Source organism: Streptomyces sp. NPDC026417, from assembly GCF_055567695.1.
In genome coordinates this window covers 1-55,393 of the sequence record NZ_JBVHPY010000003.1, presented here as the reverse complement: position 1 = coordinate 55,393, position 55,393 = coordinate 1, and the positions used below count along the sequence as shown (strand labels likewise).

Below are 55,393 nucleotides of genomic sequence, written 5' to 3'. Positions count from 1 at the left end.
CCCCCCCCCCCCCCCCCCCCTCCTCCCCCCCTCCTCCCCCCCCCCTCCTCCCCCCCCCCCCCCCCCCCCCCCCCCCCCCCCCCCCCCCGCGCCTGTGCACGCGCGCCGGCCGACCCGCCGCACCCCGTTCACCGGGGACATCTCCGCCGTGCCGCATGGCACTTCGCCCCTACACATAAAGGTGAAATAAGAGCAGAATGGCCTTTATGCGGCGCTTATCGCACACACAGGACGCGGTCGGCCCGCACGGAGCGAAGGAGACGAGTCATGGCCCACGTCTCGCACACCAGAGGTGACATCACCAGCCACCCCGACGCCCCGGAGATGCGGGCCCGCTACGCCCGCATGCTCGGCGGCCGCGATGTGGCGCTCGTGGACGGACCGGTGTTCCTGCTGGGTCTGTACTGCGCCGCATCCCCGTGGATACTCCACTACACGACGAGCCAGCCCCCGCTCGTGGTGCACAACCTGATCATGGGCATCGCGATCGGCGTCCTGGCCCTCGGCTTCACCAACTCGCCCGAGAGGATGTACGGCCTGAGCGGAGCCCTGTGCGCACTGGGCACCTGGATGATCATCTCGCCGTGGATCGTCGGATCGAGCCCGGACACCGGCGTGGTCCTCAACAGCATCATCATCGGAGCGCTGGCCGTGGTGCTGGGGATGGTGTGCATCTTCACCGCCACGAGGAGCACGCCGCGGGTGTAGCCCGACCTCGGCACCGCAGCCGGTGGGCGTACGCAAATCCCGTACCGGACGCCTGTGAGGCGTCGGGGTCAGGGCCGGCCGGCCAGTGCGGCCAGACCGTCGCGCGGGGCGGCGAACACGGGGCTCCAGCCCAGTTCCCGTTCCGCCTTCGCGGTGGACACGCGCAGGGACGACGCCGCGATGGCGCGGGCGTAGGACAGCGGACCGAGCAGCCACAGCGGTACGGTCATCGGCTTCGGCAGGCCGAACTCCTCCGCCACGGCACGGACGTGGGCGCCGAAACCCATCGGCGTGCGGTCCGCGATGTTGTACGCCTGACCCGCGCGGCCGCGTTCGACGGCGGCGGCGACGGCTGCCGCGGCGTCACCGAGCTCGACCCACGGCAGGACGCGTCCGCCGTCGGCGGTGACGGGCAGCTGCCGCCTGCGCAGCATGGGCAGGAGGGCGTCGGTGCCGCCCGGACCGTAGAAGAGGCCGAAGCGCAGCGAGACCGACTCCAGTCCGGCCGCCTCGAAGGCCAGCCGCTCCTTGATGCGCATGGCGGCGAGGTGCCTCTCCAGCGCGGGGGTGGCGCCGGGCGGCCCGAAGGCGTCGCCGTCCTCGGTCAGCAGGTGGGTGCCGTGGTCGCCGTATCCGTAGCCGAAGACCATGGACTCCACCACGAACCGGCGGGCGCCGGTGATCCCGGCGGCCTCCACCAGGTGGGCGGTGCCGTCGGTGCGCAGGACGTCGGTGGCGCGCATGTCACGGTGCCGCAGGGGCGGGCGCCGCAGGGCGGTGGCGGCGTGGACGACCGTGTCGAAGTGCCGGCCGTCGACGGCGCGCAGCAGCTCGTCGCGGTTCGTGAGGTCGGCCCGGACGCCGTTGGCCGGGCCCCGGCCCAGACCCGTGACCGTGTGGCCCGCCGCTGTCAGTGCGCGGGTGACATGCGCGCCGAAGACGCCGCTCGCCCCCGCGAGAAGGATGCTCTGGTTCGTCGTCATACCGATACGACGGACCGGGCCGGTACGGATGTGACATCGGGGGGCGGAGCCCCTCCCGGTCACTGCTGCGCCAGCCACTCCCGGTACCAGGCGAGGGTCGCGTCCACGGCGTCGGCGAGCGGTGTCGGGCGTATGCCGAAGGCCTGCTCGAAGGCGGACGAGTCCACGATCTGCGGTTCGGTGTGCTGGTAGAACATCTCGGCGTACTCGGACATGAACTGCTCGTCGAAGGGCCCGCAGGGTGCCGCCTCCTTGAGCACCAGCGCGTGCACCGGCCGGCCGAGGCGCTGTTCGATCAGCGTGTGCACCGCTCGGGTGGTGAGCGCGGGCGCCGTGGGAAGGTGCCACACCCGGCCGTCGGCCTCGGGGTGCTCGCCGAGGGTGGCGAGGCCCGTGGCGACGTCCCCGATGTAGGTGTAGCTGTGCGGCAGGTCGATGTCACCGAGTCCGACGACTTCCCCGCCGGTCAGCGCGGCGGGGAACACGGCGCCGCCGAGGGAGGAGCCGAGTACGCCGGGGCCGACGAAGTCCGCCGACCGCCCGAGAACCACACGGGCGCGGCCTTCGCGGTGGGCGGCGAGATATGCGGCGTCCAGCTCCGCACGCATCCGGCCCTTGCGGCTGGTGGCGTTCCACGGGGAGTCCTCGGTCATCACCGCTCCCCCGGTCTCGCCGTACGGGTAGAGGGTGTCGAGCACCACCAGACGCGCACCGGTGGCCTGCACCGCACCGAGGACGGCGTCCTGGACGCGGGGCATGACCTCCACCTGCAGGTGATAGGCGACGTTCACGCAGTGGTGGACGACCTCGGCTCCGGCCGTGGCGACAGCGGCCCCCTGTTCCGTACTGACGTCCGCGGCGAATCGCTCGACTCCGTCGAGGGCAGGGCCGGTGCCTTTGCGGTCGACGAGCCGGACGGCGTGACCGCGGCGGACGAGTTCCCGGGCGAGCGCGGTTCCGGCAGGGCCGGATCCCAGTACGGCGTGCAGGGCGGTGGACATGGCTGTCCCCTCTCGTTGGGTGCCTGGTCTGCAGACGAGGCGGACGAGCCACAATTAGTGACTGCCCCTCGCTTCTGTTAGACACCGTAACGCTTGCGATGGCCAGTATCAAGATGGGGTGGTTTCCGCGATCGTTAGGGTGTGTAGCGAGCACGAGAAAGGAGCCGTACGTGGCCGGCAGTCCGCAGGGCCCGAGGGCCCGGTACCGCGAGCAGACGCGCGCGGAGATCAAGGAGATCGCGCTCCGCCGGCTCGCCGAGGGCGGCACCGCCGCGGTGGCCCTGACGCGCATCGCCAAGGAGGTGGGCCTGTCGGGGCCGGCCCTGTACCGGTACTTCGACAGCCGTGACGCGCTGCTGACGGACCTGATCCGGGACGCCTACGGCGATCTGGCGGCGGCCGTGACGGCGGCCGCCCACTCGCTGCCGCCCGGCACGCCGGCACGGGCGCGGGTCCTGGCGCTGGCGGGCGCGTGCCGGGAGTGGGCGGTGGGGCAGCCGCACCGCTATCTGTTGATCCAGGGCACTCCGGTCCCCGGCTACAGCGCCCCGCCGGACACGCTGGACAGCGCCCGCGCGGTGCTCGGCCCCTTCCTCCGCGCCTTCCTGGGAGCACGGCCGGGTCCGGCAACCCGCCCCCTGGCCGCCCAGATGGCCGCGTGGGTGCGCCGGGACGACACCGTGGCCGCCTGGGTCGGCCGCCACACGCCGGCCGATGCCCCCGAGGACTCCGGCGCCCGGGACTCCCCCGTGCCGGTCGACGCGGAGGCCGCCGGGATCGCGCTCGCCGGCGCCGTCCTCGCGTGGTCCCACCTGCACGGGGCCGTCGGCCTGGAGGTGTCCGGCCAGTTCGAGGGCATGGGCCACGACGGCGGCACGCTGCTCACCGCCCAGATGGCCTCCCTCGCGGACGCGTTCGGGCTCGCCTGAGGTCCGCGCGAGGGGCCATGGCGACCGGGGGGCTCGCCGCGGTCGGCAGGAAGCGGCGGTCACGGCGACCGGCGGCCCGTCGTCACCGGGAAGAGCGGGAGATGGGCGGGACGGCGCCCTACACCGAGGCGCTGCCGTCGGGCGCGTACACGTACGGCGTCGTCGTGGTCAGGGGTACGAAGCCCAGGCGGGCCAGGATCGGACGGCTCTGGCTGGAGGCGTCGACCTGGACGTAGCGGTAGCCGCGGTCGGCGGCGACCCGGGCCCGGTGGGCGACGAGGGCCCGGTAGATGCCCCGGCCGCGCCAGCCCTCGACGGTGCCGCCGCCCCACAGGCCCGCGAACCTGGCCCCGGGGACGAGTTCCATGCGGGCGGCGCTGACCGGCAGGTCACCGGCGAGGGCCACCACGGCGACGACGTTGTCGGCGTCGCCGGTGAGCTGGGCGAGCAACTGGTGGCGCAGCCGTGAGCTGTCCGTGCCGAAGGCCTGCCGGTGGACGTCGGCCACGAGGTCGACCCCGGCACTGTCGGTGACGGGCAGCAGCCGCACGCCGTCCGGCGGTTCGGCGTCGAGGGCCAGGTCGCCCAGCTCCGCGACCATGAGCGTCTCCTCCGGCTCGGCGGCGAACCCGGCCGCCCGCAGGCGCTGTCCGAGGTCGTCCGGCCTGTCATGGCCGTACAGCTTCCACTCGAACTCCCGCCCGAGTCCGGTGAAGTACCGGATCTGTCCCGCTATCGCGGCGTCGGCGCCCGCCTCGTCGAGATCCGACCAGATCACTCCGTTCCAGCCCTGGTCGGCACCGACCTGACGCACCACCTTGCCGACGCGCTCCACCCGGGCTCCGGGGCCGTCGGGCCGCGCGCCCTCCCGCATGTCCCGGTCGAACAGGGCCAGTACCCCCACGTGATCCATGGGCTCACTCCAGCACCCGCCGAGGATCACTGCAATGGGATTACGTCGGGCACCTTGTCCGCGGCCGCGATTCCGGCCGCCTGCGGCACCGCCGGTGCACGCCCCCCACGCGCCCGGGCGCTCGCCCCCGACGCCCCGACATCAGCCGACACGACTCCTCCCCGGCGGCCGATCGGACCGGTTTCGTCCACCATGGACTCAGTCCCCGACCGGGGAACCCGACGGCCACCGGAGCGGCACACGACCACCCACCCGCGTACCGCCGACGCGCGCCACCCCCGCGCGGCGGCGCATCCGCTCACCCCTCCGGCCCCGACGACGAGTCACCACCAGACCGACCCCGCTGCACCCGCACCCCTCGGAACCGGAAGAAGAGCGAACCCGATGACCATCCGTGTCCTGCTCGCCGACGACCAGTCCCTCATGCGGGCCACCTTCCGCATCCTGATCGAGTCCTGCCCCGACATGGACGTGGTCGCGGAGGCCACCAACGGCAGGGAGGCGGTCGACCTGGCGCGCGCCCACCACCCCGATGTCGTCCTCATGGACATCCGCATGCCCGGCACCGACGGCCTGACCGCCACCACCACGATCTGCGCCGACCCCGAGCTGGTGACGACGCGGGTACTCATCCTCACCACCCTGGAGATCGACGAGTACGTCGCCCAGGCCCTGCGGGCGGGTGCCAGCGGCTTCCTCGGCAAGGACGTCGGTGCCGACGCGCTGCTCGGTGCCCTGCGGACGGTCGCCGGGGGCGAGGCCCTGCTCTCGCCGCTCGCCACCCGCGCCCTCATCACGCGCTACCTCGCCGAGCCGACGCCCGGAAGCCCTCTCGCGTCCCCCGAGGCGCTCGTCGCGCTCACCGACGCCGAGCGGGAGGTGATGGCGCTGGCGGCCGAGGGCCTGGCCAACCCCGAGATCGCCGAACAGCTCCTCGTCAGCCCGGCCGCCGTGCGCACGCACGTGGAGGGCGCCATGACCAAGCTGAGGGCCCGCGACCGGGCCCAACTGGTCGTCATGGCCTATCAGTCGGGCATCGTCCAGCCGGCGCCGCCCGCGTACTGACGCTCCCGTGGCGGCACGGCCGGGAACGGTCCGTCCGCGGCAGAGGTGAAGGGCCCGGGCGCGGACGGCGCCCGGGCCCTCGGTCCGACAGCGGCCGATCCCGCCGCGCGGGGCGCGGCGCAGGCCCCGCAGCGGAGAGACCGCCCCCGCGCGCAGTGCAGCAACCCCTGGCGGTCGGCGCCGGACGGGGCGCCCGGTCACCGCTCGGCGATCCGGGGTGCAGGAAACGCCCGGGGAGTGGGGCGGGTTCACGGCTGCGGCGGTCCGCGGCCTTTCTCAGGGTGCCGGGACGAGCGGGGGCGTTCCCCAGTCGGCGGTCAGGGCCTGCCGGAGCGCCTGCGCGCCGGTGCTGCCGATGCGGTCGGCGAGGACGGACTCGATGACGCCGATGGCCGCCTGCGCCCGCTCGTGGACCCGTTGCCCCTCGGTGGTGGTGCGGATCAGGCGCCTGCGGGCCGAGTCCGGGTCGGGGACCTGCTGGAGGAGGCCCAGGGCGATCAGCCCGTGGACGGCCTGATGGACGGTCTGGCGGGTGACGCCGATCCGGCGGGCGAGTTCGGAGACCGTCGTCCCCTCGGCGTCGAGCATCGCGAAGACGGAGGCCTGCGCGGTGCTCACCGGTTCCTCCCCCGCGCTCTCCATGCTTGCCATCAGGGCGTCGTCGAACCAGCGCTTGGCTTCGCTGAGCAATTGGGGAAGGTTGGCCGCGCGGTGGCTCATGGCTCCTCGGGGGGTCGGTGGACAGGGAAATTATCCACGGGCGGCCCGAGGGTGCGGATCAGGTGTGCTCCGTGTGCCGCGCGACGAAGTCGAGCGTCGTGCCGAAACACTGCGCCACGGCCTCCTCCGACAGGCCGACCCACAGATGGTCGCCGCCCGCGACCGGCCGGGAGTCGACGGGCACGCCCGCTTCCCGCAGCGCCCCGACGAGGCGCTCGCTCTGGGCGCAGGGGACGATGCCGTCCTCGGTGCCGTGCAGGACGAGGAACGGCGGCGCGTCCGCCGTCACCTGTGCGACGGGACTCGCGGCACGGGCCCGGGCGGGGTCGTCCGCGAGTGCGGCACCGGTCAGCAGGGCTTCGAACGTGGTGGGGTCGGATGCGTCGTAGCGGCCCGCGGGGTGGTCGTCGGCGATCCGGACGAGGTCGGCGGGGGCGTACCAGACCGCGCAGCCGCGCACCGTGGCGGTGCCCGGCCCGCCGCCGGTGAGGGCGGTGAGGGCGGCGAGGTGGCCGCCGGCGGACTCGCCCCACAGGACGGTGCGTTCGGTGTCCAGGCCGAGTTCACCCGACCGGAGGTGCAGCCAGCGCAGGGCGGCGGAGAGGTCGTCGACCTGTGCCGGATGCACGGCTTCACCGCTCAGCCGGTAGTCGGGGCAGACGACGGCGTATCCGGCGCGGGCCAGCCGGGCGAACGGGCCGGGGGTCCAGTCCCGGAAACGGGGACCGAGGTCGTCGCGCAGGCCGGTGCGCCAGGCACCGCCGTGGACGAAGACGACCACCGGGACCGGCCCCCGGGCCTCCTCGGGGAGCCAGAGGTCCAGCTCCAGTGGCCGGATGCCCTCGGGTACGGCGTAGACGGCACCGCGCAGCAGCCGTACTCCGGTCGCGGGGTGCGCGGCGGGCGGCAGCGGCAGCCGGGCCGGGTCGGGCGGTGCGAGCAGTTCGAACGGGAAGTGCTGTCCTGGTGCGGCCATGGGGGTCTCCGGTCGGTCAGCGGGCGAGGCGCGGGAGCAGGGTGCGGGCGTTGGCCGTGGTCAAGGACCGCCAGGTGGCGCCGTCCACGGGGGCGGGCTCGGTGTCGAAGGACGCGGCGTGCGCCCGGGCGGCGGCGGCCGGGGTCCAGCAGTAGTCGCTGCCGTAGAGGAGCCGCTCGGGGTCGGCAAGACCCAGCAGCGCGGGCACCTGACGGGGGAACGCCGGTCCCGCCAGGTCGTAGTGGAGCCTGCGCAGTTGGGCGACGGCGTCCGGGGCGCCGCCGTCCTGGGGCATGAACAGCTTCATGAAGCCGTTGATGCGGTCGGCCAGCACGGGCAGGGCGCCACCGCAGTGCGGCACGACGACCTTCAGGTCCCGGAAGCGTTCCAGCGTGCCGGCGAAGAGCAGGTCGGTGAGGGTGCGCGCGGTGTCGAAGACGAACTCGACCATGGGGCGCGGGCGGCCGAGGGCGGATTGCTCCCAGCAGACCGGCGAGGTCGGATGCACGAGGACGACGGCTCCGCGCCGGTCGAGTTCGGCGAAGACCGGTTCGAGACGCCGGTCGCCCAGATAGACGCCGTGGGTGTTGGTCTCCAGGACGACGCCGTCCGCTCCGAGCGTGTCGAAGGCGTACGCGATCTCCGCGAGGGCGCCGTCGACGTCGGGCAGGGGCAGCGAGGCGAACAGACCGAAGCGGCCGGGGTGTTCGCGGACGATCCGGGCGCCGTCCTCGTTGACCTCCCGGGCCAGGTCGCGGGCGGCCACCGGGTCGCCGAAGAAGACGCCGGGCGAGGATACGGAGAGCACCGCGGTGTCGATGCCGCAGCGGTCCATCAGTTCCAGGTGCGTCTCGGCCGACCAGAGGGGCCAGGCCGGCACCCCGTCGGGCCGTTCGTGTCCGGCGGCCCGGGCCCGACGGATGTAGGAGTCGGTCACGAAGTGCGCGTGGACGTCGATGAGTCCGGGCGCGGCGGCTGGTGCGCTCATGAGGGCGTGTCCTCGTCCGGTGCAGAGGGTGATGGGGGTGCGGAGGAGAAAGATGCGGGAACCGGCGGGGCCGCGGCGCCGCCGGATGCGCGGCGGCGGGTCCGGCGGGAGCGGTCCGCGGAGGCGGCGCGCTCCCCGGCGACGATGCCGGCCAGGCCGGTCAGGCCGAGGAGGGGCGGCGCGGGCGAGGCGAGGTCCAGCGCCCAGTAGACGGCTCCCATCAGCAGGCCCGCGGCGAAGGACAGAGCGGCGGCGCGCGGGAACGAGGCGGTGCGATCCGTTCCGGAGTCGGCCGGGGCACTCACAGCGCCTCCAGGATCGCCTGGCCGAGGAGCATGCCCAGCAGTCCGAACAGGGCTGCCGGAGGGGGCGCGGGCGACTTGACCCGCACCACCCCGTAGAGCACGCCCACGAGGACGCCCGCGAGGAGCGCCTTGAGGTAGGGCACGGCGGTCAGCTTCCGGTGCGCCACTTGTGGGCGGGCAGGAAGCGCACGTCGTTCTCCTCGGGCACGGTCGCGAACTTCGCCGGCTCGGGCACGAACGGCCTTGCGGGCAGGGTGAGTTCCTCCGTCGGGGTGCCCAGGCGCTCGAAGAACCGCTCGAAGGTGCCGCCCGGTCCCGCCGCGACTCCGACGATCTGCGTGTGGTGCCGCTCCATGCGGTAGGCGTGCGGGCAGTTCTTCGGTACGAAGCCGAAGTCCCCGGAGGTGAGCAGCTTCTCGTACTGCTCCCCCTCCAGGTCCTCGACGAACAGGCGCACCGCGCCGTGCGTGACGTAGAAGACCTCGTGGGTGTCGGCGTGGGAATGGGCCGGGATGATGTCGCCCTTCGGTCCCTCGCAGGTGAAGAAGTTGAAGGTGTTCTCGGTCTGCTCCCCGCCCGCGTAGATCGTGACGAGGTCGCCGAACAGGTGCGCCCGGTCCCCCATTCCCTTCTCGATGAAGTACGGCGTGCCCGGCTCCGGCGGGATGAGCGAGCGGGTCCGGTACGGGGTGGCGTACTCGATGGTCACGGTGGAACCTCCGGCCTCTCTCCGAGTGCATGTCAGGCTACCTGACATTACCTCCGGTGTCCCGCTCCGCGCACGGAGCGGTCTGTCGCCGCGGGGGCGGCACACGGCCCGCCCGCCGTCCGCGATACCTTCGCCCCGACACGGCCGGGCCCGGCGGGGCGAGGCCCTGAGCCGCGGGAGAGTCATGCGCGAGGACGCGATCGTCCAGGTGGCAACCGGAGTCCACCTGGTGCACGGCAGTGACACGAACTGGGTCGTCCTGTCGGACGGCGACGCCGTCACCCTGGTCGACACCGGATACCCGGGCGACCGGGCGGCCGTCCTCGCCTCACTGCGGGTCCTGGGCCACGCGCCGGAGGCGCTGACCGCCGTACTCATCACGCACGCGCACAACGACCACCTCGGCTCGGCCGAGTACCTGAACCGCGCCTTCGGCGTCCCGGTCCATCTGCACGAGGCCGAAGTGCCGCACGCGCGCCGCGAGTTCCTGCACCAGGTGTCCGTGGGACAGATCGCGCGGCAGGCCTGGCGGCCGGGGGTGCTGCCCTGGGCGGTGCGCGCCCTGCGGTCGGGCGGCAAGGCGGATGTCCGTATGACGCAGCCGGAGCCCTTCCCCCACGCGGGAGCGCTCGACCTGCCCGGACGCCCCGTCCCGGTCCACACGCCCGGCCACACGGCGGGCCACTGCGTCTTCCACCTCCCCGACGCGGGTGTCGTGATCTCCGGCGACGCCCTGGTCAGCGGGCACCCCACGTCCCGCGTCAGCGGACCCCAGCTGCTGCCGGCGATGTTCGACACCGAGCGCGAGCAGAGCCTCGCGGCACTGGGCCGCATCGAAGACCTCGCGGCGGACGTGCTGCTGCCCGGACACGGGCCGGTCCATCGCGGACCGGTGCGGGCGGCGGTGGAGCACGCACGCGAACTGGGCTAGCCCCTCCCGGAGGCGCGCGCCTCGCCTTGACGCAGGGTCCGAGCGGAGCAAAAATGGACATATACGCTGTAAATATATAGCGTCAATGTACAGGGAACCCACAGCCCGAGGCGGAGGCGTCATCCGATGGCGCGCAACAGGCCGACCGCACGCCCGGCGCACCCGACGAGACGAGTGCGGCGCACAGGCGCGCGGCACTCGGACCACAGGGCCGGGCGAGCGGCCTGCCGCCCCGCCGGCGGACGGCGCCGGTACCCGAGGAGGCGAGGCCGGTGAGCGCCCCGTCAACGGTTCTCGTCACCGGAGGCGCCGGCTTCATCGGGAGCCACGCCTGCGTGGAACTGCTCGACCACGGCTACGAACTGATCGTCGTGGACGACTACTCGAACAGCACTCCCCAGGTGTTCGCCCGCGTGGAAAGGATTGCCGGGCGCTTCGTCGGCACCATCTACGAACTGGACATCCGCGATCGACGCGCTCTCTCGGCCGTCTTCGACCGACACTCCGTGGACGCCGTCGTGCACTTTGCCGCGCACAAGGCCGTGGGCGAGTCGACGCGCATGCCCATCGACTACTACGACACCAACGTCGGAGGAACCACGGCGCTGTTGTCCGTCATGCGGGCGCACGGCGTCCATCAGCTGGTGTTCTCCTCCTCCTGCTCCGTGTACGGCGACGCCGGACGCGCCCCCCTGGACGAGGATGCTCCCGCACGGCCCACGAATCCCTACGCGGCCTCCAAGTGGTTCTGTGAGCAGCTCCTCGCCGATGTCTGCCGCCGTTGTCCCGAGTACACCGTGCTGTGCCTGCGGTACTTCAACCCCACCGGAGCCCATCCGAGCGGCCTGCTCGGCGAGGACCCCCACGGCACACCGGAGAACCTCATGCCGTACGTGGCGCAGGTGGCCGTGGGACGGCGGGAGCGCCTCCGCGTGTTCGGCGGGGACTACCCCACGCCCGACGGGACCGCCGTCCGCGACTACCTCCACGTCATGGACACCGTGGAGGCCCATCGCGTCGCGCTGGACCGTCTCTCCGGCACGACAGGCATGCAGGTGTTCAACCTGGGCCTGGGCAAGGGAAGTTCGGTCCTCGACGTGGTCACCGAGTTCGCCAGGACGAGCGGCCGGCCCATTCCCTACGACGTCGTGGGGCGCCGTCCTGGAGACGTGGCGGAACTCGTCGCGGACAGCGGCGCGGTGACCCGGGCCTGGGGCTGGCGCCCGACCCGGAACCTCGCCGACATGTGCCGGGACGCCTGGCACTTCCAGCAACTCAACCCGCAGGGGTACGCCGGCTCCCGCCGGCGGCCGAACGGAAAGGTCTAGTGCCGCACCGAGGACGGAGTCCTTGCGGCATCAGCGAGCCCGACTCGCGGCGAAGGACGTGATCGACATGAGGCCGCTGCACATCGAAGGGGCCTGGGTGCACGAGCCCGAGGTCTTCGCGGACCACCGGGGCGCCTTTCTGGAGTGGTTCGACGGCGACTCCTTCCGGTCGGCCGTCGGTCAGGACCTCCGCCTCGCGCAGGCCAACTGCTCGGTGTCCCGGCGGGGAGTGGTCCGCGGTGTCCACTTCGCCGACGTGCCGCCCGGCCAGGCCAAGTACGTCACCTGTGTCCGAGGCGCGGTCCTCGACGTGGTGGCCGACATCCGGACCGGCTCGCCCACCTTCGGGGAGTGGGAGGCGGTACCGCTGGACGAGGTGGGCCGTCGCTGTGTGTTCCTCGCCGAGGGACTCGGTCACGCCTTCATGGCCCTCAGCGCCGAGAGCACCGTCGTCTACCTCTGTTCCGAGCCCTACGCACCGGGGCGCGAGCACGGAATCCATCCGCTGGACGGCACACTCGGCATCGACTGGCCCGACGGGCGGATGCCGGTGCTGTCCGACAAGGACGCGGCCGCTCCCACACTGGACGAGGCGGCCCGCAGCGGACTGCTGCCCAGTTACGAGGCCTGCCGCGCCCGACGGCCCTCCTCGGCGGCCGACAACGCGGGAAACGCCTCCTCCAGGGCGTTGCGCCAGTGGCGCAGCGGCGCCATCCCGGCCTCCGGCCAGCGGCCGTGACCGAGAACGCTGCAGGCCGGACGGGGCGCGGGGCGGGGTCGGGCGGCACTGGTCGTGCGCCGTACCCGCGACGGTTCGGCGCCCAGCAGCCGGAAGACCTCGCATGCCAGGTCGTACCAGCTGGCCTCACCCGAGGCGGTGGCGTGGAAGATGCCGGGCGGCGCGGTGCCCGCCCGTGCCGATCTCCCCAGCAGGATCAGCCTGTCGGCGACGTCCGCGGTCCAGGTGGGCTGCCCCCGCTGGTCGTCGACGACGTCGATGGCGTCCCGGACCGCCTCCAGTCCCCTCACCGTCCGGACGAAGTTGCGCCCGCCCGCCCCGTACAGCCATGCCGTGCGGACCACGTGACCCGTTTCGGGGAGTGTCGTCAGAACGGCCCGCTCGCCGGCGAGCTTGGTCCGCCCGTAGGCGGTACGCGGGGCCGGGGTGTCCGTCTCGGCGTAGGGGCGGCCGGCGTCACCGGCGAACACGTAGTCCGTGGACAGGTGCAGCAGGGTCGTGCCGCGGCTTCGGCATGCCTCGGCGAGCCGGGCGGGGCCGTGGCCGTTCACGGCGAGGGCCTGCGCCTCGTGCGACTCCGCCGCGTCCACGTCCGTCCAGGCGGCGCAGTTGACCACGACGGCCGGACCGTACCGGTCCAGGACCGCGCGCACGGCTTCGGCGTCGGTGATGTCCAGTCGGCCGCGGCCCGCGGCGAGGACGTCGATGCCGCGGGCCGGCGACCGCGCGACGAGTTCCCGGCCCAGCATGCCGTCGGCTCCGGTGACCAGCCACACCTCGCTCATGCCGCCGCCTCCTGCAGCGGCTGCCGCAGCGGCTCCCACCAGGAGCGGTGTGTGCGGTACCAGTCGACGGTCTCCGCCAGCCCCGCGATCAGTTCCTTGCGGGGCGCATAGCCGAGTTCCGCGCCGATCTTCGTGAAGTCGACCGAGTAGCGGCGGTCGTGGCCCTTGCGGTCCTCGACGTACGTCACCGCGCTCCAGTCGGCGCCGCACTCGCTCAGCAGCAGTCCGGTCAGTTCGCGGTTGGACAGCTCGTTCCCCCCGCCGATGTTGTAGACCTCGCCCGGGAGGCCGCCGGTCCGGACGAGTTCGATGCCCCGTACGTGGTCGTCGATGTGGATCCAGTCCCGCACGTTCGTCCCGTCGCCGTAGAGCGGCACGCGCCCCCCGTCCAGCAGGCGGGTGACGAAGAGCGGGATGACCTTCTCGGGGAACTGGTGGTGCCCGTAGTTGTTCGAGCAGCGCGTGACCCGCACGTCCAGGCCGTGGGTGCGGTGCCCGGCCAGCACGACCAGGTCGGCCGCGGCCTTCGAGGCGGCGTAGGGCGAGTTGGGGCGCAGCGGGTCGGTCTCCGGCCAGGACCCCTCGGCGATGGATCCGTAGACCTCGTCGGTGGAGACGTGGACGAAGGTCCCCAGGCCGTGGCGCAGTGCGGCGTCCAGCAGGATCTGGGTCCCGAGCACGTTCGTACGGATGAAGGCGTCGGCGCCCAGGATGGACCTGTCGACATGGGACTCCGCCGCGAAGTGCACCACCTGGTCGTGTTCGGAGACGAGTTTCCCGACGAGCTCCGCGTCGCAGATGTCGCCCTGCACGAAGTCGAAGCCCGCGGCGTGGCGGACCTCGTCCAGGTTGGCGGGGTTGCCCGCGTAGGTGAGTTTGTCCAGCACGGTGACGGCCACGTCCGGGGGCCCGTCCGGGCCCAGGAGCGTGCGGACGTAGTGGGAGCCGATGAACCCGGCTCCCCCGGTCACCAGGATGCGCGTCGTGGTCATGATGGGATCTGCACCTTGCTGTGGTCACCGAGCACCAGCCGGTGTACGGAGGGCGTGCGGGGAGCGGGGGTCACCTCGACGTTGTGGCCGATCAGCGACACCTCGATCCTGCGCATCCCGACGATGGAGGCCCGCCGGAGCACGATCGAGTACTCGATCTCGCTCGCCTCGACCCGGCAGTCCTCGGCGATGGACGTGAAGGGCCCGATGTAGGAGTCGGCGATCACCGTGCCGGCACCGATGACGGCCGGACCGACCACCCGGCTGGCGAACACCTTGGCACCGTCCTCGATCCTGACCCGGCCGATGATCTCGCTCGCCTCGTCCACGCTTCCCTCGACGCAGGGTTCCAGTGTTTCCAGGACCGACCGGTTGACCTCCAGCATGTCGGTGACGTTCCCGGTGTCCTTCCAGTAGCCGGAGATCGTCGTGGAGCGCACGTCGAGCCCGCGGTCGAGCAGCCACTGCAGGGCGTCGGTGATCTCCAGCTCGCCGCGCCGGGAGGGCCGGATGGCGCGGACCGCCTCGTGGACGACCGGGGTGAAGAGATAGACGCCCACCAGTGCGAGATCGCTCCTGGGCTCCTGGGGCTTCTCCTCCAGGCCGACCACCCGGCCTGCCGCGTCGAGTTCGGCGATGCCGAAGGCGGTCGGCTCGGGCACGTGCGTGAGCAGGATCGCGGCGTCGGGCCGGTCGCGGCGGAAGTCGTCGACCACGCCCGAGATGCCTCCGACGATGAAGTTGTCGCCGAGGTACATCACGAAGTCGTCGTCGCCCAGGTAGTCCCGGGCGATCAGTACCGCATGGGCGAGGCCGAGAGGGGCCTCCTGCGGCAGGTAGGTCACGTCCAGGCCGAACCGGGAGCCGTCGCCGACGGCCTCGCGGATCTCCGGTGCGGTGTCACCGACGACGATTCCGGTCTCCGTGACACCGGCGGCCGCGATGGCCTCCAGTCCGTAGAACAGGACCGGTTTGTTGGCGACCGGCACCAGTTGTTTGGCCGAGGTGTGGGTGATCGGGCGGAGCCGCGTGCCCGCGCCGCCGCAGAGAACAAGTGCTTTCATGATGGCCGCCCCACTGCGGGTCGCTCGGATGGTGGTACCAGGGGTTGCGCCTGCGACACGAACCACTCGACGGTGTGGCGCAGGCCTTCGTCCAGCGGCACCCGTGGCTGCCAGTCGAGTGCGTCCCGCGCACGGGTGATGACGGGACGCCGGCGGACGGGATCGTCGACGGGCAGGGGAAGGAAGCGCAGTTCGCTGTCCGAGCCGGTGATCAGCAGCACCAGTTCCGCCAGTTCGCGTACCGACCGCTCGCTCGGGTTGCCGAGGTTGAACGGGCCCGGCAGGTGCGTGCCGATCATCGCCGTCAGTCCGCGGACCATGTCGTCGACGTAGCAGTAGCTCCGTGTCTGCTCACCGTCCCCGAAGACGGTGAGCGCGTGTCCCTCCAGGGCCTGTCTGATGAAGCTGGAGACGACCCGGCCGTCGTGCCCCCGCATGCGGGGGCCGTAGGTGTTGAAGATGCGGACGATTCCCACGTCGGCACCGCGGCTGCGCCGGTACGCCATGGAGACGGCCTCGGCGTAGCGCTTGGCCTCGTCGTAGACGCTGCGCGGCCCGATGGGATTGACGTTCCCCCAGTACTCCTCGGGCTGCGGGTGCACCGTGGGATCGCCGTAGACCTCGCTGGTCGAGGCCAGCACGAAGCGTGCTCCGTGCCGGAGTGCCAGCCGCAGCATGTTCTCCGTGCCCCGGCTGCCCGCGGCGAGCGTTTCGAGCGGGCGCCGCTGGTAGTCGAAGGGGGAGGCGGGGCTGGCGAGATGCGCGACGGCGTCGACGTCCCCCGGGACGCTGAAGGGTTCGGTGACGTCGCAGCGCTCGAACGTGAAGCCGGGCTCGCCGATGAGGTGGGCGATGTTGGCCGGTTCTCCCGAGGAGAAGTCGTCCAGGCAGCAGACGCCGTCCCCCCGGGCCAGCAGGGCTTCGCACAGGTGCGATCCCAGAAAGCCGCCTCCGCCGGACACCACGACACGCATGCGCTTCTCCTTCGCTCAGCCGAGCCGCGGGCGGCCCGGCGCACGCAGCGTCCATCCGGCCGCACGCCAGGCCGCCGCGTCGAGGGCGTTGCGGGCGTCGACGATGGCCGGCGTGCGCACCATCGCGGCGAGGGCGGCGGGGTCGAGCTCCCGGTACTGCGGCCACTCCGTCAGGTGCAGGACGACGTCCGCCTGCTCGCACGCCTTCGCCACGTCCAGGGCGAACTGCAGCGCGGGGTACGCGGTCCGGGCGTTGTCGACCGCCTCGGGATCGTGCACCCGGACCTGGCCCCCGCGGCGCCGGATCCGGTCGGCGACCGCGAGCGCGGGCGAGTCCCGGATGTCGTCGCTGCGGGGTTTGAAGGCGGCTCCCAGCACGGCGACGTTTTTGTCCTCGAAGGACCCGCCCACGAGTCGCTCCGCCAGGTCGACGACGCGCCCGCGCTGCCGCGTGTTGATCTCGTCGACCTGCCGCAGGAAGGCCACGGACGGAGCCTGGCCGAGTTCCTCGGCGCGGGCGGTGAAGGCCCGGATGTCCTTGGGCAGGCAGCTGCCGCCGAAGCCGAGGCCCGGGGACAGGAAGCGCGGGCCGATCCGGGAGTCCCGGCCCATCGCATCCGCGAGCGTGAGCACGTCGGCTCCCGTCGCGTCGCAGATCTCCGCCATGGCGTTGATGAACGAGATCTTGGTGGCGAGGAAGGAGTTGCAGGCCAGCTTGACCAGTTCGGCGGTCGCCAGGTCGGTGCCGAGGAACGCGGTGCCCCCGTCCAGCAGCGGCTCGTAGATCCTCCTCATCCGGGCCTCGGCGTGCTCGGAGTTCGAGCCCACGACGATGCGCTCCGGCCGCAGGGTGTCCTGGACCGCGCAGCCCTCGCGCAGGAATTCCGGGTTCCAGACGAGTTCGGCCTCCGGAGCGACGGCGCTCAGCCGCTCGGCCAGCCGGTCCGCCGTGCCCACGGGAACCGTCGACTTGCCGACGACCAGGATCCGTTCGTACCCGCTGTCGTGCAGGTGGGGCGCCAGGCGGTCGAGGGCGGCCTCGACATGGGTCAGGTCGGCGGCGTCCGATCCCGGGCGCTGCGGGGTGCCCACGCAGACGAAGTGGGTCTCACCGAAGCGGGCGGCCTCGGCCGTGGACGTGGTGAACCGCAGCCTTCCGCTGTCCACCGTCCTCATGAGCATCTCGGACAGACCGGGCTCGAAGAACGGGGGCCGGCCGCTCGCCAGCGCGGCGATCCGCTCCTCGTCGATGTCGACCCCGAGAACCTGGTGGCCGATGTCCGCCATGCAGGCGGCGTGGACCGCTCCGACGTATCCGGTACCGATGACTGTCAGGCGCATGTCGATCTCCGTGGGTCCCGTGGTCGATGGGGAGGGTCGCTCGGGAATTCCGCTCAGGGGTCCTCCGCGGCCCCTGGGACCGGGTCCGTCCTCCCCTGGGAAGGAAGGCCCAGCAAGTCGCTGTAGCAGGCGTCTACGGCGGCGCACATGGCCTGGGGGGCGAAGGTGGCGCGGACCGTGCCGCGGCCCTGGCGTCCCATGGCGGCCGCCTCTCCCGGGTGGTCGAGCAGCCAGCCGACCGCTCGCGCGGCGCCCAGGGGGTCGGCGGGTGCCACGAGCAGGCCCGTGGCGCCGTGTTCCACCAGATCGGGCACGCCGTTGACGGCCGTCGCGACGACCGGACGGGCGGTGGCCAGCGCTTCGGTGAGCGCTCTGCCGAGGCCCTCGTAGAGCGAGGTGATGACGAAGACGTCGAGGCCCGCCACCAGTGCGGCGGCGTCCGGCCGGTGCCCGGTGAGCGTCACGTCGACGCCCAGTTCGGCGGCGAGGCGGCGGACCTCGCCCTCCAGCGGGCCGTCACCGATCATGACGAAGGCCGTGTCGGGGTGCCGTGCACGGATCGCGGCCGCCATGCGGACGAAGTCCAGGGGCGCCTTCTGCCGGTCGATCCGCCCCACGGTGCCGACGAGCGCCGTGCTCCGAGGGACGCCGAGCGCGCGCCGGGCCTCGGGATCGAATGCGCCGGGGATGTGTGCCAGGTCCACGGCGGACGGCACCACCCGGACGCGCCCCGGCGGGGCCAGGCCCTCCTCGACCGCCTGCTGCGCGACGCGCGGTGCCACGGCGAGGAACCGGTGGGTGCACCCCCGCGTCGCCCGTTCCAGCAGGCGGTACAGCGTGCGCCTGGGCGCGGACATGTGCGGGTGGAAGCTGAGGCCGTGGAAGGTGTGCACCACCACGGGTGTGCGGCACAGGCGTGCGGCCACGCGGCCGAGGAATCCCCCCTTGGCCGAGTGCGTGTGCACCACGGTGAACCGCTCGCGCCGGATGAGACGCACCAGGCGTCCCAGGACCATCAGGTCGGCCGGGCCGAGGGTGTGCCGGAACCCGGGGATCTCGACGGTGCGGATGCCTGCGGCCCGGGCCCGGGCCCAGAGGTCGCCGCCGGGCACTCCGGCGATCCACACCTCGTAGCGACCGGGGTCCATGCCCTCGGCCGACAGGAGCGTGTTGCCGCCGGCTCCCGCCCAGAACCGGGTGATGACGTGCAGGACCTTGATGCGGGGGGAGGACGGCGGCACGGGCAGCGTGGCCGGCGGCGCCACCAGCGGAGGTGTCGCGGGCCATCCGGAGTCCGGACCGTCGCGTCGGCCCGAGCCAGGGACGAGGGTCCCGATCCGCATCACCGATCACCACCAGGGGGACAAAGGGGTATATTTACGTTGTATACGTACAGCATCACCCCTCAAGTGGTCCAGGTCAATCAGAGGAACGGTTATGGCACTGGCCGAGCTGCACGAGATCAGGCATCTGCTGGCGTGTCCCCGCTGCCGGTCACCCCTCCGGGACGCGGGCCACGGGCTCGCGTGCAGTTCGCCCGCGTGCCCCGGCCACTCCCCGACGGCCTTCCCGTCGGACGGACGGTGGCCGTTCCTCGTCGACTTCGAGCGCAGCGTCGTCACCCGGCCGGCGCCGGCACGAGCGGACCGGCGTCCGGACGGGACGGAGCACGGGCCCGTGAGCAGGGCCGAGCGGCTGCCCGCTCCGCTGCGCCGCCTGGTCAAACCGCCCAACCGAGTGGCGGCCAGGAACATCGAGATGCTGCTGCGCGGCCTCCGCGGCCCCTCGCCGACCCTGCTCGTGGTCGGCGGGGCCACCGTCGGCAACGGCGTGGCCGCGATCTACCGCGATCCGCGCGTACGGGTGATCGGGTTCGACATCGTGGCCAGCCCCGTGACCCAGTTCGTCGCGGACGCCCACCGCATCCCGCTGTCCGACGCGAGCGTCGACGCGGTGCTGGTCCAGGCCGTACTGGAGCATGTGCTCGATCCGGCCGCGGTCGTCGCCGAGATCCACCGGGTCCTCAAGGACGGCGGCCAGGTCTACGCCGAGACTCCGTTCCTGCAGCAAGTGCACGCCGGAGCCCACGACTTCACCCGGTACACGGCGAGCGGCCACCGCTATCTCTTCCGGCACTTCGAGGAGCTGGCCGCCGGCCCCGTGGCGGGCCCCGGCACCCAACTCCTTTGGACCAGTGACCACTTGGTCCGCGGTCTGACGCGGTCCGCGTTCGCCGGCCGCGCCACGCGGGGCCTGCTCTGCTGGCTGCGCGCCCTCGACCGCCTGATCCCCGCGGGCTACGCCTCGGACAACGCGTCCGCCTTCTACTTCCTCGGCCGCAAGCGCGACCGGGAGATGACGGCCGCGGAGATCGTCGAGTACTACCGAGGCGCGCAGCTTCCCCACTGAGGGCCGGTGGCCCCGGATTCCCGACCGAGGCCCGGTGGCCGCGGCGTACGGCCGAACGGCGAGCGCGCGTCAGCGCCGGCCCGCGACCGGATGCTCCTCGGGCGCTTCCCGCCGGGACACCTCCTCGGCCCGCACCATGGCGGCCAGTCCGGACCGGACGTCCGTGCCGGGCCGGTATCCGAAAGCCTCGCGCGCCACCGCGATGTCGGCCGCGGTCCGCCGCGCGTCACCGGGGCGCCCCGGACCCGGCACCACGTGCACCGGGTCGGCCAGGCGGCCGACCAGCGCGATCACCTGGTTCATCGTCACCTCGCAACCGCCGCCGAGATTCGCGACACCGGTCCACGAGGAGAGCGCGGCCTGACGCATGGCGTTGACCACGTCCCCGACGTAGGTGAAGTCGCGGCTCTGCCGCCCGTCCCCGTACAACGGGAAGGGCCGGTGCGTGCAGGCGGCCGCCACCAGCCGGGAGAACGCCATGTCGGGGCGCTGCCGGGGGCCGTAGACACTGAACAGCCGGAGGGACACCGCCGGTACGCCGAAGACGCTTCGGTAGGTCTCGCACAGCTGCTCGGCGGCGAGCTTGGTGACGCCGTACGGGGACACGGGCCGGGGACGCACCGTCTCCGGCGTGGGATAGGCCTCCGCGTCGCCGTAGACCGACGAGCTGGAGGCGAAGACGAGGCGGCGCAGCCCGGCGTCCCGCGCCGCCTCCAGGACGTGCTGCGTGAGCAGGACGTTGCGCTCCAGGTACACGCCGAACTCCGCGCCCCAGGAACCGCGCACGCCGGGCTGGCCGGCGAGGTGGTAGACGACGTCGGCCTCGGCGAACAGCGGCTGCAGCCGGAGTTCGAGCAGGTCGCCCTGCCGGAAGCGGAACCGTTCCAGCCCCCGCAGCCGGGCCAGGTTGTGCCGCTTGCGCCAGGGCTCGTAGAAGTCGGTCATCGCGTCGACGCCCAGCACCTCGTCCCCGCGGGACACCAGGTGTTCGCACAGGTGGGAACCGATGAAGCCGGCGGCACCGGTCACGACGGCGCGCATCAGAACGCACCTCCGTCGGCGTCACGGGCGGCCCGCTCCCGCCGGGAGGACCCCTCCCACACCGCGGACAGCACGTACCGGACCGTCCTGACCGTGAAGCGCAGGACGCTGGGCACGGTGGCGTGCCGCAGGAACTCCGCGTCCATGGCGGTGCGTTGGGGCACCAGCACGGTCAGGTAGTACTCCTCCGGGTCGGCCCGGCCGTCGAGCTCCGCGGTGTACACGCGTGACCGGAGCTGGCACGGACCGGTGAGCCCGGGGCGGTACCGGAACACCCACCGATGTGCGGGCGGGTAGCGGTGGGCGAGGTGCGGGACCTCGGGGCGCGGGCCGACCAGGGTCATGTCCCCGCGCAGCACGTTCCACAGCTGCGGCAGCTCGTCGAGGCTCAGCCGCCGCAGCAGACGCCCGGTGGTCGTCACCCTGGGGTCGTGGCCGCAGGTCACCTCGGGACCCGGGCTGCGGGGTCTCATGCTGCGGAACTTGTAGAGGGTGAACTCGCGCCCGCCCTCCCCGATCCGCTGCTGCCGGAACAGCACCGGCCGTCCGCTGGTGAGGGCGACGAGCAGCGCCAGCAGGATCAGGAGCGGGGTGAGAAGGAGGAGCAGCGTCACGGCGAGGACGACGTCCAGGGTCCGGCACGCCGGGGTCGGCCGCACCGCGCTCGGGGACGGCAGGGCCTGTCGGGTGCCGCGGTCGATGATGTCCATGACGGGGTCCTAGGTCGGTTCCGCCGTGCCGTCGGGTACGGCAGGCGCGGTCGGGCGGGGTGATGGCGCCGTCGTCCGGAGCGGGGTGCGCTCGCGCGCGTGGGTGGCGGCCGCGCACAACCAGCGCAGATAGCCCCCGTATCCGGCGAGGGTCTGCAGGCCTTCGGACGGACTCCGGCGGAGCAGGGCTCTGGCGAGCCTGGCCGCGAGTTCGACGGTCAGGGTCAGGGCCACCAGCAGCGAGGCCCGGGACCTGGGCCAGTGGCGGAAGGCGTAGGTGGTCCGGCTGCACAGCGAGTGGCGCAGCCGCTTGCCTCCCAGCTGGGCGGAGCTCACCTGCCCGATGTGCCGGACCAGGGCCTGGTGCACGTAGTACGAGGGCCGGTTGCGCCGAGCGGCCCGCAGGGCGAGGTCCGTCTCCTCGAAGTAGAGGAAGTAGCGCTCGTCGAAGCCGCGCAGGTCTTCGAACAGCGGGCGCCGCATCAGGAAGAAGGCACCGATGACCTGGTCGACCGGGCCTGATGCCGTGATGTCCTTCGGGCGCAGGTGGTGCGGGGGGAACACCCGGGGCACCAGCCGGGCGAGGCCGCTCATCTTCCCCACGAAGACGCGCAGGCTGGGGAAGCGGGAGCAGGAGATGGCGGGGCGTCCGTCGGCGTCGACCATACGGCCGCCGCAGATGCCGACGCCGTCCGCGGCGCGGGTGGCGAGGAAGTCGCCGACGGCACGCAGGGTGTCGGGGTACAGCTCCGCGTCCGGGTTGAGGAAGAGCAGGAGACCGCTGTCGCCGCGCGCGGCCCCCTGGTTGCAGGCGGCGGCGAAGCCGCGGTTGCGGTCGTTGCGCACCACGTCGAGCGGGATGCCCGCGGTGTCCAGCCCGTGGAGGGACGTGTCCGTGGAGGCGTTGTCCACGACGACCACGCGGGCCACCCGCAGGCGGGACCGGTCGGTCCGGACGACGGAGCGCAGGCAGTCCCGCAGATGGTGCCCGGTGTTCCAGTTCACGATCACGACGTCGACGGCCGGGACGTCCTCCTGGGCGGGGGTCATCGGGGCACCGGTCCGAGTTCCATGGCCGCCGCCCAGCGGGGCAGCCACGCACGATACGAGTACTCGTGGTCGGCCAGCTCGCGGGCGGCGCGGCCGAGCCGCTCCCGCTCGGTCGCGGAGGCGCCGACGAGACCCAGGATCGCGCTCGTCCAGTCGTCCGGGCTCCGTGCGGCGGGCATGCGCAGCCGGGACAGCAGCTCGGCGTTGACGCCCAGGGGGCTCGCGACGGCGGGCAGGCCGGCGGCGGCGAACTGCAGGAGTTTGTAGCCGCACTTGCCGAGGCCGTACGCAGTCGTCGGCACCGGCATGAGGCCGATGTCCATGGTCGCGAGCGCGGTCCGCTGGTTGTCCGGGCTCCACGCCATCCTGTCGACGAAGGACTCCAGCGGCCCGAGAGACGGTGTGGTGGTACCGACGATCGTGAGCCGGGCTCCGGTCCGGCGGTGAACCTCCGTCAGCGGCCCGGCGATCAGGGCGAGACAGGACTCGTTGTGGCGTGAGCCGATCCAGCCGAGCCGCGGCGGATCGTGCAGGTCGTAGGAGGTCTTGCAGGTGTAGTCCGCGGGCTCCACGCAGCTCGGGATCACGACCACGTCGTCGTGGTGCCGGGAGGCCCAGTCCGCCAGGACGCTGTTGCCCGCGACGATCCGGTCCGCGTGCCGCACGGCCACCCGCGCCTTGCCCGCCTTGGGCGCCAGCTTCCGGGCCAGGCCGCCGTCCCCCCAGTCCCACTGAAGGGCGTCGTCGAAGTCGTACACGGCGAACTCCGCACTGGTCAGCAACCGGCGCTCCCACCAGCCGCGGCTGAGCGGTGACGCCTCCCGGTGCAGGAGCAGCCGCCGCGGACGGGCCCGCGCGATGGCGCCCAGCCTCAGCTCCGCCCGGGCGAGGGACAGCGGGTGGCGGGCGAGCCGGGACACGGACGCGTCCGGCAGCGACAGATAGCTGCCGACGGTGAAGTCGGTGCCGACCCGGTCCAGCCACTCGAAGACCCGGACCCGGGAGCTGCCGGCTCCCCGGCCGTACGGCGTGATCGCGCAGCGCTCCAGGTGACCGTTCATAGTTCTGTGTTCCAGCCGTATGCTGATATCGTATGTTTACGACGTAAATCAACAGTTTGCCCTCTCCCACAGACAGCGTCAAGAGCGGCCGGAAACGGCTCGCACGGAGGAGCCTCCATGGATCTCCACGACTTCATCGCCGCACTGCGCCGGCGCTGGCGCTTCGTCGCCGCATGCGTCCTGCTCGGACTGGCGGCGGCGGTCGCCGTCACCGTCCTGACGCCGCGCACCTACACGGCCACCGCTCAGCTGTTCATCGCCACCAGCGACGAGAACAACGCCAACGCGTACCAGGGCGGCCTGTTCACCCAGCAGCGCGTCAAGTCCTACACCCGCATCGTCACCAGCCCCGCGGTCCTCGACGGGGTGATCAACACCCTTGATCTGCGCACCACTCCGGAGCGGCTGGCCGGGAAGATCACCGCGCAGGCGCCACTCGACACCACCCTGGTCGACATCCGGGTGGACGACCCGTCCGCCGCCCGGGCGCAGGCGATCGCCGACGAGACCGCCGCCCAGTTCACGCGGTACATCACCGCGATCGAGGGCTCCCCCGCGGACGCGCCGCCGCTGGTCAAGGCCAGCGTGGTCGGAGGGTCCGAACCACCGACCGCCCCGACGAGCCCCCGCCCCGAACTGAACGTCGCCATCGGCCTGCTGGCCGGACTGGGCGTGGGCATCGGAGGTGCCGTACTGCGGCAGTCCCTCGACACCACGATGCGCTCGCCGGCCGATGTCTCCACTCAGCTGGGCCTCTCCACGGCCGGCACCGTCCCCCCGCCCGCCCGACGCCGTTCGACCACGGCGACGGGAGCCGGCACGACCCGACGGGCGGAGGCGCTGAGCCACCTGCGCACCCGGCTGAGGTTCGGCGACGAGAACGGCATCCCGGATTCGGTGCTCGTGGCCGGCGCGCTGCCCGAAGAGGGGCGGACGCAGACCGCGATCGACCTGGCGACGAGCGTCGCCCGCACGGGTCAGCGCGTCATCCTTCTGGAGGCGGACCTGCGCAGGCCGCGACTGGCCAAGGACTTGGGCCTGCGCGGCACACCCGGACTCACCGGGGTGCTGACCGAGGGCACGCCGCTCTACGAAGCCCTCGAGGACTGGGCGGACGGCGGTATTCGCGTGCTGCCCGCCGGCCCCGCCCCCGCGGATCCGAGTGCGCTCGTCTCCTCCACCGACATGGCGCAGTTGCTGCGTGCCCTCGAGGCGGACGCCGACCTGGTGGTCGTGGACAGTCCGCCGCTGCTGTCCTACGCGGACGGGGCGGCGCTCGCCTCGATCGCCAAGGGCGTGCTCTTCGTCGTACGGGCCGGGAAGACCCGGCGCGACGTGGCTCTGCGGGCCCTCGACTCCCTCTCGACCGTGCGTGCGCGGGTACTCGGTGCCGTCCTGACCGGGACGCCCGCCGAGGGGCCGGACGGCAGGAACCCGTCGCCACGGCCCGCGAGGCACACGCCCGGAACGGACGGCGGACGCCCCGCGGCGGAAGCCGTTGCGCACGCCCCGGGTCCACGTCACGGCTAGGCCGGGGTGTGAGACGGGATGACGCAGCAGCAGACCGAGATGGCGTTGGTCATGGGGATCCTGACCGTTCTCGCCCTGATCCCGGCCACCATCGCGTTCCGGCGGGCCCGCGCCTTCCGGGACTGGGACCTCACCGCGACCCTGATCCTCCTGGTCGGCGTGCTGGCCAACCTCCCCACCATGGCGTACGTGGTGCACGCAGGCCGCCGGGAGAGGCTCGACCCGCTGGGCGAGGTGGTGATCGGCTTCCCGCAGTGGGTGAATCTGATCGGGACGGTGTGCAACGCCCTGCTCATCTCCGGATGTGCCGCGTTCGTCGTCCACCGGCTGTTCTTCACCCGCGCACGGATCAACGTCGCCCCGCTCGTCGGCGTGGCACTCGTCCTCCTCTTCGCCTTCTCCGACGGCTTCCACGGCGAGGACTTCCTGGCCCCGCGCCAGCTCGTGCTCCTCGCGGCGCTCCTCGCGGCAGCGGTCGCCCGTCCCGGACGGCCGGCCTTTCTGGGCGGCGCGGCCGTCGTCGTCCTGTCCGCCGTGCTGGGCGGCTTCGAATCGCTCGTCGAGCCCGCCACCGTCATGCGGGAGTGCCGGTCCGACAATCCCTGCGGCCTGCTCGGGGTCCTCTACTCGGGCGTCTTCACGAACGAGAACATCTTCGGGCTGCTGCTGATCGTCGGCATCCCCTTCGTCTGGCTGGGGCTGCGCGGACGCGTCCGCATCGTCCTGTCGTGCTACATCGCCTTCATGGCGGTCGCCACCGGCAGCAGGCTGGCCGGTGTCACCGCGGTGGCCGTCCTGGCCTTCCTGGCGCTGCTGCGGCCGAAACTCCCCGACGAGGAGAGCCGGGGCGAGCCGAAGAAGTCGTTCGTACCCGTGCTGTGCGCCCTGCCGGTGCTGGGTGCGGCGATCGCCGTCGGCCTCGCCCTCCCGTTCCACCAGCCCGACGCGGACCGGCTCGGGGACCGCGCGGCGATCTGGAACATCGCCCGGGAGGAGCTGCCCGGGTCGCCCCTCTTCGGCTTCGGCGGCAAGGCTTGGCCCGCCAAGTATCACGCCGGTGAGATACCCGCGGCGGTCTCCCCGTCCCTGCACAACCAGTGGCTCGACGTGCTGTACGCGGGCGGAGCCGTCGGGCTCTGCCTCTTCCTCTTCCTTCTCGCCCACCTGCTGCTCACCGGCGGGGCCGCCGGCTTCCGCCTGGCGGCGTGCGTGCTGCTGCCCGTCCTGCTCGCCTCGATCGTGGAGCGGCCCTGGTCGTTCGGCATCAGCAACTCCCTCACCTTCGCCCTGGTCGCGGCGCTCCTCCTGCCTCAGGCCGTCCGTCGAGCAGCCTCTCCAGGGGCTCCAGTGTCCGGTTCCAGTCCAGCCGCCGAGCCTGTTCGTACGCCACGTCGCTGACCCGCTGCCAGGCCGCCGGGTCGCTCAGTCCCTCGACGACGGACGCGAAGGTCTCCTCGGTGTAGGGCACCGATCCCTTCAGGAGGTCGAGGTGTCGCCGCCAGTCGGGCACCAGGACGGGAAGCCCGTGTGCCAGGTAGTGCAGGTGCTTGGCCGAGAACCCCTGCCTGCGCAGCAGGTCGCGGGTGCACGTGATCAGTCCGAACTGGTAGTCGCGCAGGATGTCGGGCGAGGCGTATCCGCGATAGTCGAGCCCGAGCGCGGGCTCGGGCGGCGGCCCTCCGTAGACGTGGATGTGCGGGTACCGCCGGCTCAGGCGGGCCAGCAGGTCCACGTCGATGAACCGTGAGCTGAGGGAGCCGAGATAGGCCACCTTCGGCGGGTCGGCGAACCGGGACCTCTCCTCCTGCGGTGTGCATCCCCAGTTGAGCTGGACGAAATTGCGCCCGCTGATGCCGTACTGCTCCTGCACGTACCGGCCGTAGGACTCCCAGCCGAAGGAGAGGTGCTGCACGTCCTCCAGGAACCTCCGCTCCCAGCGGCGGAACCGCTGGTGCTGGCGGCCCGTGAGCCGACTTTCGTAGAACACCTCGTCCGCCCAGGGGCTCGGGCAGTCGTACAGCGTCTGGGCCGAGGTACCGGTCTGCAGGACACCGGCGTCGTACGGCGTCTCGCAGATGACCAGGTCGTAGTCGTCCAGGTCGAGCCGGCGTGCCAGGATGCGCCGCCTCAGGCGGTGGTCCGCGGACAGCACGTAGTACGACAGGTGCCGGCGGCCGAACGCCCAGCGGCGGGTCAGTGTCTTGGAGAGCACGTCGTTGGCGTACAGGGTGAGCTCGGAGGGGCGCAGGGACCCGGGCAGCATCCGCCCGAGGGAGCCCGGCCGACTGGAGGCCCTCGCGAGGCAGTTGGTGTCCGCCAGGTGCACCTCGTGGCCGTGCTCGCTGAGGAACCGCATGGTGGCGAGGGGTTTGACGCTGTTGGCGAAGCCGTCCAGCTGGGCCACGATCAGCACACGTCCGGCCCGGTCGCGACCGGGTCCCGGTGGGGCGGCGGACGCTGACTTCTGGATGGTGACCGGACTCATGAGAGGTTCCTCCTTCACGGGAAGTTCTCCTCCGGAGGGCGCTTCGCGGCCCCCTTCCGGAGTATCAGGGCGGCGGCGAGCGCGAGACCGGCGAGCACGGGGACACCCGTCAGCACCAGGGGCAGCGCCCCGTGCCAGCCCAGGCGCAGGACAAGCAGGGCGCCGAGTCCGGCGGTGAGGCCGCCCAGCGCGGTCGCGGGCAGCCAGCGCCTCGGCAGTCTCGCCTCCCGCAGTCCGGCGAAGCGCCGGCACAGCACGACGAAGTACAGGGAGCCGGCCATGAGGCCGACGGCGGTGGCCAGCACCACCCCGACGACGCCGAACAGCAGCGTCAGCGGCACCGTGAGCGCAAGGTTCACCCCTGTCGCACACCAGGAGTACCGCGTCTCGAATCCCGGCCGCCCGACCGCCCGCACGAAACAGGTCCGCATGCCGGTGAGGGCCACCTGCACGGAATACCCGGCGAGCAGGACGGCGGCGACGGTCCCGCTGAGGGCCAGTGCCGGGCCGAGCCACACCTGGACCGCCAGACCCACCGCGCCCGTCGTCACGACGCCGTAGGTCAGGACGGCGGGGAGCCAGCGGGCCTGCAGCAGGTGGAACTCCTCGACGGCGCCGGGGAGTCCGCGCCCGGCGAAGACGTTCGTCATGCGGGTGAGGACCGGAGGGAAGGCGTAGAGCGGCAGACTGCGCAGCGCTGTCGCCGCCTGGTATCCGGCGGCGTAGATGCCGACGTAGCGCACGGGAAGCAGCGCGGCGATCACCAGCGCGTCGATCTCTCCGTTGAGGAAGACGGTGAATCCCGACATCTGCATGCGCAGCGCGTAACCACCGAAGTCCCGCCGCTCCGCCCGGGGCGGCAGCAGCGGCCGCCGGATGCGGAGGTGCGGGGCTGCCAGGCAGAGGCCCCCCACGGTCACGAGGAAGTACCTGCCCAGGGTGAGGACCGCGAGCAGGGGCAGGTCGGGTCCCCGGTCGATCAGCACGGTCACCCCGGCCGCGTACATGAGGCACGATCCCCAGCTGAGCGCCGCGAGAGAGCGGAAGCGGGCGTTCGCCTGGAGCAGCGCGATGGCGGAGTTGGAGGCCAGGGCGAGGGTGAGCAGGGGGCCCAGGGCCAGCAGCAGCTGTCCGGCCTCGCCCCGCAGCCGCGGCGGCAGGTCCAGGGCCGACGTGATCGTGGGGGTGAGCAGCAGGCACAGACCGGTGACCACGATCCCCAGTCCGACGAAGGCCGCGAGGGACGCGACCACCAGCCGGCCCGTGCCCTCCCGGTCGCCGCGAGCGGCGTGGTAGGCGTGGAAGCGGGCCAGCGACGCCCCGATGCCGCCGTCCAGCACGGTGAGCGTGGCGAGGAAGACCAGGACCAGGGACCAGACTCCGAAGCGGTCGAGACCCAGGTGGCGGATGAGGTACGGCGTCAGCGCCAGGTTGACGAGCAGGGGCGCGGCCTGGGCCAGGGCGCTGAAACTCACCCCCGAGTACAGGCCTTTCGCGGGCCTGCCGGGGCCGGCGGCACCCGTGTTCTCGCCGTCGCCCGTGCCGCCCGGGCCGTCTGCCCCGCCGCCGCTCGTCGCGGCCGGGCCGTCGCGTCGCGGCCCCACCGGCGCGGTGGATCCGGTGACGACGCGGAACAGGGGGTGCTGGGCGCGCATCGCGGGCCTCACTCCCCGTCACGGGGCGCTTGTCCGGTCTCGACCGCGTGCCACAGCGCCCGCAGCTTCCCCTTGTCCAGGATGAGGGCGTACTGGCCGCGGATCATCTCCGAGCGGACGATCGGAGCGGTGGTGAACGAGGCGTCCGAGGCGTTGAGGTGGCGCAGGCCGAGCACGAGGTCGCGCAGGTCGCCGTTGGACATCTCGTCGTCGACGCTCACGGTGCGCGTGATCGCGTCGAGCATCCTGCCGGTGCCGAGCGGGTCGCCGAGGCTCACTTCGCTCCGTACCTCGCCGACCAGACTCTGCAGGAACTGCTGCTGTCGTTCGATGCGGTCCAGCTCGCCGCCCGGCAGGCCGTGACGCTGCCTGACGTACGCCAGGGCCTGGTCCCCGTCGAGGGTGTGGGTGCCGGCGGCGAAGTGCCGCCGCTGCTCCGGGTCGTAGGCGTCCGCGGGGACGGTGACGGGCACACCGCCCACCGCGTCGGTGAGGGAGCGGAACCCGTGCCAGTCGACGACGCCGAAGTGGTCGACCCGGGTGCCCGTGAGCTCCTCGACCGTCTTGACGAGCAGGGGTGGACCGCCCCAGGAGAACGCGGCGTTGATCTTCGCCGACCCGTGGCCCGGAATGGGAACCCAGCTGTCCCTGGGCAGGGACACCGTGGCGGCGGTGCGCTTGTCGGCGCTGAGGTGCACCAGCATCAGGGTGTCGCTGCGCTGGGCGCCGGGCTTCCACAGGTCGGCGGACGCGTCCCGGCCGGTGGTCGGCCGGGGGGAGCGGCTGTCCAGGCCGGCCAGCAGGAACGTGGTGCCCCCGGCGTGCCCCTCGGGCCGGTCCGGGCGGGGGCCGTCCGGGAAGGCGTGGGGGATCCGGGTCACCTGATCGCCGAAGTGGTTGGTGCCCCACCAGACACCGCCGGCACAGAGCCCCAGGAGGGCGAGCACGGCGACGAGGGCGAGGACCAGCACCCTGCGCAGGACGCGCCGGCGAGGGCGGGCGTCCGGCCCGGTGCCCTGCCTCGACGCCCACCCGGGCCAGGAGCGGTGCGGGGCCATCAGAAGTCGTCCGGGTACGGATCGGACAGGACCGAGCGGGGCGGTTCGGTCGGCACGGCGGGGAACCCCGGGAGGAGGTCGGCGAGCACACGGCGAACCTCGCCGGTGTCGTTGCGCTCCGCCGCCTCGTACAGCGCGGGCAGGCCCCGGGCCGCCGCGGAAGCCGGCCCGTGCCCGGCGGATGAGGTCGCGGAGAGGATGCGGGGATGGGAGGTGCGGGTGTGCTCCTCCTGGGAGGAGAACAGGGTCTCGTTGAGCTTCTCGCCGGGGCGCAGGCCCGTGAAGCGGATGTCCACGTCCGGCACGTTCACGGAGCGCGCGAACTGGCGGACCAGGTCGACGATCCGCACCGGGTCGCTCATGTCCAGGATGAACACCTCACCGCCCCGGGCCATCCGCGCGGCCTCGAGAACCAGGCCGACGGCCTCTTCGACCGTCATGAAGAACCGGGTCACGTCGGGGTGGGTGACCGTCACCGGCGAGCCGCTGCCCAGTTGTTCGGCCACGACCGACAGCAACGAACCGCGGCTGCCCAGCACGTTGCCGAAGCGGACGGCCGTGAGGACGGTCTTCGGCGGGGCCCCCCGCTGGCCGTCGCGCACGATCAGCTCGGCGAGGCGCTTCGTCGCGCCGAGGACCGACACCGGGTCGGCCGCCTTGTCGGTGGAGATCAGCACGAAGCGTTCGGTGCCCGTCGCCACCGCGGCGCGGACGAGGTTCTCGGTGCCCCACACGTTCGACTTGACGCCCTCGCAGGGGTGCCGTTCGAGAAGCGGGAGGTGTTTGTGCGCGGCCGCGTGGAAGACCACCTCGGGGCGCAGCTCCCGGAAGACCTGGTCGATCCGTGCCCGGTCCCGGATGTCCGAGATCACGATGTCGTCGCTGAGCAGGGCGTCGCCGTAGAGCTCCAGTTGCAGCCGGTGCAGGTTCGACTCGTCGTGGTCGAGGAGGAAGAGGCGGCTGGGGCCGAAGGCGCGTACCTGATGGCACAGCTCGCTGCCGATCGATCCGCCGGCGCCCGTCACCAGGACGCGCCGTCCGGCGATCGTCGCGCCCGCCTCGGGGCTGACCACGTGCATCTCGGTGCGGCCGATCAGCCCGTGGACGTCCAGCGCCCGCATGTCGCTGCCCACCACGTCGCGGCGGAGTGCGGCGATGAAGGACGGCAGGTAGCGGACGCTCGCGCCCGTTCCCTCCGCCGCCCGCGCGACCTGGCGGAAGCGCTCCTGGCTGAGGCCGGGGATGGCCACCACGACCGCCTCGATCCGCTGGGCGAGGGCCACCGCTCCGGTGTCGTCGAGCTCGCCCAGGACGGGCAGGCCGCCGACCACCGCGTCCCGCCGCTTGGCCGGGTCGTCGTCCAGGAATCCGACGGGTTCGAGCCCGAACTGCGGTGTCCGGGCCAGATCCCGGGCCAGTGCGGCACCGGCCTCGCCGGCTCCGATCACCAGCGTGCGCAGTCCGGCGGGGCGGAGCGGAGCCGGTCTCTCGGCCGGGACGGCCCGGGGCCTGTCGCGCCGTGCCGCTATCCGGGCGAGTTCACCGCAGACCCGGTCGACGGCGCGTTCCTGGAGACCCGGGTGCAGGGGCAGCGACAGCAACTGCGGGAAGAGCGCGTCGGTGCCGGGCAGGCCCCCGGGCGGAACGGCTGCCGTGCGCCGGAAGTACGGCATGTGGTGGAGGGGGATGAAGTGGACGGAGGTACCGATGCCGACCTCGGACAGCCGCCCGATCAGGTCGTCGCGGCCGGTCCCGTACTCGTCGAGCACCCGCACCACGTAGAGGTGGTGCGCGTGCCGCCCCTCGGTGGCGGCGTCCAGTGGCTCGATGCCCGGGATGCCTTCCAGCGCGGCGGTGTACCGCTCGGCGACGGCGGCCCGCCGTCGCTGCCAGTCCTCGAAGTGGCCGAGCTGAGCCCGCCCGATGGCGGCCTGTACGTCCGTCATGTTGGCCTTGAGGCCCGCCTCTTCGACGGTGTACCGCCAGCTGCCCCCCGGAAGGTTCCGCCGCCAGGCGTCGGCGGACATGCCGTGCAGCCGCGCTCGGCGGATCCGTTCGGCGAGGACCGGATCGTTCGTGGTCACCATGCCGCCCTCGCCGATGGGGAGGTTCTTGGTCGCGTAGAAGCTGAAGCAGGCGGTTCCCGGCAGACTGCCCACGGGCCGGTCCCCCACCTCCGCGCCGAGGGCGTGGGCGGCGTCCTCCACCACGTGCGTCAGCGGCAGTCCCGCGGCCTCCGCCAGCTCGGCGACCGGCGCGGGGGCGCCCGCGTAGTGCAGGACCACCATCGCGTGCGGGCATCCGCATCCTCTGGCGGCCCGCGCGACGTCGGCCGGTGTGGGTATCCCCACCCGTGGATCGACGTCGACCAGTACCGGCCGCAGGCCCGCGTGCAGGATCGCCTCGGCCGCACCGCAGAACGTCAGCGCGGGGATCAGGACCGTTCCGCCGGGCGGCAACCGCAGGGCACGCAGCGCCAGTTCGAGCGCCGCGGTGCACGAACTGACCGCGATCGCATGGTCGGCGTCCACCTGGGCCGCGAACTCCTTCTCGAACAGCTGCGTCTCGGCACCCGTGGTCACCCAGCCCGAGGAGAGCACCCGTTGCGCCGCGCGGCGCGCCTCCACGCTGATCCAGGTCACCGCGAAGGGGACATCCGGTTCGCCCCCGGTCCCCGCGACGAGCGCGGCAGGGGACGAGCGGCCACGCACGGCGGGCCGGTCGTGCCTCGTCGGTTCCTGCCGGGGCCGCAGCCGGTGGACAGTCATGAATCGCTCCCCGGATCTGGGGGATGGCGCCGCGGGCCTCGCGTGCGCTCCCGCCACGGGCCGCTGGTGTGTCGTATATTTACGACGTATACGTACACATTGCGCCCCTCTGGGCATAGAGTCAACACACGCCGGACACGGCGCCAACCGACCCTTCTGGAGGCGGGGCATGGCCAAGGAGCATCCGAAGGCGCGGGGCAGGGGCGAGCGAGCCGCCCCGGCCCGCCGCGCCAGCGATCGCGGCCGCTACGGCCGGCTCAGCCGGGAGCGCGTCCTGGCGAGTGCGCTGGCCCTGGTGGACCAGGAGGGCCTGTCGGCCCTGAGCATGCGCCGGCTGGGCTCCGAGCTGGGTGTGGAGGCCATGGCCCTCTACCGCTACGCGGCGAGCAAGGACGCCCTGCTGGACGGGCTCGTGGAGGCCCTGTACCTCGAACTCGACGAGCGGCTGGCCGCGCCGGAACCGGCGCCGGCCACCGGAACCCCCCGCCCGCCCGCCTGGCGGACGGAACTGCACAGGATCGCGCGGGCGACGTACGAGGTGTGCCTGGCCCACCCCCAGGTGGTGCCCCTCCTCACCACCCGCATGCTGGCCGTCCCGCTCGCCCGGCGCCCGCTCGCGGTCCTGCGGGACCACGAGCGGGTGCTGACCCTGCTCGATCAGGCCGGGCTGGACGCGGCACGGTCCTCGGACGCCTTCCGCGCCTTCAACGGCTGGCTGCTGGGCTATGTGTCCGTGGAACTGCGCGCCATGGTCGACAATCCCGACGAACCGGATCCCGCGTTCCGCCTCGGCCTGCACCGCATGTCCCCCCAGGAACTGCCGCGGCTCCGCGAGAGCGCCGTCGTCCTGGGGGAACGGGGCGGACCGGAGGGTCTGGCCGCCGGGCTGGACGCGTTGCTCGACCGGTTCGCCCCGGCCCCGGACGACGACCGGCCCGCCGAGCGGGGCACCTGACGCCTTCCGCCTGACGCCTTCCACTCGCTCCCGCCCCTGACCGGGCCGCCGGCAAGATGCGCGGCGCCTCCCACCGTGCCTACGATCGAAAACGGCCCCGGACCCAGGCGGACAGCCTCGTCACATGCGACGCAGGGAGGCGCTTGCCAGTGCTACTGGCTCATCGTCTGATGGCGGGGTACGCCGCATCGGTTCTGGTCGTCACCGGCGTCTACATGACCGTCCCCGACGCCTGCACCCCGCTGTGGGCCCTGATCGGGCTCGGCGGTTCCGCCGCGGTGATCACCGGCGTCGCGGTGCACCGCCCCGCACACCGGTGGCCCTGGATCCTGCTCGCCGCCGGTCTGCTCGCCTTCGCCGCCGGCGACACGTACTACAACGTGCAGGAGGCCTATTTCGACGCCTCCAACCCGTTCCCGTCCCCGGCCGACGCCTGCTACCTGGCGACGTATCCGCTGTTCGCCGCCGGACTGTTCGGCCTCGTGCGGTACCGCTGGGCGGGCCGCGACCTGCCGAGCCTGCTGGACGCGCTGATCCTGACCGCCGGCCTGGCGCTGCCCGTATGGGTCTTCCTGGTCCAGCCCCTCACCCACGTCTCGGGCCTCACATGGCAGCAGCGGGCCATCAGCATCGCCTATCCGCTGGGCGACGTCCTGGTGCTCGCCCTGCTGGCCTGTCTGCTGGCGCCCCGTCCGGTCTGGGGACGCAACCGCGCCGTCCAGTACCTCGTCGTCGGCACGTTCACCCTGCTCGGTTTCGACATCGCGTACGGCATCCTCCAGCTCAACGGCCTGTGGCAGGCCGGGACACTGGTCGACTCCGGCTGGATCGTCTTCTACACGGCCTGGGGGCTGGCCGCGCTGCATCCGTCCATGGTGGAACTCACGGCGGCCGTGCCGCAGCGGGAGTCCCTGCTCCCGCGGCCCCGACGACTGGTGGCGTTCGCCGTGGCGACCCTGATCGCCCCCGGAATCCTGCTGTACGAGGGACTGTCGGGCCACGCCGACGACGCCGCGGCGATCGCGGCCTTCTCCGGCCTGCTGTACCTGCTCGTCATCCTCCGCCTCGCCGGGATGGTGGTGGCCCACCGCAAGGCGATGGCGCGGGAACTGGCGCTGCGCGCGGCCGCCGCCTCCCTGATGGAGGCGACCCGGCCCGACGACGTCGCGGAGGCCTGCGAGAGAGCCGTCCGCACCCTGTGCGGGCCGGACACCCCGCACCGCACCCTGCTGCTTTCGGCCGAGCGGGCGGGCCGTCTGGCGACGCGCCGGACCCGCCTGGTCCCCACCGAGGCACTCGGTCCGGAGACCGCCTCGGCCCTCGGCCCGCTGCCCATGACGCTCGTGTGCCCGATGGTCCCGCCCGACCGCCCGGCGGGCGAGCTGCCCGGCGCGCTGCTGGCGTCGGGGCCGCAGCGGCAACTCGGCGAGATCCGCGGCTCGCTGGAGATCCTGGCCTCGCACGCCGGCCTGACCATGGAACGCATCGCGCTGCGGCAGGAGATCATCCGCACGGAGAGCGAGGCCTACTTCCGCACCCTGGTGCGCAACGCCTCGGACGTCATCCTGATCGTCGAGGACGACGACTCGGTGCGGTACGCGAGTCCGTCCGCCCGGCACGTGTTCGGCGGCGCGGAACTGGTCGGCGTCTCGCTGCCCGACCTCGTGGACGCCCGCGACCGGCGGCGGGTGGCCAGGGGACTCACCGCCATGCGCGGCGGCGGCTCGCCCGAGACGCACGACCACTGGTGGGTGCTCCGCGACGGGAACCGCATCGAGGTCGAGGTGCGCTGCAGCGACCTGCGGGAGGACCCCACCGTACGCGCCCTGGTCGTCACGTTGCGGGACGTCACCGAGCAGCGCCGCCTGGAACACGAACTGACGGAGCGCGCCTTCCACGACCCGCTGACCGGTCTGCCGAACCGGACCCTGCTGCTCGAGCGCATCGAACGCGCGCTGCTGCGCGGCACCCGCGAATCGACGCTCACCTGTCTGCTCTTCATCGACCTGGACGACTTCAAGATGGTCAACGACACGATGGGCCACACCACGGGCGACCGCCTCCTGACGGCCGTGGGCGAGCGGCTGTCGGGCGCGCTGCGGCGCAGCGACACCGCGGCCCGGCTCGGCGGCGACGAGTTCGCCGTGCTCATGGAGGGCGCCAAGGAGCCGCTCGACGCCGAACTCCTCGCGGCTCAGGTGATCCAGACCCTCGGCAGGCCGTTCAACCTCGCGGAGGAGTCGCTGAGCGCCTCGGCGAGCGTGGGCGTCGCCACCGCCCGGGACAGCACGGACGCGGAGGAGCTGCTCACCCACGCCGATCTGGCGCTCTACGCGGCGAAGGCGGCCGGCAAGAGGCAGTGGCGCCGCTTCCAGCCCACCCTGCGGGTGCGGATGGTGGAGCGGCACGATCTGCAGGCCCGGCTCGACCGGGCGATCACGGACGCGGAGTTCTCCCTGCGCTACCAGCCCGTGGTCGACATCGAGGCGGGTGAGATCGCCGGGTTCGAGGCGCTGGTGCGGTGGCCGCACGCCCGGGGCGCGTCGGTCCCGCCGGAGCAGTTCATCGCGCTGGCCGAGGAGACCGGGCACATCACCCCGCTGGGGACCTGGGTCCTGGAGAACGCCACCGCCGACATCGTCGGACTGCAGCGTCTGAGCGGGCGGCCCGACCGGGCGCCGTACGTGAGCGTCAACGTGTCCGCGCGCCAGTTCGGCGACGACGGGTTCCTCGACGTGGTGCGCGGGGCGCTGGAGACGCCGGGGCTCGCGCCGGGCTCGCTGCAGCTGGAACTCACCGAGACGGTGCTGATGCGGCGGGACGCGCAGATGCAGGGGGTCCTGCGCTCCCTGAAGGACATGGGGGTGCGGATCGCGGTGGACGACTTCGGCACCGGGTTCTCCTCGCTGCGCTATCTCCGGGAGTTCCCCGTCGACGTGCTCAAGATCGACAAGTCGTTCATCGACGACATCGTGCTGGACACCCGCCAGGTGGCGCTGGTCGAGGGGATCGTCAACCTCGCCGGAACGCTGGGGCTCGCGGTGGTCGCCGAGGGGATCGAGGACTCCGCGCAGCGGGATCTGCTGGCCCGGATGGGGTGCGGGTTCGGGCAGGGCTACCTGTTCGCACGCCCGATGACGGTGGAGCAGAGCGAGTTCATGCTGCGGCAGCGCAGCGGGGGACGCATCCCCCTGACGGCCGTCGGCTCGCCGGGCGGGAGTGGTGCCGGCCCGCGCACGAACGGCGCGGCTCGGACACCCCCCACGGAGCACCGCGGCCGCGGCGCGACCGGGCCGGCGCGCCCCACCTCCCCGCCGCCGGCCGCGGACCGGCGAGGCACCGTCGGCCCGGCACCGGGCGGCCCGCGTGCCGACGACCCGCGCCGCACCTCCGCCACGACTCCGGGGGGCCCGCGCGAGGACCATCCGCGCCGCACCTCCGCCCCGGCACGGGGTCGGCCGCGCGCGGACGACCTGGAGCACCTGCGGCGGAGCAGCCGCATGAGCGACGCGGTCCTCGACGAGGTGCGGGGGCGGCACATCCGCAACGGGGACCACTGGCTGATCGACTTCGCCTCCTGCAACTACCTGGGCTTCGACTGCGATCCGGAGATCATCGGCGCGATCGAACCCGCCGTGCGCCGCTGGGGGACGCATCCGAGCTGGTCCCGGCTGATCGGCAGCCCGCGCCTCTACCCCGACATCGAGGAACGGCTCACCGCGCTCCTCGGCGCACCGGACACGCTGCTGCTGCCGACCGCCACCCTCATCCACGCCTCCGTGATTCCCGTGCTGGCCGGCCGGGGGCACGTCTTCGTCGAGGCGACCGCGCACCGGACCGTGTACGACGGGTGCGTGTCGGCGCGCGGCCAGGGCGCGACGCTGCGGCGGTTCCACGCCGAACGGCCCGAGGAGCTGGCCGCCCAGCTCGGCTCCGTGCCACGCGGGGACCCGCGCCTGGTCTGCGTCGACGGCGTCAACAGCATGAGCGGCAACATCGTGGATCTGCCGGCTCTGGCCGCCGTCTGCCGGCGCCATGACGCGACGCTGTACGTCGACGACACGCACGGCTTCGGCGTCATCGGGGAGCGCGGACCGCAGGAGCCCTGCCCGTACGGCATGCGCGGCAACAGCGTCGTCCGGCACACGGGAGAGACGTACGACGGGATCGTGCTCGTCGGCGGGTTCTCGAAGGCGTACTCGTCGCTGCTGGCGTTTCTCGCGCTGCCGTCCGGGCTCAAGAACCGGCTCAAGACCGCGGCGGCGCCCTACCTCTACTCGGGCCCCTCGCCGACGGCCTCGCTCGCCACGACGATGGCCGGGCTGGAGGTCAACGACCGCCGTGGCGACGCCGTCCGCGAGGACCTGCACCGCAAGACCGCCCGTGTGCTCGACCACCTGGCGGGCATGGGGGTCGACACGCTCAACACGGACGGGCTGCCCATCATCGAGATCCCGTTGGCGGACGCCGAGGACCTCGACGCGGTCGCCGCGTTCCTGTGGGACGAGGGGATCTACGTGACCCTCGCGGCCTACCCGCTGGTCCCCCGCGACCGGGTCGGCTTCCGCGTCCAGCTCACCGCCCTCAACTCCGACGAAGACATCAGCCGGCTCACCGGCACACTCACCAGGCTCGCCGAGCGACACCCGCTGCGGCCCAGGGGCTGATTTTGTATGTCCACCCTCAACGACGACGTGAACTGGGACAGCTGGCCCGTGGAGGACTACCTCGCCGAGAACTACCGCGAGCTGCACCCCTCCGACGCGGCCGTCATCGCCCACCACTCCGCGGTCTACCGCCGGTTCGCACCCGGCGGCCTCGCGCGCTCCGTGGAGTTCGGGGCGGGCCCGAACCTCTACCCGCTGATGCTCGCGGGTGCCGCGAGCCGGCGCGTCGACGCGGTCGAGGCGGGCGCGGCGAACGTCTCCTACCTGCGGCGGCAGCTCGGCCGCGGGCCGGACGCCAGCTGGCTGCCGTTCCACGGACTGTGCCGGCGCCTCAACCCGGACCTGCCCGCCGACCTCACCCAGGCCCTGTCGCCCGTGCGCGTCGTGCACCGGGACGTCCGCGGACTTCCGCCGGGCCGCTACGACCTGGCGTCGATGAACTTCGTCGCCGAGGGGGTCACGGAGGACTTCGACGAGTTCCGGGACTTCTGCCGGCTCTTCGTCCGCTCGGTCGCCCCGGGCGGCCAGCTGGTCGCCGCGTTCATGGAGAACATGCCCACCTACCGCATCGGGCCCGCTTCGCAGTGGCCGGGCTGCCCGGTGGACCCGGACGTGGTCACCGCGGTGTTCGCCCCGCTCACCCGGCGGCTCCGGGTCGGCCGCATCGACGCCGATACCACCCTGCCGGACTACGGCGACTCGGGAATGGTGCTGCTCAGCGCGGTCTCGGCGCCGCCCGGCTGAAGCCTGAGCGCCGTCTCCACCAGTGCGATGTGGCTGAACGCCTGCGGTGCGTTGCCCAGTTGGCGGTGCTCCTCGGGGTCCCACTGCTCCGCGAGCAGTCCGACGTCGTTGCGGACCGAGAGGACCCGGTCGAAGACGGCGTTCGCCTGGGTGTGCTCGCCGACGGCGGCCAGCGCGCGGGCGTACCAGAGCGAGCACGCGACGAACACGCCCTCGCCGTCCGGCAGTCCGTCGCCGCGCGCGTAACGGCGCATGAAGCCCTCCCGCTCCAGCGTGCGCATCGCGCGTACGGTGTCCCGCACCCGCCCGTCGGTGGCCGGCAGGAACCCCAGCCCGGGCATCAGCAGCGCGGAGGCGTCGAGTGCGGGTGAGCCGTAGGCCTGGACGAAGGAGCGCTGCCGCGGGTCCCAGCCGCGCCGGCACACCTGGCGGGCCACGTCGTCGCGCATCACCCGCCACGTGTCCGGCACCTCGACGCCGAGCAGGCCGCCGAGCCGCAGCGCGCGATCGGCAGCCACCCACGCCATGACCTTGGAGTGGACGAACTGCCGGGCGGGGCCGCGCACCTGCCACAGCCCCTGGTCGGGATCGCCCCAGTGCGCCTGGAGAAAGCGCATCAGGGACCTGACGAGGCTCCACACGTGCGGGGGCAGCTCGATGCCCGCCCGGTGGGACAGCCACAGGGCGTCCAGGACCTCCCCGTACACGTCGAGCTGGAACTGGCCCATCGCGGCGTTGCCGAAGCGCACGGGCTGCGACTGCGCGTACCCCGGCAGCCAGGGGGCCTCCGTCTCCGGCAGGAGCCGCTGTCCCGCGACGCCGTACACCGCCTGGAGTTCGGCGGGGTCCCCCGCGATGGCGCGCACGAGCCACTCGACCCAGGCCGCCGCCTCCTCCCGGTAGCCGCTGCGCAGCAGGCAGGACAGGGTGAGGGTGGAGTCGCGCAGCCAGCAGTACCGGTGGTCCCAGTTGCGGGCACCCCCGATGCGTCCGGGCAGGGACGTGGTGGGAGCGGCGACGATGCCGCCCGTGGGAGCGTACGTGAGTGCCTTGAGGGTGATGAGCGACCGCGTCACCGCCTCGCGCCACGGGCCCCGGTAGCGGCATCGGCCGGTCCACCGACGCCAGAAGTCGCCGGTCTCCTTCAGCGCCGTCTCCGCGGGGACGCAGAGCACGTCGGGCAGGCCGGCCAGGTGCGAGGGCGCCCAGGCCAGGGTGAGGGACAGCCGCCGGCCCGCCGTGACGGTGAAGCCGGTGACGGTGGACGTCTCGTCGCCGAGCGTCTCGACGGGGCCGTCGGCGCTCAGCCAGACGGCGTCGGGCCCGGCGACCGCGACCGTGCAGGTGCCGGTGGGCCGGGTCCAGGGCACGACCCGCCCGTGGTGGAACCGCAGCCGCAGTTCGCTGCGCATGTCCACGGCGCCGGACAGTCCTTCGATCATGCGAACCAGGCAGGGGAACCGGGTGCGCGGCGGCATGAAGTCCGTGACGCGCACCGTCCCGGCCGGCGTCTCCCACACCGAGTCCAGGACCAGGGTGTCCTGCCGGTAGGACCGGCGGGTGCACGGCCGTCCCCGGGCGCCGGCGGGTGCGACCCGCCAGAATCCGTTGTCCGCCGCGCCGAGCAGCGCGGCCAGACAGGCCGGCGAGTCGAAGCGCGGCAGGCAGAGCCAGTCGACGGACCCGTCCGTGCCGAGCATCGCGGCCGTTTCCAGGTCGCTGAGAAGGGCGTAGTCCTCAATGGGTCGATTCATGATCGGATTACGCCGTCGTACACAAAGCCGCAAGCCCCAGGGTACGCCGGTCGCCGTGCCGGCGCGTTCGGCGACCGGCCGTACCGGGACGGGTGGGACCGGCCCCACCGGGGCGGGTCCGACCGGCGTGGGGCGCGCCCGGAGCCCCCGGGGCCCCTGCACCGCTTGCGGTCAGCCGAGCTCCAGCGTGGTCACGCCGAACACGCGCTCGGCGGCGAAGGGCCGGACCGGCCCGGTGTACATCCGGGCCGTCTCGAAGGAGGGGGCGAGGCCCAGCTCCACCGCCAGGGCGACGGCGGGGGCGTTGTTCTCGGGGACGTCGAGCGCCACCTCGCTCCCGGCGGCCCCGGCCGTCAGTCCGGCGAGCAGCGCACGGGCGTCCTCCGCGGTGTCGGCGAACAGCGGCCCGATGCGGAAGGCGTCCCGGCCCGGCCGGATCACGCCGTAGCCGGTGAGCCGGCCGTCCACGACGCGGGCGAGCGCCCGGTGGCCGTCCTGGGCGAGCCAGTGCTCGACGAACCGCGGCCGGTCCGCCGGGAAGCAGGCGCTGTCGTACGCGGTGACGGCCCCGAGGTCCTCGACCGGCCGCACCTCGGGCGGGACCGTCGTGTCCGGTGCCGCACCGCTGTAGCGGACGGTGCGGTGGGCGGGGGCGAAGCCGGACCGGCGGTAGTTGTCCTGCTGGGCCACCACACCGTCCAGGCCGACGATCCGGCTGCCGGCGTGGGCGAGCGCCGTCTTCCAGGTGGTGATCCCGTGGCCGCGGCCGCGCAGGTCGGGGCGGACCAGGTAGAAGCCCAGGAAGGCGTAGTCGGTCCCGTAATTGACGACCGAGACGGCCGAGACGGGCTCGCCGTCGATCCTTCCGACGAAGAATCCCGCGGGATCCTGGGCGAAGAAGGCCGGGGCGTCCGACAGCCCCGGATTCCATCCCTCGGCCGCCGCCCATCCGGTGACCACCGTCCAGTCGTCCTGCGAGGCCTGGCTGACGACGAGGTCACGGGAGACCGGAGAGGTCATCGGTGCGCTCCACTTCGTGGGGGTCGTGTGCTGTGCGGTGGTCGGCCGCACCGCAGCATCCTTGCCGATCCGGACGGTGCCGGGCACATCCGGCCCGGCGGCCGTGGACGGCAACCGGCCATCCGCACGGCCCTGTTGGCCGATCCGTGCCACGACGCACGCGTGCTCGGTGAGCGCCGCCGGACGTGCGGGCGGGCGGCGACGGCGCCACTCCCGCGCCCGCCGGACACCGGGCGCGGGAGTGGCGCGGCGCGGAGGATAAGGCACCCGGAGCCGCCGCGCTCGCCCACGGGCGTGGCCCCGGGGGCCCGCTTATCGTGATCCGGGTGGGTGCCCCGGCAGCGGTCGCGGGCACCCCGGTCCGCAGCCGGGCGTCCCTGGAGGCTTGCATGCTGTCCGTGCACCAACGCTGCGTTTTCGCCGGAGCCGCAACGGCGACGCTGGCCCTGCTGGCGGCGGGGCTGCCGTCCGTGGCGGCGGCCGACGCCGGCCCCGACCTGTCCCGCTTCTACGACCAGCGGATCAAGTGGTCCGCCTGCGAGGAGGAGGAGACGCCGGAGGACCTGCAGTGCGGGAAGGTGACCGTCCCCCTCGACTACGCGCGTCCCGGCGCCGGGACGCTCGATCTGGCGCTGGCCCGCTACCGGGCGACCGGCCCGTCACGGGGTTCCGTCCTGCTGAACTTCGGCGGACCCGGCGGGGCCGGCGTCAGTGAGCTCGCGGCCGGTGGCAAGGACTTCATGGGCCTCACCAACGGCTACGACGTGGTGACCTTCGACCCGCGCGGAGTCGGCCGGTCCTCCCCCGTCAGCTGTGGCGACGGGGCGGCCGAGGCGGAGGCGGACGGCACGGACGACAGCGACCCCGCACAGACGCTCAAGGACCTGCAGAAGATGGCCGACGAGTGCGCCAAGCACTCGGGGCCAGTGCTGCCGCACATAGGCACGGTCAACGCCTCCCGCGACCTGGACGTCATGCGGGACGCCCTGGGCGACAAGAAGCTCAACTACCTCGGCTTCTCGTACGGAACGCGTCTGGGCGCGGTGTACGCGGCGCAGTTCCCGAAGAAGGTCGGCCGGATGGTGCTCGACGGCGTGGACACGCTGACCGAGCCGCTGGCCGAGCAGGGCATGGTGGGGGCCGAGGGGCAGCAGACCGCCCTGGAGGACTTCCTCAACTGGTGCACCGACCACATGACCTGCCCGTTCGGTGAGGACGCCCGGTCGGCGCGCACGGACGTGGTCGAGCTCATCGACTCCCTGGACCAGGACCCCGTACCGACGGACTTCGGCCAGGCGTTCTCCGGCCAGGACCTCGTCGGTGCGATCAGCCAGGCGCTGTACAGCCGCCAGCTGTGGCCGACCCTCGAACACGCCCTGTCCTCGCTCGTCCAGGACGGCGACAGCCAGGGGCTCATGCAGCTGTCGGGCGGTGCCGCCCTGCCGGACACCCGCCGGGACGGCCGCGCCGACCGGCGCAAGGACGGCGATCTGGTCGACGCGCAGGAGGTTCCCTTCGACAACCTCCCGGCCGCGCTCATCGCGATCAACTGCGCGGACGACCCCGACCGGCCCACCGCCGAACAGGTCACCAAGGACATCGGCCGGCTGCGTGCCGAGTACGAGGAGGCCTCGCCGGTCTTCGGCCGCTACCGGCTCACGCAGGTGCTCATGTGCTACGGCCGCCCCGCGGGCACCGACTTCATCCGGGACGAGGTGCGGGACGTCGACACCGCCGAGATGCTGCTCGTCGGCACCCGGGGCGACCCCGCGACGCCGTACCGCTGGACCCAGGAGACGGCGCGCCGGCTCGGCTCCTCGGCGGTCGTCCTCGACAACAAGGGCGACGGGCACACCGGTTACGCGTCCTCGAAGTGCGTGCACGACAAGGTCGACGACTTCCTGCTGTACGGCTCCCTGCCGGACGACGGCAGCTCCTGCGGGTCTGACGCACGCGACTGAACCCGGGCGCCTCGGCGGCCGTCCGGGGCCGGCCCTTCCGCACCGGTCATGGGTTCGATCAAGAATCGGCCAAGAACAGGCAGCCGCTCCGGATCGGGGGCACCCGGGCGGCATGCCTGCTTTCGCCGACTCCCGTCCGGTGGGTTTGACTCGTGGTGTGCCCCGACTCCTGCCGCTCCTCCTCGTCGCCCTCGCCTCGGCCGGGGCCTCGGCCCTGGCCCTCGTCCGGTCGCCGTGGTGGTGGATCGCGGCGGTTCCTCTGCTGGCCCTCACCGGGCTCGGCGCGTGGGATCTGGCGCAGCGGCGGCACTCGGTGCTGCGGAACTACCCCCTGCTCGGCCATCTCCGCTTCCTCAGGGAGGCACTGCGGCCGGAGCTGCAGCAGTACTTCGTGGAGCGCAGCTTCGACGGACGCCCCTTCGACCGTGACGTGCGCAGCATCGTGTACGAGCGGGCGAAGGGTGTCGAGGCCGAGGAGCCCTTCGGGACGGAGCTCGACGTGTACGCGGACGGCCACGAGTTCCTCGTGCCGTCGATGCGTCCGGTCGAGCCGCCGGAGGAGCCCCCGGTCGTGCGGGTGGGCGGACCCGACTGCACGCGGCCGTACGACATGGCGCTGCTGAACGTCTCGGCGATGAGCTTCGGCTCGTTGTCCTCGCACGCGATTCTGGCGCTCAACAAGGGGGCCGCACGGGGTGGTTTCGCCCACGACACCGGCGAGGGCGGTCTGTCCGAGTACCACCTGCGCGGTGGCGGCGACCTGATCTGGGAGATCGGGACCGGGTACTTCGGCTGCCGGACCTCCGACGGGGGCTTCGACGCGCGGGAGTTCGCGGACAAGGCGGCGCTCCCCGAGGTCAAGTGCGTGTCGCTGAAGCTCTCGCAGGGCGCGAAGGCCGGCATCGGCGGTGTCCTGCCGGGCGCCAAGGTGAACGCCGAGATCGCCCGGACGCGGGACGTACCGGAGGGCGAGACGGTGATCTCACCGCCGTACCACCGGGAGTTCTCGACGCCGCGCGAACTCGTGCTGTTCCTGGCGCGCATGCGGGAACTCGCGGACGGCAAGCCGGTCGGCTTCAAGCTCTGCGTGGGGTCCCGGAGCCAGTTCCTCGCGGTGTGCCAGGCGATGCTCGCGGAGGACGTCACGCCGGACTTCATCGTCGTGGACGGTTCGGAGGGCGGTACGGGGGCCGCGCCCCTGGAGTTCGCCGACCATCTCGGCATGCCCCTCACGGAGGGGCTGATCACCGTGCACAACGCCCTGGTGGGCACCGGACTGCGCGGCCGGGTGCGGATCGGCGCGAGCGGCAAGGTGGCGACCGGTGCCGACATCGTCAAGCGGCTGGTCCAGGGGGCGGACTACACCAACGCGGCCCGCGCGATGATGTTCGCCGTCGGCTGCATCCAGGCCCAGCGGTGTCACACCAACACCTGCCCGGTCGGCGTCACCACCCAGGATCCGCGCCGGGTGCGGGCGCTGGACGTGGGCGACAAGGCGGAGCGGGTCCACCGTTTCCAGCGGGCCACGGTCGAGAGCGCCGGCCGGCTGATGGCCGCCATGGGGGTACGCGATCCGGCCGAGCTCACGCCCGCCCATCTGGTGCGGCGGACGGGCCCGACGACCGTCCTGCCGTACACGCGGCTCCACGAATGGCTGGCGCCCGGGATCCTACTCCACGAGCCGCCCGCCGCCTGGGCCGCGGACTGGGCGGCGGCGCACCCGGACTCCTTCGGGCCCTGACGAGAGTCCCGCCCCCGCGGCGGATCCGCCCCAAATGCCCGACCGGTGAATCGGTCCTATCGTGCAGGTATGGAGCATGCTCTCAGTCCCGCGACCCTCGCCGAGCTGCGCCGGCCCCGGCCCTACCCGGCCGTGTCGGTGCTGACGCCGACCCACCGCCGCAAACCCGAAAACGCCCAGGACGCTGTCCGGCTGCGCAATGTGGTGGCCGAGGCGAAGAAGCAGCTGGAGGCCGATCCCGCCGTCACCCGCGAACACCGCATCGACGTCGTCGAGCAGCTCGACCAGGCCATCGCGGAGGTCGATCTGGCGCACGCGGAGGAGGGGCTGGCGATTTTCGCGGCGCCCGGGGAGCACCAGGTCTGGACGCTGGCCCGGACGGTTCCCGAACGGGTGGTCCTCTCGGACACCTTCCTGACGCGCAATCTCGTCGCCGCGCAGGCCTCCGAACGGCCGTTCTGGGTGCTGTCGGTGTCCGCGGACCACGTCACCCTGTGGAACGGCGGCACGGACCGCGTCACCCAGCACCACGGCGACGGCTTCCCGCTGACCAGGAATCGCGAGAACTTCGACGCCGAACGCCAGGAGCGGATCGGCGATCAGCCCAGCATCTTCCAGGACGAGGACACGCGGCACTTCCTGCGCGAAGCCGACAGCGCCGCGAGCGCCCTGCTGCGCGCGCATCCGCGCACGCTGTACGTCACCGGGGAGACCGCCGCCCTCGCACTCGTCGACGAGATCGGTACCGTCACGAAGGACGCCGAGCACCTCGCCCACGGCGGCCTGGCCCAGGCCACGCCCGACACGGTGTGGCAGGCGATCCGCCCGCTCGTCGCCGCCCACGACCGCAGGGTCGCTGACGGCGTGGCCGAGGAACTCGAGAACGCCCGCGGGCGCAAGGACTACGCCGCGGGCCTCGACGAACTGTGGCGCAGCGCGACCGAGGGCCGGGTCCGGCTGCTGGCCGTCGAGGAGAACTACCGCGCGACGGTCCGCGACGACGGCGACCATCTGGTGCCCGCCGAGTCCGGTGACCTGGACGCCCGGGAGGACATCGTCGACGAGATCGTCGAGCAGTGTCTGGAGACCGGCGCCGAGGTCCGATTCCTCACCGACGGGGCTCTCGCCGACGCCGATCGGATCGCCGGGGTTCTGCGCTACTGAATCACGGCCGACAATCTGACCGGAAGGCCGGATCGTCGGGTGTGAGAGGTGCACAGCGCGTGAGTGGACTACTGGGTGTGGCGGTTCTGGGTGCGGGACACATGGGAGCCGACCACATACGGCGGCTCGACCGGGTGGTGAGCGGCGTCCGGGTCGCCGCGGTGGCGGACCCGGAGACCGGGCGGGCCAAGGACGCCGTGGCGGGGATCGAGGGCGTGTCGGTGCACACGGAGGCCGTCGCCGCCCTCGACGCGCCAGGCGTCGAGGCGGTACTGATCGCGTCGCCCGGTCCCGCACACGAGGAGGCGCTGCTCGCCGCCTTCGCGCGGGGACTGCCGGTGCTGTGCGAGAAGCCGCTGACGCCGGAGTCGGCGGGGGCGCTGCGGGTGGTGGAGGCCGAGGTGCGCCTCGGCCGGCGGCTGGCGCAGGTCGGGTTCATGCGGCGCTACGACGCCGAGTACCGGCGCCTCAAGTCCCTGCTGGACAGCGGCCGCCTGGGCCGCCCGCTCATGCTCCACTGCACACACCGCAACGTCGCGTCGCCGCCCGGTTTCACCACCGCGATGCTCGTGAACAGCTCCGTCTCGCACGAGATCGACGCGGCGCGCTGGCTGCTGGGGCAGGAGCTGACGGCGGTGACCGTGCTGCGGCCGCGGCCGTCGGCGCAGGCTCCGGACGGGCTCGGCGATCCGCAGCTCGTGCTGCTGGAGACCGCTGGGGGCGCGTTGGTGGACGTGGAGATCTTCGTCAACTCCGGGTTCGGCTACCAGGTGCGGTGCGAGGCGGTCTGCGAGGCCGGGAGCGCCCGGATCGGCGACGCGCACACGATGGTCGTGACCACCGCGAGCGGTGCGTCCGAGGACGTGGCGCAGGACTATCTCGTACGGTTCGCGGACGCCTACGACCGCGAGGTCCAGGCATGGGTGGACGCCACCCGGGAGGGCCGCGTGACGGGGCCGGGCGCCTGGGACGGTTACGCGGCGGCCGCCGTCGCGGAAGCGGGAGTCCGCGCGCAGGAGAGCGGGGACCGGATGACGGTCGAACTCGCCCCGCGCCCCGGCCTCTACGCCTGATGGAGCAGTCGCGGCGAGGCGGCCTCCGGGCGCGGGGAGGAGGGGCCGCCGGCCGGCCGGCAGTGGGGGTGGCGGCCGCCTCGCCGGGCCGCGGCGATCCGCCTCGCCGGGTGCGGTGACGACCCACCGCTCAGGGGGTGGGAGCCCGCCGCCTCCGTCGTACAAGTGACCCTCGAACAGATGGTTGACTTGGAGACGTACGTCCACCTTCAGGCAGTCAATTCGCCTACGCGGCCTACGACTTGACGCTACCGAAGAGTAGGCCGTCCGTCCGGCGAAGGACGGCCGGGAGGACTGCGGCATATGCCAGATGCACGCCCGCGCCGGGTAGTGCCAAATCCCTTACAGGGCGTCGCGGGCTGTGCGACAGTCGTGATGGTCCTTCCGTCGTCCTTGGTCGTACCGTCCCCGCATCGGAGTACGTCATGCCCCCCCATCTCTCTGCGGACAGCCCCGCCGCCCAGCCGCCCGGGAGCGGCACGGTCGACGCGCTCATCTCGCAGACGCGGCGGCTGCGCGGGGAGATGGACGCCGTACGACGTGACGCCCCCGTCGACGGCGCGGACCCGCAGGGCCGCTGGCAGCGCGCCCTGTGCGACCTCGCGATGCACCAGTTGAACGACCTCGACGAGCACCTGGCCCAGCTGCGCGACGGGCCGCCGCCCGTGCCCGTCCCCCCGCCGGCCGCTCCGGCCGAATCCCCGGCACTGCGGCCCGGCTCACTGCTCAGCCGGGTGGGCAGCGCCGAGTGGAACCTGCTCACGGACGAGGCGAGCTGGTCCGGAGACCTGTACCGGATCCTCGGCCGGGACCCCGCCGCTCCCCCGCTCACCCTCGACGAACTCCCGGCCCTCGTGCACGACGAGGACCGGTCCATGCTGACGTCGATGGTGACCGACTGCCTGATCGACGCCAAACCCATCGACGGGGAGTTCCGCATCCGGCGTCCCGACGGCGACGTGCGGACCGTGCACATGATGGGCGAGCCCGTGCTCCACACCGACGGCAGCACCGCCTCGATGTGGGCCGTGGTGCGGGACGTCAGCGAACTCCGCAGAAGCCAGCGGACCGTGAGCGAGACCCGTGACTCGCTGCAGCGCCAACAGCACTTCGCCCAGACCGAGCGCCGGATCGCGGCCGAGCTCCAGCAGGCCGTGCTGCCGCCCTGGCGCGGCTCCCTGCGGCTTCCGCACCAGGGTCCCGAGACGCTCGACCTGGCCGCCCGCCGCCTGCCGTCCGCAACCGGCACCCTGATCGGCGGCGACTGGTACGACGCGCTGGAACTGCCCGACGGCGAGACCCTCCTCAGCGTCGGCGACCTCACCGGACACGGCGTCGCCGCCGCCTCGGGGGTGGCCACCCTGCTGGGCGCCCTGCGCGGCATGGCCATGGCCGGCACCCGGCCGGGACAACTCATGTCCTGGCTCAACCAGTTACTGGACGCCACCGTCCAGCCGGCCCTCGGCAGCGCCGTGTGCTGCCGCTACCGGCCGGAGACCCGCACGCTGTCCTGGGCGCAGGCCGGACACCCCGCCCCCCTGCTGTTCCGCGACGGGACGGGGTGCGCCCTCACGGCACCCGCGGGCATGCTGCTCGGCGCCACCCCGGGAGCGGACTACGGGCAGGCCGAGGAAACCCTGCACGACGGTGACCTGCTGCTTCTGCACACCGACGGACTGGTCCCACGGCACAGCGGGACGGCCGCGGTGCAGCGGCTGCTCGACCTGGCCCCGCGCCTTTGCGGAGCCCGCACGGCCCAGGAGGGCCTCCGGACGGTCGTCGAGGAGTGCGGCGCGGCCGAGCGCGAGGACGGCGCCTGCGTACTCGTCGCCCGGGTGGTGTCCTGACCCGGCCGATCACGCCCGGGTGCTGTTGCCTCCCCTGGGCTTCAACGCGCCCTTGGGCAGCGACAGTTTGATCTCCTCGCGCAGGTCGTGGATCTTCGGGTAGCTGGAGTACTGCCCGGTGAGCCGGTACATCTCGCGCAGCCGGTCCCAGGTGCGCTGGGAGGAGTTGGCCCCCATCGACGTCAGGGCCAGTCGCGCGTAGCGGTCGGCCTGTTCCGGGTCGTCGGCGATGAAGCAGGCGGACGCCAGCGAGATGTGGTCGAAGATCTTCGAGCGCTCGCGGCCCGTACCCCGCAGCTCGAGCGCCTCCTTCGCGTGCCGCTGCGCGGTGGCTGCGGCGGCGGGCTCGTGTTCGGCGAGGGTGCGGTAGGCGAGCGCCTGCATGCCGTGCATGTCCGCCTCGTCGAACATCTGCATCCAGCTCGGCGGCGGTACGTCCCCGCGGTCGGAGACGAAGAGGTCCTCCGCCTGGCCGAGGGTGCGCCGCATCGCCTGCCCCTTGCCCATCGACGCCTGCGCCCAGGCCTCGATGGTGTAGAGCATGGCCCGGGTGCGGGGCAGCACCTCGTCCCCGGATCCGGACTTGGCGAGCTTCATCAGGTCGAGCGCGTCGTCGGGCCGGCCCAGGTGCACCATCTGGCGGGCCGCCCGGGAGAGGGCCTCGCCGGCACGGGGCCGGTCGCCGCCCTCACGGGCCGCGTGCGCGGCGATGATGAAGTACTTCTGCGCCGTGGGCTCCAGGCCGACGTCGTGCGACATCCAGCCCGCGAGGACGGCCAGGTTGGCGGCGACGCCCCACAGGCGCCGCTGCAGATGGTCGGGGTGACGGTAGGAGAGCATGCCTCCCACTTCGTTCAGCTGGCCCACCACGGCCTTGCGTTGCAGCCCGCCACCGCGGGCCGCGTCCCAGGCCCGGAACACCTCGACCGAACGCTCCAGTTCCTCGATCTCCTGCGACCCGATGGGGGCGGCCTCGTAGCGGTCGAACCCAGCGGGGTCGGCGTGCAGGGGATGGTCGGTGTCCGGGGCGTCCGCCGTGAGGGCCGGATCGGTGTGCAGCCAGTCATGCATGGCACTGCTGAGTGCGGAACCAGCGGCGAGCGCGGCACCCGCGCCCACCAAGCCGCGTCGGTTGAGCATGAGGTCCATTCCCGTGAATTCGGTGAGGACCGCAGCCGTTCGGTCGGGCGCCCACGGCACTCCGTCGGGATGTTCCACGCTCCCGTCGCCTTGCCGTTTCCCCGCGCGCCCGTGCCGGACCAGGCCGAGGTCCTCAATGGTCACGACACGGCCGAGCCGCTCGGTGAACAGCGCCGCCAGCACCCGCGGTACCGGATCGCGCGGGATCTCTCCCATGTCGATCCAGCGCCGCACTCGCGAGGTGTCGGTCGCCAGTTGGGGGTGGCCCATGGCCGCCGCCTGCCGGTTGACCATTCTCGCGAGTTCGCCCTTGGACCAGCCGGCCAGGCCGAACAGGTCCGAAAGGCGGGTGTTGGGTTGTCCGTTCACGTCAAGCCCCCAGGTTCTCGGCTGAAATCGACAGTAACCGCCTGTCAGTTGCTGAGCGACTATTCGCCAGGGTTCGCCAGGGTGCGCCAGATGGTGTGCCAGTGACCCCCGGTGGTCAGGTAGGAACGCGCCACCCCGACCCGGTTGCCGCTGGGACACTCCCCAGGGTGCATCAGGGGCTCCGGGCGGGTAGCGCGGCAATTCGCAGGCACACGAAGGGATCTGTATCGCCCATGTACACAGCATCGTCCTCCGTGTCCGCCCCGCCCCGGTCGCTCCACTCCCGCCCGGCGGGCAGCGGCCCCTACCTCGACCCCGCACGCCAGGCGGCGGCCCCCGTACTCGGTGCCGCCAGGACCCGGCGCGTTCCGGGACTCGGTGCCCAACCGCTCAGCGGGAGACTCGACCTGTCCGGCCCTCAGGGCGCGCAGCTGCGCACGGCGATCGCGTCGGTGCACCGGATCTGTCCGGAGTTCGCTCCGGTGCAGGTGCTGCGCCGGAGCGGACGCTCCGTGCTCCTGGTCGGCACGACGGGGCGCAGCACCGCCGTCGCCAAGTGCTTACTCGACCTCTCCCCCATGTGGGCGGAGCGGGTCCGGCACGAAATAGCTGCTTACCGCTCGTTCGTCCGGCACCGCCCGCCCGTGCGGGTGCCCCGGCTCATCGCGGCGGACCCGGACAACTGCACCCTGGTCATCGAGCGGATGCCCGGACGGGTCGCCGCCCTGCAGCGCCACCCGGTGGAGACTCCGCCCCGGGCGGACATCCGAGCGGCCCTGAGCGCGATCTGCCGGCTGAACGCGTGGCGGCCGCCGGCCGGAACCTTCCACGCCCCGCTGGACTACGCCGAGCGGATCTCCCGCTTCCACGAACTGGGTCTGCTCACGGACCGGGACATGGGTGATCTGCAGAAGCTCGTGCACGGCATCGCGCACTCCACGGGGCGCCACGGCATGGGCCAGTTCTGTCACGGTGACGCCCTCCTGTCGAACATCCTGCTCTCACCGGCCGGTCCAGTGCTGGTGGACTGGGAGCACGCGGGTTGGTATCTGCCGGGCTACGACCTGGCGACGCTGTGGGCGGTCCTCGGGGACGCTCCCATGGCCCGGCGCCAGATCAGCCAGCTCGCGCAGTCGGCGGGCCCGGCGGCGCGGGACGCCTTCCTGGTCAACCTGATGCTGGTGCTGACCCGGGAGATCCGCACCTACGAGACGGCCGTGCAGCGTTCGATGCACGACACGACCCCGGCGGCACCGGGACCGGCCCATCCGGGTGCTGCGCCGTCCGGCGAGGAACAGCGGCTGCTGCTGAGGCGGCTGCACGACGACTGCCAGATGGCCCGCAAGGCCGTTCGAGCGGCGGTCGGCACTCGCTGAAGGGGATGGTGGTCCGTGGTACGCCCGGTACAGCGGCGTACCACGGACCTTCGTCGTTCTCCGGGGCCTCCCGGGTGGGCCATTGGTCCACACCGGTGACGCCTCGCAGGCCGCCCCGCTGCCGCCGCGAAACCCCCTCCGACCGCCGCTGACATGGGAAATGACCCTCTGCTGAGGGTGATTGACGGATCGTCGGGGAGCGGGTACCACTGACGCACGTCGGGCCCGCCCCACCCCACCGCGCCCGAACGTCCCAGGAGGCCGCATTGCGAGGAACCGCCACCGACCCCACCGTCTCCGCCGGACCGGGACGCACGCGCAGGACGGCGGTCGCGGTCGCCTCGGCGGCCCTGCTGCTGCCGCTGCTCGGCGCCGCCCCGTCCGGCTCCACCGCCCCGGCGCCCTCCGAGACCCTGCAGAGCGCGTTCGCCACCGCCGCGGCCGAGTACCAAGTCCCGCAGAGCGTGCTCCTCGGCGTCTCCTATCTCCAGTCCCGGTGGGACGTGCACGCCGGAGCGCCGAGCGTCTCGGGCGGCTACGGCCCGATGCACCTCACCGACGCCCGCACCGCCCTCGCCGAGACCGCGGCGCGGCACCACTCGGAGGGTACGGAGGACGCCCGCGGCGACGGCTCGCGCGCCCCCCTGCTGCCGGACACGAAAGTGCCGAAGGACACCGAACTCCCGGCCCGGCTCAAGACGCTGACCAAGGCGGCCGAGCTGACCGGCCTGTCACCCGAACGCCTCCGCACGGACCCGGCGGCGAACGTGGCGGGCGGCGCCGCACTGCTCGCCGCCGCGCAACGACGGCTGGGCGAGCCGCTGAGCGCGGACCCGGCCGACTGGTACGGGGCGGTGGCCCGCTTCTCGGCCGCGGACGACAGCGCCACGGCAGCCACCTACGCGGACGACGTGTACGACGTCATCCGTGAGGGCGAGCGGCGCACCACGGACACCGGGGAGAGCGTGACGCTCGCCGCCGCACTCGCCCTGCGCCCGGACACCACGCAGCTGCGCCGCGCGGGCCTGCGTACCGTCTCCGCCGACGGCACGGAGTGCCCGTCGACGGTGTCCTGCGAGTGGATCCCTGCGCCGTACGAGGAGTTCGGCGACGGCGACTACGGCAATCACGACCTGGGGGACCGACCGGCGTCCCAGCGCATCGAGTACATCGTCGTGCACGACACGGAAGGCGCCTGGGACGGCGTCCTCGCCATGGTGCAGGACCCCACCTACGTGTCCTGGAACTACACCCTGCGCTCGACCGACGGCCACATCGCCCAGCACGTGAAGGCCAAGGACGTGGCCTGGCACGCGGGCAACTGGTACGTGAACGCCAAGTCGATCGGTCTGGAGCACGAGGGGTTCCTGGCCGCGCCCGATGCCTGGTACACCGAGGCGATGTACCGTTCGTCGGCGCGCCTGGTGACGTACCTCGCCAGGAAGTACGGCATCCCGCTGGACCGCCAGCACATCCTCGGCCACGACAACGTGCCGGGTCCCACCTCGGCGAGCATCCCCGGGATGCACACGGACCCGGGCCCCTACTGGGACTGGCAGCACTACTTCGCGCTGATGGGCCGTCCCTTCCACCGCACCGCCAAGGCCGGCGGCGGCCTGGTGACCGTGCTGCCGGCGTTCACCGAGAACCAGCCGGTGTACACGGGCTGCGTCACCAAGGGCGAGCCCTGCGCGGCCCACGGTTCCAGTGAGGTGCGCCTCCACAGCCTGCCGGACGAGACCTCGCCCCTGATCAAGGACATCGGTCTGCGGCCCGGCGGGGGCGACTCGACCATCGACGTGAACGACGTCGGCTCACGGGTCTCGACCGGCCAGCGGTACGCGGTGGCGGACCGGCAGGGCGACTGGACGGCGATCTGGTACCTGGGCCAAAAGGCCTGGTTCGAGAACCCGAGGAAGCAGCCCACCGCCACGCCCGCCTCGGGCCGGGTGGCGACCCCGAAGGCCGGGCTGGCCGAGGTGCCCGTCTATGGGCGCGCCTACCCGGAGGCGGCGGCCTATCCGGCGGGCGTGCCCGTGCAGGCGGTCTCGCCGCTGCCGTACAAGCTGCTCGCGGGTCAGCGCTACGCGGTGGGCGGCAAGGTGGCGGGCGAGTACTTCTACGCGCCGACCTTCGACACGACCCCGCACAAGGTCGTGATCGGCAAGGACATGTACTACGAGATCCAGTTCGGCCACCGGGTGGCCTTCGTCCGGGCGGCGGACGTGGACGTCACGCCTTCGGCGTCGTAGCGGCTCGCACACACGTCGGGGGGGGGGGGGGGGGGGGGGGGGGGGGGGGGGGGGGGGGGGGGGGGGGGGGGGGGGGGGGGGGGGGGGGGGGGGGGGGGGGTGGGGGGGGGGG

The 55,393-nt window shown here is 72.7% G+C and carries 43 protein-coding genes and 1 pseudogene; 19 read left to right on the top strand and 25 right to left on the bottom strand.

The features are described 5' to 3' along the window. The first annotated feature begins 267 nt into the window (after positions 1–267). Positions 268–708 carry an SPW repeat protein gene (locus ACZ4NT_RS05435; RefSeq protein WP_467723635.1) on the top strand — a complete coding sequence of 147 codons (441 nt, stop codon included), beginning with the start codon at positions 268–270 and terminating at the stop codon, positions 706–708. Between the two features lie 68 nt (positions 709–776). Here ACZ4NT_RS05435 and ACZ4NT_RS05430 read toward each other — a convergent pair whose 3' ends face one another. Next, the gene (locus ACZ4NT_RS05430; RefSeq protein WP_467723633.1) at positions 777–1,691 is read right to left on the bottom strand and encodes an NAD-dependent epimerase/dehydratase family protein; all 915 of its coding nucleotides are present in this window, start codon (positions 1,689–1,691) and stop codon (positions 777–779) included. A 59-nt stretch (positions 1,692–1,750) separates the two neighbouring features. After that, the gene (locus tag ACZ4NT_RS05425; RefSeq protein WP_467723631.1) at positions 1,751–2,692 is read right to left on the bottom strand and encodes an NAD-dependent epimerase/dehydratase family protein; all 942 of its coding nucleotides are present in this window, start codon (positions 2,690–2,692) and stop codon (positions 1,751–1,753) included. Between the two features lie 170 nt (positions 2,693–2,862). Here ACZ4NT_RS05425 and ACZ4NT_RS05420 point away from each other — a divergent pair, with 170 nt between their 5' ends. Further along, positions 2,863–3,621 carry a TetR/AcrR family transcriptional regulator gene (locus ACZ4NT_RS05420; RefSeq protein ID WP_467723629.1) on the top strand — a complete coding sequence of 253 codons (759 nt, stop codon included), beginning with the start codon at positions 2,863–2,865 and terminating at the stop codon, positions 3,619–3,621. Positions 3,622–3,739: 118 nt separating this feature from the next. Here the strand turns inward: ACZ4NT_RS05420 and ACZ4NT_RS05415 are convergent, their stop codons facing one another. Continuing rightward, positions 3,740–4,534: a GNAT family N-acetyltransferase gene (locus ACZ4NT_RS05415; RefSeq protein ID WP_121408205.1), complete on the bottom strand. Its 795-nt coding sequence runs from the start codon at positions 4,532–4,534 to the stop codon at positions 3,740–3,742. A 384-nt stretch (positions 4,535–4,918) separates the two neighbouring features. On the opposite strand from ACZ4NT_RS05415, the gene ACZ4NT_RS05410 reads away from it, so the two are divergent. Next, positions 4,919–5,599, top strand: coding sequence for a response regulator transcription factor (locus tag ACZ4NT_RS05410; protein ID WP_121408206.1), 681 nt, complete (start codon positions 4,919–4,921; stop codon positions 5,597–5,599). Between the two features lie 276 nt (positions 5,600–5,875). Here ACZ4NT_RS05410 and ACZ4NT_RS05405 read toward each other — a convergent pair whose 3' ends face one another. Genes ACZ4NT_RS05405 through ACZ4NT_RS05380 form a run of 6 tightly spaced genes read right to left on the bottom strand, consistent with a single transcriptional unit; the run spans position 5,876 to position 9,297 of the window. After that, positions 5,876–6,319, bottom strand: coding sequence for a MarR family winged helix-turn-helix transcriptional regulator (locus ACZ4NT_RS05405; protein ID WP_467723627.1), 444 nt, complete (start codon positions 6,317–6,319; stop codon positions 5,876–5,878). 58 nt (positions 6,320–6,377) lie between these two features. Next, positions 6,378–7,295: an alpha/beta hydrolase fold domain-containing protein gene (locus ACZ4NT_RS05400; RefSeq protein WP_467723625.1), complete on the bottom strand. Its 918-nt coding sequence runs from the start codon at positions 7,293–7,295 to the stop codon at positions 6,378–6,380. Positions 7,296–7,311: 16 nt separating this feature from the next. Beyond that, positions 7,312–8,283 carry an amidohydrolase family protein gene (locus tag ACZ4NT_RS05395; RefSeq protein WP_467723623.1) on the bottom strand — a complete coding sequence of 324 codons (972 nt, stop codon included), beginning with the start codon at positions 8,281–8,283 and terminating at the stop codon, positions 7,312–7,314. Next, on the bottom strand, positions 8,280–8,588 hold the full coding sequence (locus tag ACZ4NT_RS05390) for a DUF1427 family protein (protein ID WP_467723622.1): 309 nt from the start codon (positions 8,586–8,588) through the stop codon (positions 8,280–8,282). Before ACZ4NT_RS05390 ends, ACZ4NT_RS05395 begins: the two co-directional genes overlap by 4 nt. Beyond that, positions 8,585–8,731: a DUF1427 family protein gene (locus tag ACZ4NT_RS05385; protein ID WP_121408680.1), complete on the bottom strand. Its 147-nt coding sequence runs from the start codon at positions 8,729–8,731 to the stop codon at positions 8,585–8,587. Before ACZ4NT_RS05385 ends, ACZ4NT_RS05390 begins: the two co-directional genes overlap by 4 nt. A 5-nt stretch (positions 8,732–8,736) precedes the next feature. Beyond that, positions 8,737–9,297, bottom strand: coding sequence for a quercetin 2,3-dioxygenase (locus ACZ4NT_RS05380; RefSeq protein WP_467723620.1), 561 nt, complete (start codon positions 9,295–9,297; stop codon positions 8,737–8,739). A gap of 184 nt (positions 9,298–9,481) precedes the next feature. On the opposite strand from ACZ4NT_RS05380, the gene ACZ4NT_RS05375 reads away from it, so the two are divergent. The 3 genes and pseudogenes from ACZ4NT_RS05375 to ACZ4NT_RS05365 form a co-directional block, all read left to right on the top strand. Next, on the top strand, positions 9,482–10,228 hold the full coding sequence (locus ACZ4NT_RS05375; RefSeq protein ID WP_121408212.1) for an MBL fold metallo-hydrolase: 747 nt from the start codon (positions 9,482–9,484) through the stop codon (positions 10,226–10,228). Positions 10,229–10,500: 272 nt separating this feature from the next. Continuing rightward, the gene (gene galE, locus ACZ4NT_RS05370) at positions 10,501–11,556 is read left to right on the top strand and encodes a UDP-glucose 4-epimerase GalE (protein WP_121408213.1); all 1,056 of its coding nucleotides are present in this window, start codon (positions 10,501–10,503) and stop codon (positions 11,554–11,556) included. A 67-nt stretch (positions 11,557–11,623) separates the two neighbouring features. Next, positions 11,624–12,196: pseudogene (locus tag ACZ4NT_RS05365) on the top strand (dTDP-4-dehydrorhamnose 3,5-epimerase family protein); the annotation flags it as partial. On the opposite strand, the gene rfbD reads toward ACZ4NT_RS05365, so the two are convergent. From rfbD to ACZ4NT_RS05335, 6 genes are read right to left on the bottom strand one after another with little or no spacing between them, the layout of a single operon-like run. Continuing rightward, positions 12,175–13,080: a dTDP-4-dehydrorhamnose reductase gene (rfbD, locus tag ACZ4NT_RS05360; RefSeq protein WP_121408214.1), complete on the bottom strand. Its 906-nt coding sequence runs from the start codon at positions 13,078–13,080 to the stop codon at positions 12,175–12,177. The pseudogene ACZ4NT_RS05365 and the gene rfbD sit on opposite strands and share 22 nt — an antisense overlap. After that, positions 13,077–14,072, bottom strand: coding sequence for a dTDP-glucose 4,6-dehydratase (gene rfbB / locus ACZ4NT_RS05355; protein ID WP_467723617.1), 996 nt, complete (start codon positions 14,070–14,072; stop codon positions 13,077–13,079). The genes rfbD and rfbB overlap by 4 nt, the downstream gene beginning before the upstream one ends. Further along, positions 14,069–15,136: a glucose-1-phosphate thymidylyltransferase gene (locus ACZ4NT_RS05350; protein ID WP_121408216.1), complete on the bottom strand. Its 1,068-nt coding sequence runs from the start codon at positions 15,134–15,136 to the stop codon at positions 14,069–14,071. Before ACZ4NT_RS05350 ends, rfbB begins: the two co-directional genes overlap by 4 nt. Continuing rightward, positions 15,133–16,110: a UDP-glucuronic acid decarboxylase family protein gene (locus ACZ4NT_RS05345; protein WP_121408217.1), complete on the bottom strand. Its 978-nt coding sequence runs from the start codon at positions 16,108–16,110 to the stop codon at positions 15,133–15,135. The genes ACZ4NT_RS05350 and ACZ4NT_RS05345 overlap by 4 nt, the downstream gene beginning before the upstream one ends. 15 nt (positions 16,111–16,125) lie before the next feature. Then, positions 16,126–17,451, bottom strand: coding sequence for a UDP-glucose dehydrogenase family protein (locus ACZ4NT_RS05340; RefSeq protein WP_121408218.1), 1,326 nt, complete (start codon positions 17,449–17,451; stop codon positions 16,126–16,128). Between the two features lie 53 nt (positions 17,452–17,504). Continuing rightward, positions 17,505–18,716, bottom strand: coding sequence for a glycosyltransferase family 4 protein (locus tag ACZ4NT_RS05335; protein WP_467723614.1), 1,212 nt, complete (start codon positions 18,714–18,716; stop codon positions 17,505–17,507). A gap of 172 nt (positions 18,717–18,888) precedes the next feature. Between ACZ4NT_RS05335 and ACZ4NT_RS05330 the strand changes: the two genes are divergently transcribed. Then, a complete protein-coding gene (locus ACZ4NT_RS05330; RefSeq protein WP_467723613.1) occupies positions 18,889–19,860 on the top strand; it encodes a class I SAM-dependent methyltransferase in 972 nt (323 codons plus the stop codon). Between the two features lie 69 nt (positions 19,861–19,929). Here the strand turns inward: ACZ4NT_RS05330 and ACZ4NT_RS05325 are convergent, their stop codons facing one another. The 4 genes from ACZ4NT_RS05325 to ACZ4NT_RS05310 are packed head-to-tail and all read right to left on the bottom strand — an operon-like array spanning position 19,930 to position 23,722. Further along, positions 19,930–20,901: an NAD-dependent epimerase/dehydratase family protein gene (locus tag ACZ4NT_RS05325; RefSeq protein ID WP_467723611.1), complete on the bottom strand. Its 972-nt coding sequence runs from the start codon at positions 20,899–20,901 to the stop codon at positions 19,930–19,932. Then, on the bottom strand, positions 20,901–21,611 hold the full coding sequence (locus ACZ4NT_RS05320; RefSeq protein ID WP_467723609.1) for a sugar transferase: 711 nt from the start codon (positions 21,609–21,611) through the stop codon (positions 20,901–20,903). The genes ACZ4NT_RS05325 and ACZ4NT_RS05320 overlap by 1 nt, the downstream gene beginning before the upstream one ends. Before the next feature lie 9 nt (positions 21,612–21,620). Continuing rightward, positions 21,621–22,661, bottom strand: a complete 1,041-nt coding sequence (locus ACZ4NT_RS05315) for a glycosyltransferase family 2 protein (RefSeq protein WP_467723607.1) — start codon at positions 22,659–22,661, stop codon at positions 21,621–21,623. Next, a complete protein-coding gene (locus ACZ4NT_RS05310; protein WP_467723605.1) occupies positions 22,658–23,722 on the bottom strand; it encodes a glycosyltransferase in 1,065 nt (354 codons plus the stop codon). The genes ACZ4NT_RS05315 and ACZ4NT_RS05310 overlap by 4 nt, the downstream gene beginning before the upstream one ends. A gap of 117 nt (positions 23,723–23,839) precedes the next feature. Between ACZ4NT_RS05310 and ACZ4NT_RS05305 the strand changes: the two genes are divergently transcribed. Continuing rightward, positions 23,840–25,252 carry a tyrosine-protein kinase domain-containing protein gene (locus ACZ4NT_RS05305; protein WP_467723603.1) on the top strand — a complete coding sequence of 471 codons (1,413 nt, stop codon included), beginning with the start codon at positions 23,840–23,842 and terminating at the stop codon, positions 25,250–25,252. Between the two features lie 18 nt (positions 25,253–25,270). After that, the gene (locus ACZ4NT_RS05300; RefSeq protein ID WP_467723601.1) at positions 25,271–26,650 is read left to right on the top strand and encodes an O-antigen ligase family protein; all 1,380 of its coding nucleotides are present in this window, start codon (positions 25,271–25,273) and stop codon (positions 26,648–26,650) included. Positions 26,651–27,751: 1,101 nt separating this feature from the next. On the opposite strand, the gene ACZ4NT_RS05295 is transcribed toward ACZ4NT_RS05300, so the two are convergent. Genes ACZ4NT_RS05295 through ACZ4NT_RS05285 form a run of 3 tightly spaced genes read right to left on the bottom strand, consistent with a single transcriptional unit; the run spans position 27,752 to position 33,218 of the window. Continuing rightward, positions 27,752–29,392: an oligosaccharide flippase family protein gene (locus ACZ4NT_RS05295; RefSeq protein ID WP_121408226.1), complete on the bottom strand. Its 1,641-nt coding sequence runs from the start codon at positions 29,390–29,392 to the stop codon at positions 27,752–27,754. Between the two features lie 8 nt (positions 29,393–29,400). Further along, positions 29,401–30,450 (bottom strand): LCP family protein, encoded by a 1,050-nt coding sequence (locus ACZ4NT_RS05290; protein WP_121408227.1) that lies wholly within the window; start codon positions 30,448–30,450, stop codon positions 29,401–29,403. Beyond that, positions 30,450–33,218, bottom strand: coding sequence for a DegT/DnrJ/EryC1/StrS family aminotransferase (locus ACZ4NT_RS05285; protein WP_121408228.1), 2,769 nt, complete (start codon positions 33,216–33,218; stop codon positions 30,450–30,452). Before ACZ4NT_RS05285 ends, ACZ4NT_RS05290 begins: the two co-directional genes overlap by 1 nt. A 169-nt stretch (positions 33,219–33,387) precedes the next feature. On the opposite strand from ACZ4NT_RS05285, the gene ACZ4NT_RS05280 reads away from it, so the two are divergent. From ACZ4NT_RS05280 to ACZ4NT_RS05270, 3 genes are all read left to right on the top strand, one after another. Continuing rightward, entirely contained in the window at positions 33,388–34,173 is a 786-nt protein-coding gene (locus ACZ4NT_RS05280; RefSeq protein ID WP_467723598.1) for a TetR/AcrR family transcriptional regulator, read from the top strand. A 170-nt stretch (positions 34,174–34,343) separates the two neighbouring features. Continuing rightward, positions 34,344–38,840, top strand: coding sequence for an aminotransferase class I/II-fold pyridoxal phosphate-dependent enzyme (locus ACZ4NT_RS05275; protein WP_467723596.1), 4,497 nt, complete (start codon positions 34,344–34,346; stop codon positions 38,838–38,840). 6 nt (positions 38,841–38,846) lie between these two features. Next, entirely contained in the window at positions 38,847–39,584 is a 738-nt protein-coding gene (locus ACZ4NT_RS05270) for a class I SAM-dependent methyltransferase (RefSeq protein ID WP_467723594.1), read from the top strand. Here the strand turns inward: ACZ4NT_RS05270 and ACZ4NT_RS05265 are convergent. Together ACZ4NT_RS05265 and ACZ4NT_RS05260 are read right to left on the bottom strand one after the other, a co-directional pair. Beyond that, entirely contained in the window at positions 39,530–41,338 is a 1,809-nt protein-coding gene (locus ACZ4NT_RS05265; protein WP_467723592.1) for a glycoside hydrolase family 15 protein, read from the bottom strand. The genes ACZ4NT_RS05270 and ACZ4NT_RS05265 overlap by 55 nt on opposite strands. Before the next feature lie 171 nt (positions 41,339–41,509). Beyond that, positions 41,510–42,358: a GNAT family N-acetyltransferase gene (locus tag ACZ4NT_RS05260; protein ID WP_467723590.1), complete on the bottom strand. Its 849-nt coding sequence runs from the start codon at positions 42,356–42,358 to the stop codon at positions 41,510–41,512. A 389-nt stretch (positions 42,359–42,747) separates the two neighbouring features. Here ACZ4NT_RS05260 and ACZ4NT_RS05255 point away from each other — a divergent pair, with 389 nt between their 5' ends. The 5 genes from ACZ4NT_RS05255 to ACZ4NT_RS05235 all read left to right on the top strand — a co-directional run bounded on the left by ACZ4NT_RS05255 (position 42,748) and on the right by ACZ4NT_RS05235 (position 50,144). Next, complete coding sequence (locus tag ACZ4NT_RS05255; RefSeq protein WP_467724145.1) at positions 42,748–44,319, top strand: alpha/beta hydrolase; 1,572 nt, start codon at positions 42,748–42,750, stop codon at positions 44,317–44,319. A 112-nt stretch (positions 44,320–44,431) separates the two neighbouring features. Next, positions 44,432–46,060, top strand: a complete 1,629-nt coding sequence (locus ACZ4NT_RS05250; RefSeq protein WP_467723588.1) for an FMN-binding glutamate synthase family protein — start codon at positions 44,432–44,434, stop codon at positions 46,058–46,060. A gap of 69 nt (positions 46,061–46,129) precedes the next feature. Continuing rightward, positions 46,130–47,224: a baeRF3 domain-containing protein gene (locus ACZ4NT_RS05245; RefSeq protein WP_467723586.1), complete on the top strand. Its 1,095-nt coding sequence runs from the start codon at positions 46,130–46,132 to the stop codon at positions 47,222–47,224. Positions 47,225–47,283: 59 nt separating this feature from the next. After that, entirely contained in the window at positions 47,284–48,297 is a 1,014-nt protein-coding gene (locus ACZ4NT_RS05240) for a Gfo/Idh/MocA family protein (protein WP_467723584.1), read from the top strand. A gap of 425 nt (positions 48,298–48,722) precedes the next feature. Further along, complete coding sequence (locus ACZ4NT_RS05235) at positions 48,723–50,144, top strand: PP2C family protein-serine/threonine phosphatase (RefSeq protein WP_467723582.1); 1,422 nt, start codon at positions 48,723–48,725, stop codon at positions 50,142–50,144. A 9-nt stretch (positions 50,145–50,153) separates the two neighbouring features. Here ACZ4NT_RS05235 and ACZ4NT_RS05230 read toward each other — a convergent pair whose 3' ends face one another. Then, positions 50,154–51,653 carry a DNA-binding protein NsdB gene (locus tag ACZ4NT_RS05230; protein ID WP_121408237.1) on the bottom strand — a complete coding sequence of 500 codons (1,500 nt, stop codon included), beginning with the start codon at positions 51,651–51,653 and terminating at the stop codon, positions 50,154–50,156. A gap of 233 nt (positions 51,654–51,886) precedes the next feature. On the opposite strand from ACZ4NT_RS05230, the gene ACZ4NT_RS05225 reads away from it, so the two are divergent. Both ACZ4NT_RS05225 and ACZ4NT_RS05220 read left to right on the top strand, forming a co-directional pair. After that, positions 51,887–53,029, top strand: coding sequence for an aminoglycoside phosphotransferase family protein (locus tag ACZ4NT_RS05225; protein ID WP_121408238.1), 1,143 nt, complete (start codon positions 51,887–51,889; stop codon positions 53,027–53,029). 266 nt (positions 53,030–53,295) lie between these two features. Continuing rightward, positions 53,296–55,281 (top strand): N-acetylmuramoyl-L-alanine amidase, encoded by a 1,986-nt coding sequence (locus ACZ4NT_RS05220; protein ID WP_467723580.1) that lies wholly within the window; start codon positions 53,296–53,298, stop codon positions 55,279–55,281. Positions 55,282–55,393: the final 112 nt, after the last annotated feature.

Coding starts and splice junctions, on each gene's coding strand:
- ACZ4NT_RS05435 (WP_467723635.1), top strand. CDS start 268: ATGGCCCACGTCTCGCACACCAGAGGTGACATCACCAGCCACCCCGAC.
- ACZ4NT_RS05430 (WP_467723633.1), bottom strand. CDS start 1,691: ATGACGACGAACCAGAGCATCCTTCTCGCGGGGGCGAGCGGCGTCTTC.
- ACZ4NT_RS05425 (WP_467723631.1), bottom strand. CDS start 2,692: ATGTCCACCGCCCTGCACGCCGTACTGGGATCCGGCCCTGCCGGAACC.
- ACZ4NT_RS05415 (WP_121408205.1), bottom strand. CDS start 4,534: ATGGATCACGTGGGGGTACTGGCCCTGTTCGACCGGGACATGCGGGAG.
- ACZ4NT_RS05410 (WP_121408206.1), top strand. CDS start 4,919: ATGACCATCCGTGTCCTGCTCGCCGACGACCAGTCCCTCATGCGGGCC.
- ACZ4NT_RS05405 (WP_467723627.1), bottom strand. CDS start 6,319: ATGAGCCACCGCGCGGCCAACCTTCCCCAATTGCTCAGCGAAGCCAAG.
- ACZ4NT_RS05400 (WP_467723625.1), bottom strand. CDS start 7,295: ATGGCCGCACCAGGACAGCACTTCCCGTTCGAACTGCTCGCACCGCCC.
- ACZ4NT_RS05395 (WP_467723623.1), bottom strand. CDS start 8,283: ATGAGCGCACCAGCCGCCGCGCCCGGACTCATCGACGTCCACGCGCAC.
- ACZ4NT_RS05375 (WP_121408212.1), top strand. CDS start 9,482: ATGCGCGAGGACGCGATCGTCCAGGTGGCAACCGGAGTCCACCTGGTG.
- rfbD (WP_121408214.1), bottom strand. CDS start 13,080: ATGAGCGAGGTGTGGCTGGTCACCGGAGCCGACGGCATGCTGGGCCGG.
- rfbB (WP_467723617.1), bottom strand. CDS start 14,072: ATGACCACGACGCGCATCCTGGTGACCGGGGGAGCCGGGTTCATCGGC.
- ACZ4NT_RS05350 (WP_121408216.1), bottom strand. CDS start 15,136: ATGAAAGCACTTGTTCTCTGCGGCGGCGCGGGCACGCGGCTCCGCCCG.
- ACZ4NT_RS05345 (WP_121408217.1), bottom strand. CDS start 16,110: ATGCGTGTCGTGGTGTCCGGCGGAGGCGGCTTTCTGGGATCGCACCTG.
- ACZ4NT_RS05340 (WP_121408218.1), bottom strand. CDS start 17,451: ATGCGCCTGACAGTCATCGGTACCGGATACGTCGGAGCGGTCCACGCC.
- ACZ4NT_RS05330 (WP_467723613.1), top strand. CDS start 18,889: ATGGCACTGGCCGAGCTGCACGAGATCAGGCATCTGCTGGCGTGTCCC.
- ACZ4NT_RS05325 (WP_467723611.1), bottom strand. CDS start 20,901: ATGCGCGCCGTCGTGACCGGTGCCGCCGGCTTCATCGGTTCCCACCTG.
- ACZ4NT_RS05320 (WP_467723609.1), bottom strand. CDS start 21,611: ATGGACATCATCGACCGCGGCACCCGACAGGCCCTGCCGTCCCCGAGC.
- ACZ4NT_RS05315 (WP_467723607.1), bottom strand. CDS start 22,661: ATGACCCCCGCCCAGGAGGACGTCCCGGCCGTCGACGTCGTGATCGTG.
- ACZ4NT_RS05310 (WP_467723605.1), bottom strand. CDS start 23,722: ATGAACGGTCACCTGGAGCGCTGCGCGATCACGCCGTACGGCCGGGGA.
- ACZ4NT_RS05305 (WP_467723603.1), top strand. CDS start 23,840: ATGGATCTCCACGACTTCATCGCCGCACTGCGCCGGCGCTGGCGCTTC.
- ACZ4NT_RS05300 (WP_467723601.1), top strand. CDS start 25,271: ATGACGCAGCAGCAGACCGAGATGGCGTTGGTCATGGGGATCCTGACC.
- ACZ4NT_RS05295 (WP_121408226.1), bottom strand. CDS start 29,392: ATGCGCGCCCAGCACCCCCTGTTCCGCGTCGTCACCGGATCCACCGCG.
- ACZ4NT_RS05290 (WP_121408227.1), bottom strand. CDS start 30,450: ATGGCCCCGCACCGCTCCTGGCCCGGGTGGGCGTCGAGGCAGGGCACC.
- ACZ4NT_RS05285 (WP_121408228.1), bottom strand. CDS start 33,218: ATGACTGTCCACCGGCTGCGGCCCCGGCAGGAACCGACGAGGCACGAC.
- ACZ4NT_RS05280 (WP_467723598.1), top strand. CDS start 33,388: ATGGCCAAGGAGCATCCGAAGGCGCGGGGCAGGGGCGAGCGAGCCGCC.
- ACZ4NT_RS05275 (WP_467723596.1), top strand. CDS start 34,344: ATGGCGGGGTACGCCGCATCGGTTCTGGTCGTCACCGGCGTCTACATG.
- ACZ4NT_RS05270 (WP_467723594.1), top strand. CDS start 38,847: ATGTCCACCCTCAACGACGACGTGAACTGGGACAGCTGGCCCGTGGAG.
- ACZ4NT_RS05265 (WP_467723592.1), bottom strand. CDS start 41,338: ATGAATCGACCCATTGAGGACTACGCCCTTCTCAGCGACCTGGAAACG.
- ACZ4NT_RS05260 (WP_467723590.1), bottom strand. CDS start 42,358: ATGACCTCTCCGGTCTCCCGTGACCTCGTCGTCAGCCAGGCCTCGCAG.
- ACZ4NT_RS05255 (WP_467724145.1), top strand. CDS start 42,748: ATGCTGTCCGTGCACCAACGCTGCGTTTTCGCCGGAGCCGCAACGGCG.
- ACZ4NT_RS05250 (WP_467723588.1), top strand. CDS start 44,432: ATGCCTGCTTTCGCCGACTCCCGTCCGGTGGGTTTGACTCGTGGTGTG.
- ACZ4NT_RS05245 (WP_467723586.1), top strand. CDS start 46,130: ATGGAGCATGCTCTCAGTCCCGCGACCCTCGCCGAGCTGCGCCGGCCC.
- ACZ4NT_RS05235 (WP_467723582.1), top strand. CDS start 48,723: ATGCCCCCCCATCTCTCTGCGGACAGCCCCGCCGCCCAGCCGCCCGGG.
- ACZ4NT_RS05225 (WP_121408238.1), top strand. CDS start 51,887: ATGTACACAGCATCGTCCTCCGTGTCCGCCCCGCCCCGGTCGCTCCAC.